This window comes from Actinomadura sp. CNU-125 (assembly GCF_001942465.1).
Classification (GTDB): Bacteria; Actinomycetota; Actinomycetes; order Streptosporangiales; family Streptosporangiaceae; genus Spirillospora.
Genome location: NZ_MKJY01000188.1, coordinates 1 through 56,466, shown reverse-complemented (window position 1 = coordinate 56,466; position 56,466 = coordinate 1). Strand labels below are relative to the sequence as shown.

Genomic DNA, 56,466 nt, shown 5'->3' with positions numbered 1-56,466 from the left:
CGCCGCCGCTCGTCGGCCGGGGTGTCGCCCGACCGCGTCCCGACCCGGACGTCCGGTTCCGGGAGGCCGAGGCGGCGGGCGGCGTGCCGGATGCCGGTCAGCGGGGCCCGCAGGTTGCGCTCGACGTCCACGGCCAGGGCCTTCAGCGGCGACACGTACAGCACGCGGCACCGGCGCAGCGGATCCGCGTCGGGCGGCGGGCCCGCGGCGAGCCGGTCGAGCGACCACAGGAACGCGGCGAGCGTCTTGCCGGACCCGGTCGGCGCCACGACGAGCGTGTTGTCGCCGCCGGAGATGGAGTCCCAGGCGCCGGACTGGGCGGCCGTGGGCGCGGCGAACGCCCCCGTGAACCACTCGCGGGTCGCCGGGGAAAAGCGTTCGAGCACGTCACCGCCCATGGCGCCATCTTGCCTCGCGGGTCCGACAGAAAGCGCGGAGGTGGTGCGCGTCACATTGTAAGCAAGCGCTTGTAAGGGCAGTGTGGGCGGCGACCGTCCACTGGGAGCAGCCATGACCTACGCCCTCCTCGCCCTCGGGATCCTGTTCGTCCTGCTCGCCGTCAACGCCCATCGGCCCAGCAAGCACCCCCTGCTGCTGGTGCCGAGTTTCTTCGCGGGCTGGTGGTCGATCGAACTGGCCCCGCATCTCCTCGTCACGGAGATCGCGGCGCTCGTCCTCCTCGCGTGGAACGGGGGCCTGGACGGCTGGGCCGGCCGGACGGGCCTCGCCCTCGGCATCGCGGGAGCGGCGGGCATCGCGGCGACGATCGTCGCGTCCCGCCGGACCGTCGTCACCCTGCGGGAGTGCGGCATCCCCCTCGACCTGGACCCGCGGAACGCGCCCCGCTACCCGCGCTCCCACCTCGTCGTCCCGCCGCTGTGCCTGATCCCGCGCAGAGGCGTGCGCGTGGACCGCGACGTCGTGTTCCATGAGGACGGACGGTTGCGCCTCAAACTCGACGTGTACCGGCCGTCCGCCGACCCCACCGGGGAAGGGCTGCGCCCAGGGCTGATGCAGATCCACGGCGGAGCATGGATCATCGGCGACAAGCGCGAACAAGGTCTGCCCCTGCTCAACCACATGGCGCTCCAAGGCTGGGTGGGCTTCAACGTCAACTACCGGCTCAGCCCCCGCGCCACCTGGCCCGACCACCTCGTCGACCTGAAACGCTTCCTCGCCTGGTACCACGAGCACGCAGAGGAGTACGGCGCCGACCCAAACTTCCTCTGCGTCACCGGTGGATCCGCTGGGGGACACCTCACCGCGATGGTCGCGCTCACCGCGAACGACCCCGACTTCCAACCCGGCTTCGAGGACGCCGACACGTCCGTGCAGGGCGCCGTCCCGTTCTACGGCGTGTACGACTTCTGCGAGCCCGGCCCCTGGCCCGTCCCCTTCGGCTCCACCCGCATCATGGAACGGATGGTCGTCAAACTGCCGTTCGCCGAGAACCGCGACGCGTACGCGAAGGCGTCACCGGTCACGCACGTGCACGAGGACGCGCCGCCGTTCCTCGTCGTCCACGGCGGCCACGACTCGCTCATCCCCGCCCCCGAGGCCCGCCGGTTCGTCGAACGGCTCCGCGCGACGTCGCGCGCGCCCGTCCTGTACGCCGAGATGAAGGGCGGCCAGCACGGCTTCGACGTGTTCCCCTCCTACCGCACCGCCCGCGTCGTCGAAGGGGTCGAGCGCTACCTCACGGGGCTGCACCGGCGGCACCGGCGGCACCGCGAGGGCGCCGCGCCGGCCGTCCCCGCCGAGATCACCGAGTCGCCGGACGGGTCCTCGAAGGACGACGCCGTCGGATAGCGTGGGTGGCGTGCGGCTCACGGTGTTCTGGGAACGGATGAACGAACAGTTCGGCAAGGGCTACGCCGAGAGCGTGGCCAAGGACCAGGTCCTCGCCGAGCTCGGCGGCCGCACCATCGAGCAGGCCCTCGCCGACGGCGAATCCGCCAAGAAGGTCTGGCGGGCCGTCGTGGCCAGCTTCGACGTCCCCTCACGACTTCAGTAGGGACGTCCGCTCCTTCACCAGGGACGTCTTCGGCGCCCGCCCGACGACCCGGTGCGGGACGAACGACGACGTGTCGTCGGTGACCAGCCCCGCCGTCTCCCGGATGCCGATCCCGGCCGCGCCGTCGTGCACGACCCAGGCGCCCAGCACCGGACGCTGGCCGTCGAAGTCCGGCAGGCCGCAGAACTCCTGGAAGACGAACCCCTCCGCGCCGTACTCGCCCTGGGTGCGCTGCTCGCCGCCGTCCGGGGTCACGATCCGCATGCTTGCGCCCTCCCGGCCCAGCAGCGGCTTCTGCACGTACGACGTCAGGCCCGACGGCGTGTTCAGGTAGGTGGGCAGCAGGTTCGGGTGATCCGGGAAGAGCTCCCACAACAGCACCAGCAGCGCCTTGTTCGACAGCACCATCTTCCAGATGGGCTCGATCCACGACGTGGACCCGAACCGGATGTTGCGGCCGAACGGCTCCGCGACGATCCACTCCCACGGGTACAGCTTGCAGAGCGTCCGGATCTCCTGTTCGTCCAGATCGACGAACCGGCGCCGCGCCGCGTCCCAGCCGACGTCCTCCATGGCGATCGCCGTGCCCGCAAGCCCCGCCTCCGCGGCGGTCTCCTGCATGTAGGCGATCGTCATGACCTCCTCGCCGCTCTCGTCGTCCGTCGTCCACGCGAAGTGCGCCGAGTCCCCGTCCAGCCGGGGGACGATCTCCTTCCAGCGCTCGACCAGCCGTTCGTGGATCGAGTTCCACTGGTCGTCGTCCGGATAGACGTCCTGCAACCAGAACCACTGGACGACCGAACTCTCGACCAGCGCGGTGGGGGTGTCGGCGTTGTACTCCAGCAGCTTCGCCGGGCCCTCGCCGTCGTACCGCAGGTCGAACCGCCCGTACAGGTGCGGGTCGCCGCGCCGCCACGACTCCTCGATCAGCGGCGCGACCCACTCGGGGATGCCCAGCGCGTGGTACCGGCCCGTGGACACCACGTGCTCCACCACCTGCAGGCACATGTCGTGCAGTTCCTCGACGACCCGCTCCAGTTCGAGGACCTCGTCCATATCGAACACGTAGTGCACCGACTCGTCCCAGTAGGGGCGGCTCAGGTGCTCGGGATGCGCGGTCCGGTGGAACGCCAGCCCGTGCGACTCGACCAGATCGGCCCACCCGTTGCGCGGCGTCGAACGCTCGCGGCGCATCAGCTCCCGCCCCCGCCGCGGCCGCCGAACCCGCCCCGGCTCAGCGTCGTCCCGCTCCGGGACTTGATCGTGCCCTTCGGACGGCTCGACGAGCCGCCCGACACGTAACCGTTGCGGACGCTGCCGCCGTAGTACCAGTAGTACTGGCCGTACGAGCCGCCGTCGTCGATGTCGTCCCGGTCGCACTTGTAGTCGGACACCACTTTGCGTCCGCCGGCGTCGTCCCGGTCGACGCAGCGGGCGACCGTCGACTTCGAACCGCAGGCGACCAGCGTCACCGACAGCGCGCTCACCATCCCGACCTTCACGGCCCGGGACCTGAGCCGGCGGGCGGGCTCCTGTGGGGGCATGAGAGCACATCCCTTCGGCGTGATGGAGGTTTCAAAGAGATGAGACGCGACGAAACGGAGCCGGGTTCCCCCTGGAACACGCCAAAGCCGCGGTTTTCCGACCGAACGGCCGCCGAGTGCCGCGCCCCTCGGTCAGTCGGGCACCGGCAGGTGCGCGAACAGGTCCATCGCGTCCACCGACGAGGGCAGGTCGCTGACCTGGCCGTCGCCGACCTCGACCACGCGCCACCGGCCGTCCGAGCGGCGCGCCAGATCGGTGGTGATGAACCGGCAGCCGAGCGACCGGACGGCGGGCGCCACGTCGGTCACGTCCGGGACGGGCTCGACGTCCGGGCTGTCGGGATGCGGACCCACCAGGACCGGCTCGCCGTCCACCCACCAGACGCGGGCCTCGCCCGCGCCGACGTACTCCTCGAACTCGCGCACGACCAGGCCGCCCGCGAGGAAGTCGCCGCGCAGGGCGATCATCTTCGCGGCGACGTCGCGCAGGCGGGCGGCGTTGTGCACGTCGGGGACGAAGCACGCCTCGTCCCACTCGTGCTTGCACGACTTCACGTAGTCCTTGACGACGCCCGGACCCGCGCTCAGCGGACGTGCCAGCTCCGCCAGCTCGCCCGCCCCGCCCGGATCGCCGCCCGGCGGCAGCGGGCGCCACACGCTGTGCGGCGTCAGCCCGGCGAACGTGTCGTGCCAGCCCGGCAGCTCGTGCGCGCGCCGGTAGTCGTCCGGGTGCGTCAGCAGCGTCGCCCCGCGCGGCTTCAGCGCGGACGCCAGCGCCGCGTACTCGTCCGCCGCCAGCATCCACCCCCGGTACCAGACCGCCCCCAGGCCGTCCGGCACCTTGCGCACCGCCCCGTCGACGTCGCCGCGCTGCAGGGCGTCGTGGTCGATCAGGGAGACTCTCGCCGTAGTGGTCCCCGCACGGCCGCGGCCTCGCGGGTGAAGTGGGGGTCAACGCGCCGGGGGTGCAGCGGATCGACGCAGAAGAGGACGGTCAGCGTCATGATGGGAACCCCTCCGTGGACGCAGCCAGCGTACGGGGGCGCGGCCCGGACGCGCACGGAGATTCCGACCGAAACGCCGCACCGGATGATGATCGAACGAGTGTTCGGTAAGCTGGTCCCGGCCCGCGCCGTTGTCCACAGTCGCGCCGGGCGCTCGAAAATGTCGGCGGCCCACCGTAACGTCGCCCACGACATCGCAAGCAGCGGCCCGAGAGCCGACAGTCACGACGAATAAGGACATCTCATGGCAGCGAACGACAGGGAGAAGGCTCTCGAGACCGCCCTCGCACAGATCGAGCGGCAGTTCGGCAAGGGCTCGGTCATGCGGATGGGCGAGGAGGCCCGCGCGCCGGTGGAGGTCATCCCGACCGGCGCGATCTCCCTCGACATCGCGCTCGGCATCGGCGGCCTGCCCCGCGGCCGCGTCGTCGAGGTCTACGGGCCGGAGGGCTCCGGCAAGACCTCGATCGCGCTGCACGCCGTGGCCGGCGTCCAGAAGAAGGGCGGCATCGCCGCGTTCGTGGACGCCGAGCACGCCCTCGACCCCGATTACGCGAAGAAGCTCGGCGTCGACATCGACGCCATGCTGGTCTCCCAGCCCGACACCGGCGAGCAGGCGCTGGAGATCACCGACATGCTGGTCCGGTCCGGCGCGGTCGACGCCGTCGTGATCGACTCCGTCGCCGCGCTCGTCCCGCGCGCCGAGATCGAGGGCGAGATGGGCGACAGCCACGTCGGCCTCCAGGCCCGCCTGATGTCGCAGGCGCTGCGCAAGCTCACCGGCGCGATCAACCAGACCAAGACCACCGTCATCTTCATCAACCAGCTCCGCGAGAAGGTCGGCGTCATGTTCGGCTCCCCGGAGACGACGACCGGCGGCAAGGCGCTGAAGTTCTACGCGTCCGTCCGGCTGGACGTGCGCCGCATCGAGACCCTCAAGGACGGCACCGAGGCCGTCGGCAACCGCGTCCGGGTCAAGGTCGTCAAGAACAAGATGGCCCCGCCCTTCCGCGTCGCCGACTTCGACCTGCTCTACGGCCAGGGCATCAGCCGCGAGGGCGGCCTGATCGACCTCGGCGTCGAGCACGGGTTCGTCCGCAAGTCCGGTGCCTGGTACACCTGCGACGGCGACCAGCTCGGCCAGGGCAAGGAGAACGCCCGCAACTTCCTCAAGGCCAACCCCGACATGGCCGACGGGATCGAGAAGCGGATCAAGGAGAAGCTGGGCATCGGCCCGAAGGTCGACAAGGAGGCCGGGTCCGGGCCGGCGGACGCCGCCGCGGCGCCCCCCGCCCCGCCCGTCACCGCCGCCGCCAAGCCGGCGTCCGGCAGGAAGACCGCCAAGGCCAAGGCCGGTGATTCCTGACGGTGAATCCCACGATATGGGTGACTCCTGACGAAGAGTAGGCGATGATCTCGTATGTAGAGCGGCGGCGCCTGCCCCGGCACCGGCCCGCCGGTGCGCGGACCTTCCCCGATGGCGCCGCCGCTCCCGCGGCCCCCGCATGAGCGCGGACCCGCCCGACGGCGGCGGCCGCGGCCCGTCCCGTCCGGCCGCCGAGCCGCGCGACCCGGAGGCCCGGCCCGCGCGATCTGCCTGCGGTCGCTGACCGGGTCCCCGCGCACCCGGGCGCAGCTAGCCGACACGCTCCGCCGCAAGGAAGTACCGGACGACGTCGCCGAGCGGGTCCTGTCCCGGTTCACCGACGTCGGGCTCATCGACGACGAGGCGTTCGCCCAGGCGTGGGTGCAGTCCCGCCACTCCGGCCGGGGCCTCGCCAAGCGCGCCCTCGCCGCGGAGCTCCGCCGCCGCGCGTCGCCGACGAGACCGTCCACGACGCCGTCGAGGGCCCTCGACCCCGCCCGGGAGGAGGAGACCGCCCGCGCCCTGGTCGCCCGCCGCCTCCCCGCCACCCGCGGCGTCGACCCCGCCAAGCGGATGCGCCGCCTGGTCGGCATGCTCGCCCGCAAGGGCTACCCGCCCGGCCTCGCCTACCGCGTCGTCAAGGACGCCCTCGCCGCCGAAGGCGCCGACCTCGACGACCACCCGGACGAGCTCCCGTTCGACTGACGCCAGGACCCGAAGCGGTCCTGTGATGACGAGCGCTCACCCGCCGACACGCACCCGGATGGGCCCGGTCGGCGACGTGGCGAACTCGGCGGCGTCCAGGGCCTGGAGGACGGCGTCGAGACAGGCGGGCACCTCGGCGACCGCCGGGGGCGATTTGATGTCGTTGGCCGGGGCGCCGCGGACGCGGGAGTGAGGTTCCATGGGCCCGGACGACAGTGTGCGGTGCGGGTTTCGGACGTGGGGACGGCGGGGAGATCGTGTCCGGAATCAGCGCCTCGGAGCGGGTCCGAGGGAGATTCGGTTTTCGTCGGCGCCCGTGCCGTCCGGGGTGCGCGGCGTCCGGCGGCGGGGCTGCCTGCGGCGATGCAGGCTACGAGCGGGTAAGGAAGGCGTCACGTTCTCGCGCGGTTAGTCCGGAATGCCCCCTGTTTGCTTGCTCATTACCTCCATGCCGCTTACCGTTGCGGCAGTGAGGAGTTACTCCGCATAGCGCGGATTGCCATAGGACCGAACACGTTCGAGCAGCTGAGAGGCATCAGGGAGACGTTCGCCGAGCTGGATTCGGCCGGATCTCCGGGACGCGCGCGGCGCGGCCCGGTGATGGCGTCGCCGTGTCCCCGGTCGTCCGCAGGGCGCGAGTAAATCCTCGCTAGGCAGGGTCCCGAACTCCAGACGGGACCCGACGGCGAGGAAGGATCTGCCTCATGGAGAGCGTCCTGCTGGTTGCAGCGCTGCTGGTGACCGTGGTCGCTCTCGTCATAGTGAAGCCGTGGCGGCCCGGCGTGTCCGGAAAGGCCGCCGCCGAGATGGCGCGCGCGCAGAGCGAGGCCGACGAGGTCAGGACGAGCGCCAAGCGGGAGGTCCGGGAACTCCTCGAACGGGCCGAGGGCGAGGCGCGGCGGTTCGAGAGCGAGGCCCGCGCGGCGGCCGAGCAGGACGCCAAGGCCGTCCGGGACGAGCTGCGCGGCCTCCGCGAGGACCTCGAACGCCGGGAGGCGCGGCTGGCCGACCGGGAGCAGCGGCTGGACGGCGAGGTGCGGCGGCTGGAGGAGTGGTCCGGCCGGCTCACCGAGAGCAAGCGGGCGCTGGAGGAGCGCGGCCGGGAACTGGACGGCGTCGACGAGGAGCGGCGGCTCGTCCTGGAACGGACGGCGGGGCTCACCGCCGTGCAGGCGAAGGCCGAACTGGTCGCCTCGATCGAGAACCAGGCCAAGCGGGAGGCCATCCCGATCACCCGGGAGATCGAGAACTCGGCGCGGCAGGAGGGCGACAAGCGCGCCCGGAAGATCGTCACGCTGGCGATCCAGCGGATCGCGAGCGAGCAGACCGCCGAGTCGGTCGTGTCGGTGCTGCACCTGCCCGGCGACGAGATGAAGGGCCGCATCATCGGCCGCGAGGGCCGCAACATCCGGGCGTTCGAGACGACCACCGGCGTGAACCTGATCATCGACGACACGCCCGAGGCCGTCCTGCTGAGCTGCTTCGACCCCGTGCGCCGCGAGGTCGGACGGCTGACGCTGGAGAAGCTCGTCCTGGACGGGCGGATCCACCCGCAGCGCATCGAGGAGATCTACGAGCGCAGCAAGCGGGACGTGGAGCAGCTGTGCGTGCGCGCCGGGGAGGACGCCCTGGTCGACGTCGGCATCGCCGACATGCACCCGGAGCTGATCGCGCTGCTCGGCCGGCTGCGGTACCGGACGTCCTACGGGCAGAACGTCCTCAAGCACCTGATCGAGTCGGCGCACATCGCCGGGATCATGGCGGGCGAGCTGCGGCTGCCGATGGACGTCGCCAAGCGCGGCACGCTGCTGCACGACATCGGCAAGGCGCTCACCCACGAGGTCGAGGGCAGCCACGCGCTGATCGGCGCGGAGATCGCCCGCCGGTACGGCGAGCCCGAGGACGTGGTGCACGCGATCGAGGCGCACCACAACGAGGTCGAGGTCCGGACGGTGGAGGCGGTGCTCACCCAGGCCGCGGACGCCGTCAGCGGCAGCCGTCCGGGCGCGCGCCGCGAGTCGCTGGAGGCCTACGTCAAGCGGCTGGAGCGGCTGGAGGAGATCGCCCGCGACAAGCACGAGGGCGTGGAGAAGGTGTTCGCGATGCAGGCCGGCCGGGAGGTCCGGGTCATGGTGAAGCCGGACTCGGTCGACGACATCCAGGCGCAGGTGATCGCCCGCGACATCGCCAAGCAGGTCGAGGACGAGCTGACCTACCCGGGGCAGATCCGCGTCACCGTCGTGCGGGAGTCGCGGGCGACCGAGTTCGCCCGCTGACTGTCGGTTTCGGCTCCTCAGTCGCCTGTTTGGCCAAAAATTCAGATGTAAGACGAATGTCCGACAGGTGCCGCCTTGATCATCACAGGGTCGGCTCACCGGAAGGACATTCGTGAACAGGGTTTCCATGCTCGCCGGCGGCACCGTGCTCGCCGCCGCCCTCGCCGTCACCGGCATCGCCCAGGCCGCCCCCGACCGCCCCGGCGGCCGGACGGACGCGCTGATCCTCGGCCATCGCGGCGCACCGGGCCAGGCGCCGGAGGAGACGCTCGCCTCCTACCGCGACGCGTTGCGGGAGGACGCGGACGTCCTGGAGGGCGACGTCCAGCTGACGGCGGACCGCGAGCTCGTGCTCGTGCACGACGACACGCTCGCCCGCACCACGGACGTGGAGGAGGTCTACCCCGACCGGGCGCCCTGGAAGGTGGGCCAGTTCACGCTCGCCGAGATCAAGAGGCTGGACGCCGGGTCATGGTTCGACTCGCGGTACAAGGGCCAGCGGGTGCCGACCGTGCGGGAACTGCTGGACGTCGCGGACCGGCGGACCGGCCTCACGCTCGAACTGAAGTCGCCCGCGAACAGCCCCGGGGTCGCGACGCTGCTCGCCCGGGAGCTGACCGCGGCCCGGCTCACCGACGGCGCGACGCTGCGGTCGGGCGCCTACCGGGTGCACGTCCACTCGCGCGACAAGGCGGCGCTCGCGGAGTTCCACGCCGCCGCGCCCAAGGTGCAGCTGTCGTACCTGACCGGCGGGAAGATGCTGCCCGACGCCGAGCTGGCCGAGCTGGCGGGGTGGACCGTCGGGGTGTACGCGCACCCGCGCGCGACCAGCGCGTCCGACGTCGAGCGAGCGCACGACGCGGGGCTGAAGGTGATCAGCGACCCGGTGGACGGCCCGGATCAGATCTCCATGGCCGAGAACCAGGGATACGACTGGATCACCTCGAACTTCCCCGGCACGGCGCGGCGCGTCCTGGAGGGGGCGAAGCGGCCGTTCCCCGCGGCGAACGGCGTCGTGGTGGACAGCGTCTTCCCGAACCCGAGCGGCGACGACGTCCAGCCGGAGAACAGCGAGCACGTCGTCCTGCGCAACACCACGTCGCGGCCCGTGGACGTCGGCGGCGGGTACCTGCGCGACCAGGCCGGCAACCTGCTCGGGATCGGCCGGGGGTACGTGATCCCGCCCGGCAGCCTGCTGCGCGTCCACGTCGGCCCGGGCACCGACCGCGCCGACGCCTACTACAACGGGCTGACCACCGGGTTCCTGAACAACACCTCCGGTGACACGGTGTCGTTCTTCGGGGCCGACCACGCGCTAATCGACATCGCGTCCTACATCGTCCCCTGATCCGGCCTCGTCCGGTTCCGCCTCGTCCGGGTCCGCCTGCTTCGCCGCCGGTGCGCCCATCGTCAGCTCGATGGCGTCACGTCGCGCGGCTCGAAGCCGAGGACCTGCCCGTAGAAGGCGAGCTCCGACTCCAGGCACGTGACGATCGTGGCGGTCCGGCGGAAGCCGTGCGCCTCGCCCTCGAACGTCAGGTACGCGTGCGGCGTCTCGGCCGCGCCCAGCGCCAGCGCGAACCGCTCGGACTGGTCCGGCGGGACGATCGGGTCGTCCAGCCCCTGCAGCAGCAGGACGGGGCACGAGGCGGAACCGGCGCGGTTCAGCGGCGAGCGCTCCTCGTAGGCCCGCTCGAAGCCGGGCAGCGGGCCGATCAGGCCGAACAGGTAGTGCGACTCGAAGTCGTGGGTGCCCTCGGCGAAGCTCTGCAGGTCGGTGACGCCGAAGTAGGACGTGGCGGCGCTGAACACCGCGGTCCGCGTGACGGCCGCGAGCGTCGTCCAGCCGCCCGCGGAGCCGCCGCGGATGGCGAGCCGCTCCGGGTCGGCGGTTCCGCCGTCCACGAGCGCCTGAGCGGCCGCCACGGCGTCCTCGACGTCGACGACCCCCCACTGGCGGCTGAGCCGTTCCCGGTAGGTGCGGCCGTATCCGGTGGAGCCGCCGTAGTTGACGTCGACGACGCCGATGCCGCGGCTGGTGAAGTAGGCCCGCTCCAGGTCGAGGGCGGTGGAGACGCGGCTGGTCGGGCCGCCGTGGACGAACACGACGTACGGGGGCAGCTCGTCGGCGGGGCCCCCGGCCACCGGGTTGGCGGGCGGGAAGACGTACGCGTGGACGGGACGCCCGAAGGGGCCTTCGAGGCGTTCGGCGCGCGGTGCGGGCAGGTACGCGGGGTCGGGCACGTCGTCCAGTTCGGCCCGCAGCACCTCGGCGCGGCCCGTCGCGGTGTCGATCCGCACGACGGTCCAGGGGGTGTCGGGGCCGCCGCCGATGCCGACGATCGTGGAGCCGTCGGTGGAGAGCTGCGGCCGCCAGTCCGCGTAGGGGAGGTCGAGATCCTCCAGGTCGAGCGTGTCGGGGTCGTAGATCCCGAGCCGCATGTCGCCCTCGCCGTGCAGGACGGCCAGGCGTCCGTCGCCCAGGAGCGCGTACGGCATGCCGCCCAGCGCCCATAGGGGACCGGCGAACTCCTCTTCCGCAGGGTAAAGCGCCTGGGCGGACTCGCCGTGCAGGCCCACCTGGTAGATGTTCCACCAGCCGGGCCAGTCCGAGACGACGTACAGGGTGTCGTCGTCCGCCCACAGGGGGGCCAGGACCGATTCCTTGAGCCCGCCCTTGACCGTGCGGGGTGCGACGGCCTCGCCGTCCTCGATGGCCGCCACGCGCAGTTCCGTCCCGTCCCAGGGCATGCGGGGGTGGTTCCACTGCACCCAGGCGAGGTGCCCGCCGCCGGGGGACGGGACGGGCGAGGCGTAGAAGTGCGCTCCGGACACCAGCTCGCGGATCGCTCCGGGGTCGTCGGCGGCGCTCCCGTCGAGCGGCACGGCGACGATGGCGCGCCGGACGCCCGTGTCCGGTTCGCCCCCGCCCGCGTCGCCGTCGCCGTCGGCCGGGGCGGCGATGTGGCCCTCGCAGACGCACCAGACCTCCGTCCCGTCCGGGGACGGCACGTAGTCGGCGTAGCGGAGCCCGCCGGGGACGGCCGGTTCCGGGGTCAGCGGGTACGGCTTGGCGTCGCCCCCGTCGCGGGCCTCGTCGAGCCGGTAGAGCCGCTGGTCCTCGTAGTTGGAGAACACGACCGAGGCGCCGTCGGCGGTGCGCACCGGCAGGTACGACCGCCCGCCGTACTCGTGGACGCGCGTGCGCGCGTCCCACGGCGCGTGCAGGAGTTCCGTGCGGTGCCCGTCCCGCAGGCGGACGACCGTGTTCCGCCCGCCCTCCTCGGGGCGGGTCTCCTGCCACCACACGTCGTCGCCCGCGACGGAGGGGAAGGCGAGACGCAGCCGAGCGCGGGCGACATCGGCCGCGGAGATGGGAGACGGCCAGGAGCCGTAGGGAAGGGTCGCACGAGCGGTCATAACGGAATCGTCCCGCATACGGGGATCCATTGGGGCCATGACGGCCGGTTTGACTTCGGAAAGATATCCGTCGCCGCCCCGGTGCACACCGCGCCCGACCCCCTCTCACGTGCGAAGGGGCGCCGCCGGACGGTTCCGGCGGCGCCCCTTCGGCCGCACGCGGACGCTCGCGGACGTCTTCGCGGGCGTGCCCGCGGACGCCTACTTCTTCTCGACGTCCTCCGGTTCCATCCCGGGCGCCGCCGGGACTCCCGCCGTGGGCGCGACCGAGTGGGCGGCGGTCCGGCGGTTGCGCCGCAGGCGCGCCTCCAGCCAGGTCGCCACCGCGCTCAGCGACATGTTGATCCCGATGTAGATGATCGTGACGACGATGGCGGCGGCGAGAAGGTTGTGGAAGTTCGGGCCGACCACCTTGAACCCGGCGTGCAGCACAGGTCCTCGAAGGCGATGATGAACCCGAGCGCCGTGTCCTTCAGCAGCACCACGAGCTGGCTGACGATCGCGGGCATCATGGCCGTGACCGCCTGGGGCAGCAGGATCAGCCGCATGACCCCGTTCTTGCGCAGGCCGATTGAGTAGGCCGCCTCCGACTGCCCCTTGGGGAGGGACAGGACGCCGGCCCGGACGATCTCGGCCAGCACCGCGCCGTTGTACATGGTCAGGCCGAACACCAGCGCGGCGAACGCGGGGACGGTCACCACGCCGTAGTTGCTCTCGACGCCGAAGACGAACAGGAAGTTGTCCACGACGACCCGCTGCGCCTGCCCGAAGGGCGACTCGGCGATGACCGGGCTGACCAGCGGCGGCGCGAAGAACGCCAGGAAGATCAGGATCAGCAGCGGGATGGCGCGGAAGAACTCCACCACCGCGCCGGCCGGTACCCGGATCCACCAGTGGTCCGACAGGCGGGCGAGCCCGAAGACCGCGCCGAACAGCATCGCCAGCAACGACGCGACGGCCGCGGCCTTCAGCGTGTTCCACAGGCCCGGCAGGATCAGGTTCGACCAGACGTCGCCGCGCAGGAACGGGTCCCACAGCTCGGACCGGAACTGGTCGCGTTCGTTGAGCTTCCAGACGACCGCCGCGGCGACGGCCAGCAGCGCGACGATCGTGACGCCCGTCAGGATCCGGTTGCGGGCTTCCGCCTTCGGCCCGGGGGCGTCGAAGAGGACGTTGGCCTCTCTGCTCATCGCGCCACCGCCATTCGCTTGGCCAGCCAGCCGAAGAAGAACCCGGTCGGCAGGGTCATGACCATGAAGCCCGCCGCGATCGTCAGGAACAGCGGGATCGCGGGCGGCTGGTTGTTCGGGTCGTCGAACAGTTCGTACATCACCGCTGCGGCCTCCAGGTACCCGGCCGCGATCACCACGGTGGTGTTCTTGATCATGGCGATCAGCGTGCTGCCCAGCGGTGCGATCACCGTCCGGAACGCCTGCGGGAGAATGATCAGGCGGAGCGACTGGACGAAGGACAGCCCGATCGAACGGGCGGCCTCCGCCTGCCCGAGCGGGACGGTGTTGATGCCCGAGCGCAGCACCTCGCAGATGAACGCCCCGGTGTAGGCGGAGAGCCCGATGACCGACCACCAGTACAGGTTCAGGGAGTCCGTCTCGGAGAACTTGATCCGCAGGGTGGTGGAAATGCCCAGGCTGCACAGCAGCAGGACAAGTGTCAGCGGCGTGTTGCGCACCACGTTGACGTAAACCGTGCCCACGACCCGCAGCAGCGGGATGGGCGCGACCCGGAACGACACGGCGATCGTCCCGATGACCATCGACAGCAGCGCCGTCATCAGCGCCAGCCGGATGGTCCCCCAGAAGCCTTCGAGGATGCGGTCGCCGTTCTCGAAGACCGGGCCGAAGTCGAGGAGGCCGAGCAGGTCTTCCATGACACTCCAGCGTGTTCAGGGCCGGGCCGGCGCCCCGAGCGGACGGGACGCCGGCGCGGCGCGGCCGATCGGAACGGTCAGGCGCAGCCCTCGAACTGCGGAACCGTCGTCGTCGGCTTCAGGCCGGTGCCCCCGAACCACTTGTCCAGCAGCTTCGCGGCGGTGCCGTCCTCGTACATCTTGGTGACGGCCGCGTTGACGGCCTCGCAGGTCTCGGTGTCGCCCTTGCGCATGCCGACGCCGTACTTCTCGTCGGTGAAGGGGTCGTTGATGACCGTGAACTCGCCCTCCTGCTGCTTGGCGAAGCCGCGAGGATCAGGTCGTCGGTCGTCACCGCGTCCAGGTCGCCGGCCTTCAGCTTCGCGACGCACTCGGAGTAGCTGGAGGCGGGCACCGGGGTCGCGTCGATGTCGAGCTTGCCGTCCGGCGGCGGGTCGATGACCCGCTTGTAGGAGTTCGACCCGGCGGCCTGGCAGAGCTTCTTGCCCTTGAGGTCGGCGGCCTTCTTGATCGAGTCGTCGTCGGCCCGGATCATGGTGTCCTGGTGGGCGACGTAGTACGGGCCGCCGAAGGAGACCTGCTTCTTGCGGGAGTCCGTGATCGAGTAGGTGGCGAAGATCAGGTCGACCTGCCCGCCGGTGATGAAGGTTTCCCGGTTGGCCGAGCGGGTCTCCTTGAAGGTGATGCCGTCCTCGGGGACGCCCAGCTCCTTGGCGACGTACTTGGCGACGTCGACGTCGAAGCCCTCGACGCCGCCGCTCGGCGTCTTCAGGCCCAGCGCCGGCTGGTCGTACTTGACGCCGATCGTGATCTTCTTGCTCTCCTTGACCCGGTCCACGATGCTCTCCGCATCGGTGGCCTCGGTGTCGCTGCCGCAGGCGCTCAGCACCAGCGCGAGCGCTGCGGCCGCGCCGATGGCGCCGCCGAAACGACGTACTCGCATGTCTCTTCCTCTGCTTCTGTCGGGGCCGGTGGCCACGGGCTTGCTGTTCGCGGGTGCTCGCTGTTCGCGGGTGCCGGGCTCAGTGGGTGAGGATCTTGGACAGGAAGTCCTTCGCGCGGTCGGTGCGCGCGTTGGTGAAGAACTCGTCCGGGGTGTTCTCCTCCACGATCTGGCCGTCCGCCATGAACACGACCTTGCGGGCCGCCTTGCGGGCGAACCCCATCTCGTGGGTGACGACGATCATCGTCATGCCCTCGCGGGCCAGGCCCGTCATGACGTCGAGCACCTCGTTGACCATCTCGGGGTCCAGCGCCGAGGTCGGCTCGTCGAAGAGCATCACCTTCGGCTTCATGGCGAGGGAGCGCGCGATCGCGGCGCGCTGCTGCTGCCCGCCGGAGAGCTGCGCCGGGTACTTGTGCGCCTGGTTGCCGATGCCGACCCGGTCCAGCAGCTCCATCGCGTGCTTCTCGGACTCCTGCTTGCCCTGCTTGCGGACCTTGACCGGCCCGAGCGTGACGTTCTCGAGGATCGTCTTGTGGGCGAACAGGTTGAACGACTGGAACACCATGCCGACGTCCGAGCGGAGCTTCGCCAGCTCCTTGCCTTCCTTCGGCAGCTCCTTGCCGTCCACCTTGATCGAGCCGCCGTCGATGGGCTCCAGCCGGTTGATGGACCGGCACAGGGTCGACTTGCCGCCCCCGGACGGGCCGATGACGACGACGACCTCGCCGCGGTCCACGGTGAGGTTGATGTCGCGGAGAACGTGCAGATCGCCGAAGTGCTTGTTGACGTTCTCCATCACGACGAGGGGTCCGCCGCCCGCGGTCTTCCCCTGCGGGGCGGAGTCGTCCGGCCCGTCGCCCTTGGTGAGCTCGGGCCCGCCTTCGCTGTCCGTCATGGGCTCGGACTTTACGACATGAGATTCGCAGAGCAAGTTTCCACGTGGTACCGATACGATCACGAAAACCCATATCGGCAAAGGCTTGCGACCTTCTTGGGGTAACCACTGGGACGCCCGTGACCACGGCGGCGTCCCGATCCGTGATGCGACGGTTACCGCGGCGAGACCCGTCGGCGGAGCGTGCCGCCGGAGCGTGTCGATCTTGCTCGGCGGGGCGCGTCCGGCGCGTACGCTTGGAACGTCATGAGTGCGCCTATGGAGACCGGCCCCCGCACGTACGAGATCCGTACCTACGGGTGCCAGATGAACGTCCACGACTCCGAGCGGCTGTCGGGGCTCCTGGAGAACGCCGGATACGTCCGCGCCGGCGATGCCGAGCCCGACGTGGTGGTGTTCAACACCTGCGCCGTCCGGGAGAACGCCGACAACCGCCTGTACGGGAACTTGGGTCACTTGCGTCCCGTGAAGGACGGCCACCCGGGCATGCAGATCGCCGTCGGCGGTTGCCTCGCGCAGAAGGACCGCGACACGATCGTCAAGCGCGCCCCCTGGGTGGACGTCGTGTTCGGTACCCACAACATCGGTTCGCTTCCCGCGCTGCTGGAACGGTCGCGCGTGCAGAGCGAGGCGCAGGTCGAGATCGAAGAGTCCCTGGTGACCTTCCCCTCGACGCTGCCGACGCGCCGGGAATCCCCTTACGCGGCCTGGGTGTCGATCTCCGTGGGCTGCAACAACACGTGCACGTTCTGCATCGTGCCGTCCCTGCGCGGCAAGGAGCAGGACCGCCGCCCCGGCGAGATCCTCGCCGAGGTCGAGGCGCTGGTCGGCGACGGTGTCCTGGAGGTCACCCTCCTCGGGCAGAACGTCAACGCCTACGGCTCGGGCTTCGGCGCGATGGCGGCGGCCCCGGACGAGGTGCGCGCGATGACGGCCGACGGCGGTTCGGCGTTCGCGGGGCTGCTGCGCGCCGCGGGCCAGGTCGACGGGCTGGAGCGCGTCCGGTTCACCTCGCCGCACCCCAAGGACTTCACCGACGACGTCATCGCCGCCATGGCCGAGACCCCGAACGTGATGCCGTCGCTGCACATGCCCCTGCAGTCCGGTTCGGACGCGGTGCTGCGCGCCATGCGCCGCTCCTACCGGCAGGAGCGTTTCCTCGGCATCATCGAGAAGGTCCGGGCGGCGATCCCGGACGCGGCGATCACCACCGACATCATCGTGGGGTTCCCCGGCGAGACCGACGCCGACTTCGAGGAGACGCTCCACGTCGTCCGGGAGGCGCGGTTCGCCTCGGCGTTCACCTTCCAGTACTCCAAGCGGCCCGGCACCCCGGCGGCCACCATGGACGGCCAGTTGCCGAAGGAAGTCGTGCAGGAGCGGTACGAGCGGCTCGTCGCGCTCCAGGAGGAGATCTCCTGGGCGGAGAACAAGAAGCAACTCGGCCGCACCCTGGAGGTCCTGGTCGCCGAGGGGGAGGGCCGCAAGGACGGCGAGACGCGGCGGCTGTCGGGCCGCGCCCGCGACAACCGCCTCGTGCACTTCCGGGCGCCCGACGAAGGCGTCCGGCCCGGCGACACGGTCACCGTGGAGGTCACCTACGCGGCGCCGCACCACCTCGTCGCCGACGGCGCCGTCCGGTCCGTCCGGCGGACGCGCGCGGGCGACGCGTGGGCGGCGCGGCAGGACGGCGGCGACGCCCCGAAGGGCGTCGCGCTCGGGATGCCATCGATCGGACGCCCCGCCGCCGCGGCCGCCGCGCCCGCCGGGTCGTCCGGTCCGGGCTGCTCGACCTGCCCCTAGGAGGCTCGGTCACGTGCTCATCTCGGCGGCGGTGTGCCCGCATCCGCCCATCCTGGTGCCCGCCATGGCGGGGGAGGCGGCGCGGGAGCGCGACGGTCTGCGCGCGGCGTGCGACGAGGCCGTCGGGCGGCTGGCGGCCGCCCTGCCGGACGCGCTGGTCGTCGTGGGCGGCGCACCCGGCACCGCCGTCCACCGGAGCGACGCCCACGCGACGCTCCGTCCGTACGGGCTGCCGTGGACCAGTCCCGACGTACCGGGCGAGGGCAGCGAGCCGCTGCCGCTGTCGCTGACGATCGGGCGGTGGTTGATCGAGCGCTACGGCGACCCGGCCGTCCAGGAGACGGGCTACCGTTCGGTGGCGTTCGACGCCTCGCCCGAGGAATGCCTGGCCATCGGCCGTGACGTCGCCGCATCCGCCGACCGCGTCGGCCTCTTGGTGATGGGCGACGGGTCGGCGTGCCGCTCCGAGAAGGCCCCCGGCTACCTCGACGAGCGCGCGGAAGCCTACGACGAGGCCGTGGCGCGCGCGCTCGGGGACGCGGACGCCGCAGCCCTGGCCGCGCTGGACCCCGGCACGTCCAGGGAACTGCGGGCCGCCGGGCGGGCGGCGTGGCAGGTGCTCGCCGGGGCGGCCGGCACCGGACGGTTCGGCGGCGAACTCCTCGCCGACGAGGCGCCCTACGGGGTCGCCTACTTCGTGGCGTCCTGGTCGGCCGCCCGGCCGGGACACGAGCAGGCGGGCCCCGGCCTGTAGCAGCCGGGACCCGGTCGGTTCGCCTTGGATCGGGCGGGGGTCAGGCGCGGCCTCCGGGGTCGTTCGGGCCCGGCTCGTCCATGCCGTGCTGCCCCGTGTCGCGCTGCCCCATGTCGCCCTGGCGCGCGTCGCCCTGGCCCATGTCGCCCCGGGCGCCGGTCTCGCCGCCGCCCCGGCCCTGCTGGTCGATGTAGTCGCCCGCCTTGCTCTGCGCCTTGTCGACCTTGTCGGCGTACTTGCCGCCCGTACGCTCGTCGATCATGTCCCCGGCCTTCTCCATGCCTTGCTTGGCCTTGTCGGGGTTCTGCCCGAGCATGTTCTTGACCTTGTCGACGATGGACATTGGAAAATCCCCCCGGATCCCTCGTCTCGGACGGCGCCGCGCGAGGTTCCCGCACGGCACCCCGTACAACCCGCCTATACCCGTTCTGTTGCCACAATTAAGCCCGTGACCTCTCCTGATGTGATCGCGGTCGTCGGCGCGACCGCCGCCGGCAAGTCCGACCTCGCCGTGGCACTGGCCCTGCGGCTCGGCGGCGAGGCGGTCAACGCCGACTCGATGCAGCTGTACCGGGGCATGGACATCGGCACCGCCAAGCTCGCGCGCGCCGAGATGCGCGGCGTCCCGCACCATCTGCTGGACGTCTGGGACGTGACGGCGACCGCGAGCGTCGCCGAGTACCAGCGGCTCGCCGCCGAGACGATCGCGGCGATCCGCGCGCGCGGCGACGTCCCGATCCTGGTCGGCGGCTCCGGGCTGTACGTGCGGGCCGCGGTCGACGAGATGGAGTTCCCCGGGACGGACCCGGCAGTCCGGGCGCGCCTGGAGGACGAGCTGGCGCGCGAAGGTTCGGCCGTGCTGCACGAACGTCTGCGTGGGGCCGACCCGGCGGCGGCGGAGGCGATCCTGCCGAGCAATGGACGCCGCATCGTGCGTGCTTGGAAGTCATCGAGATTTCGGGGCGCCCGTTCACCGCGACCCTGCCCGAGTACCGGTACCGCTACGGCACGGTCGTCCAGATAGGCGTGAGCGTGCCCAGGGACGAGCTGGACGAGCGCATCGCCGTGCGGGTGCAGCGCATGTGGGACGCGGGCCTTGTCGACGAGGTCAGGGCACTGGAGAAGCGGGGCCTGCGGGACGGGCTGACCGCCGGGCGCGCGCTCGGGTACGCCCAGGTGCTGCGTTACCTGGCGGGGGAGTGGACCGAGGAACAGGCAAAGGAGGACACGATCCGTACCACGCGGCGTTTCGCGCGCAGGCAGGAGTCGTGGTTCCGCCGCGACCCGCGCGTGCGGTGGCTTCCGTACGACGCACCTGACCTCGTCGAGCGCGCGCTTGCGCTCGTCCAAGACTGAGGTGGTCGGAGGGCCGCTTCGGAGCCCGGAAGGCGTCCCGGATCAATCGGGACACTTGCCCCTCTGCACCGGGACCCGCCCCCGCGTAATTTTCTTCTTGCACACCCTCTGGTGAATGGCCCGTACGGATCGAGATGGGAGCCTCGGTCCAGTGCGGTGCCAGAGGGCCGGTGGCGACCTTCTTGGCGGGGGGCGGTCACCGGCCCTCCCACCGGGTGGCGCGGCGCTTCGGCCGCGGGCCCGCGCGGAGACGACCTCAGGCGGCGTCGAGCGGCTGGACCCCGTTGACGGGGAGCCGGGCGCGGACGAGCGTGCCGCCCTCTGGGCCGGGCCCCACCGTGCAGGAACCGCCGAGTTCGGTCGCGCGCTCGCGCATCGACGCCATGCCGATCCCCGCGCGATCCTCTCGGGCAGCCCGACCCCGTCGTCGTTCACCGTGACGTGCAGGTCCCCGTTCAGGCACAGCCGCACCTCCGCGGACCGCGCGTTGGCGTGCCGGTGCACGTTCGTCAGCGCCTCCTGGACGATCCGGTAGGCGGCGACCTCGGCGGCGGCGGGCAGGCACCCGACCTCCCCCTCGACGTGCACGTCCACCTTGGGGCCGTCCCCGGAGGCGACGACGCCGCCGAGCGCCCGGATCGCCCCGGTCAGGCCGAGGTCGTCCAGTGCGGGCGGACGCAGTCCCTGCACCAGCTCGCGGATGTCGCCGATCGTGCGTCCCATGGTCGTGCGCAGGTTCTCCAGCAGCGCGTCCGCGGCTTCCGGGTCGGTCTTGAGGGTGATGCGGGCGGCGTCGACGGTCATCGCGAGGCTGGCCAGCGTCGGCCCGAGCCCGTCGTGCAGGTCGCGGCGGAGGCGGCGCCGCTCGTCCTCCCGGGCCCGCAGGATGCGCTCCTTGGACCGCTGCACGTCGGCGGCCAGCCGCGCCGCGTTCGCCAGCTCCGCGAGGTTGCGGGCGAGGATGCCCGACAGCCGCGGGTCCGGCGGCCGGGTGACGCCGAACCGCAGCCGTCCCACCGGCTCCCCGTGCCACACCAGCGGGATCAGGTGCGGGCGCTCGCCGGGCGCACCGTCCTCCGCCGAGATCATCCGGCCGTCGCGGTCGAGCACCTCGATGACCGCGCCCGACGCGTGCAGCGCCGACCGCGCGACCTCGGCGCCCACCGCCAGCGCGGCCCCCGGGTCGGCGGCGCTCTGCAGCCGCCGGTTGAGCCGGTCGGCGATCCGGTACGGGTCGCGCTCGCCGTGCACCACCCGGTTCACCGTCCGCTGGATGCGCCGCCGGGCCGGCTCGAACAGCGCGCCCGCCGCGATCGCCCCGGCCAGGCCGGCCAGCGTGCCCTGGCCCGCGACGAGCATGCTCGTCATGCCGAGCAGCGCGAAGTACACCCCGGTGATCACTACGGCGAGCCCCGCGTACACCAGCGTCCGGCTGACCACGAGGTCGATGTCGTACAGCCGGTACCGGGTGATGGCGAGCGCGATGCAGACCGGGACGGCCACGATCGTCAGGCTGCGCAGCGGATCGCCGATCGCGGTGTTCTCCCCGGCGTAGATGACCGCCTCGGCCAGCACGCCCGGGTAGACGACCCAGCCGATCTGCCGCCGCACGTCCGGCGACGACCGGACGAACCGGACCACGACCGACAGCACCGTCCCGGCCAGCGTGGCGAGGATCAGCGCGGCCACGGGCGCCGGAATCTGCGTGAACGGGTAGATCGACACCCCGTTGTGGAACCGGCGCGCGTCCGGGTCGATCGTCAGGTGGACGCAGACCACGACCGGCACCAGGCAGGCCATGGCCAGGATCGGCCGGAACCGCGCCGACACCAGCCGCCCGTCCGGGAAGAGCAGCGGCAGCACCAGCGTGAGGACGAACGTGTCGACCGCCCACAGCCAGGTGCCCAGCCACAGGAAGAACCCGGCGAGCGCCCATCCCCGCAGTTCCAGCCAGGGCCCCAGGTTCAGCGCCAGGACGTACACGGCCGCGCTGCGCCCGAGCCCATCATCAGCCAGCCGACCCGCAGGCGGGGCCGGTGCCGCAGCAGCAGGGCGGCCACGCCCGTCCAGCACAGCGCGACGAGGATCTCCGGATGCCACCACACCATCCGCAGGTCGGCGGGCAGGCGCGCGCCCACGGCGAGCGACGCGACGACCAGCGCAAGCGCGCCGAACGCGAGCAGGCGCGCCGCACGCCCCGCTCCGCGGCCCGCCCCGTGACTCTGGGCCACCGTCACCATCCTGGGCTCCCGGGTCAGAAAAGTAATGGAATGTTAAAGCGTCCAGGTCTCGGTCCTGCACTCATCAGGGCGTCCGTGTGCGGACAGCGTGGCCGCTTCCGGCCGCGACGGGCCGTGACCGGCCGCGCGGCACGGGTGTGCCGAGATATTAACCGGGCAAAACGGAAACTAGCCAAGAAAAGCCATGTCAGGGACACATACGGAACCTGGCGAAGACGCGCCGGAGACCGGACGCGCCGAACCGCCCGTCACGTCCGGACGTGACGGGCGGTTGGCGACGGCGTCGGCGTCGGCGTCGGCGGGCGAGCGGTACCGGTGCGGCGGGAGAAGGCTCGTCAGCTCCCGGCCTGCCGGGCCGGGGCGGGGAGGGCGGCCGCCAGGAGGGCGCGTACGCCGCGGCGGAGTTCGGCCGGGTCGACGTCGTCCAGGACGAGCCGCTGCAAGAGGAAACCGGGGACGACGCCGAACAGGGCCTTGCCCGCGGCCCGGGCGTCGGTGCCGGCGGGCAGGTGGCCGGCGTCGACCAGCCGCCCCACGTAGCGGATCCACGTGTCGCGCAGCGTGGTGATGGTGGCGGCGACGTAGCCGCTGATGTCGGGGTCGTACATCGCGAGCGCCCAGCCCTGCGGGGCCAGCCGCAGGATGCCGTCCCCGCCGGACATGTCCATGATGCGCGTGGCGAGCCGCTCGATGACCTCGTCGGCCGGCAGCAGGGGATCGCTGTCGACGAGGTCGTTCAGGTAGGAGTGGAGGTCGCCGACGACGGTCGACAGGATCGCTTCGATGATCTCGGTCTTGCTCTTGAAGTACCGGTAGACGGCCCCGGCCGAGAGTCCCGCCTCCGCGAAGATGTCCTGCATCGACGTCGCGTGGACGCCCTGGCGGATGAAGCACGCGCGGGCCGCGTCCAGGATCTGGCGCCGCCGCCGCTCCAGGTGCTCTTCGCTGACTCTCGGCATGGATCCCAATCTAAAACGAACGTCCGTTTCTTGACAAGCGCGGCGGGCGGTGTGACGCTCCTAAAGAGAACGGACATCCGCTTTTTTAGGAGCAGGTCGTGCAGTCCTCACTCGTCAAGCGCACCGCCGGGGTCGCCGTCGGCGCCGCGCTCGTTCAGCTCTTGATGATCGCCCTCTTCGCCTGGCCCGCCGCCCGGACGGCCCCGCGCGACGTCCCGATCGTCGTGGCCGGCCCCGGCGCCGCCGCGACGGCGCAACGGCTCGAACAGGCGAGCCCCGGCGCGTTCGACATCGAGATCCGGACGGGCGCGGACGACGCCCGCGCGGCGATCACCGACCGGGAGGCGTACGGCGCGATCGTCACGACCCCGGCGGGCCCGCAGGTGCTCACCGCGTCCGCCGCGTCCCCGATGGTGGCGCAGCAGCTCACCGCGCTCGCCGGGAACCTCGCCGGACCGCAGCGGGCCGCGCCCGTCCAGGACGTCGTCGCGGCCGACCCGGACGATCCGCGCGGCTCCGGGCTCGCGACGCTCATCCTCCCGCTGGTCATGTCGTCGCTCGCCGCCGCCGTGCTGCTGACGTTCGCGGTGCCGAGCGTCGCGTGGCGGGCACGCTCGCGCTGCTGTTCGCGTGCTCGGCGCCCTCGGCGTCGCGGGCGTCGCCTACGGGTGGCTGTCGCTCGTCCCCGGCCCCTTCCCGCTGGTCGCCGGTGTCGTCGCGCTCACGATCCTGGCGGTGACCGGCGGCGTCGCGGGCCTGCGCCGCCGCGTTCGGACGGCCCGGCCTCGGCCTCGGCGCGGTCGCGTTCATGTTCGTCGGCAACCCGATCTCCGGGGTGACCTCGGCACCGGAGATGCTGCCGGAGCCCTGGGGCGCGATCGGGCAGCTGCTGCCGCCCGGCGCGGCGGGCACGTTCATCCGGTCGGCGGTCTTCTTCGACGGCGCGGGCGCGGCCGTCCCGCTCGCGGTGCTGCTGGGCTGGGCGGCCGCCGGGTTCCTGCTGCTGGGCGTGGCCGGGCTCCGGGCGGCCAAGCGGGAGCCCGCCCGCGACCGCGAACCGGTGCCCGCCTGACCGCGATGCCGCGGGAGTCGCGGTTCGCCCGTCCCAGTGCGTGATCGATCGGTAGCCTTATGTGACCCGATCGCGTCGGAAGGGCGGACATGGCGGCGTTCCTGCTGCGCCGGACGGTACGCGCCGTCCTGCAGGCCGTGCTGGGGGCGAGCCTCGTCTACCTGCTGGCCGCCGCCGCGCTCGACCCGCGCGCCCACCTGGCGGGCCGCGCGCCGCGCCCGCCGGACGCCGTGATCGACGCCCGGCTCGCCCGCCTGAACCTCGACGCCCGCGTCCCGCCGTCCGTCCGCTACCGGACGTGGGCGGCGGGCGTCCTGCGCGGCGACTTCGGCCGGACGCTGGACGGGCGCCCCGTCGGCGCCGAACTCCGCCGGCGGCTCGGCGTCAGCGTCCGGCTCGTCCTGCCCGGCGCGGTCCTCGGTTCCGCCCTCGGCGTCGTCCTCGGCACGTGGGCCGCGGCGAGACGGGGCGGGGCCGCCGACCGGATCGTCTCGCTGCTCGCCTACGTGCTCGCGGCCGTCCCGGTGTTCGTCCTCGCCGTGCTCCTGCAGATCGCCGCGGTCGCCGTCAACGACGTCACCGGCGTCCAGGCGGTCACCTGGACCGGGGAGACGGCGCCGGGCACCGGCCCGCTCGACCGTGCCCGGCACATGCTCCTCCCGACGCTGGTGCTCGCGCTCGCCCACGCGGCCCCGCTCGCCCGCTACCAGCGCGCCCGGATGCTCGACGTGCTGACCGCCGGGTTCGTCCGCGCCGCCCGCGCGAAGGGCCTGCGCCGCCGCGGCGCGCTGCGCCGGCACGCCCTGCGGCCCGCGCTGATCCCGCTGACCGCGTGTGTCCCGCAGACCGCCGGGCTGCTGCTGCTCGGCGGCATGTTCGCCGAGCAGGTCTTCGCGCGGCACGGCCTCGGCGAATGGCTGGCCGACGCGGTCGCCCGCGGCGACGTCAACGCGGTCGCCGCCGTCGGCTGCCTGGTCGCCTGCGCGATCCCGGCCGCCGTGCTGGCCGGGGACGTCCTGCACGGGCTGCTCGACCCCCGCGTACGGGCCGCGTGACGCGCCGGACCGTCGCGGGCCTGCTGCTGCTCGCCGCGCCGCTCGCCCTCGCCGCCGCCGGACCGGCGCTCTCGCCGTGGGCATGGGACGACATCGACTTCGCCGCGTTCGGCGCGGGCCCGTCGCGGCGGCACTGGCTCGGCACCACGCAGAACGGGCGGGACGTGTTCGCCGTGACCGTGCACGCCCTGCGCCGGTCCCTGCTCATCGGCGCCGCCGTCGCCGCGCTCGCGACGTTCCTGGCGGCCCTCGTCGGCACCGCCGCGGGATTCGCGGGCGGCCGGGCCGACCGCGCGCTGATGTGGGGCGTGGATCTCCTGGTCGTCCTGCCGCCGTTCCTCGTCGTGGCCGTCCTGGCGCCCCGGACGGGCGGCGCCCTCGCGCTCGTCGCCGTCCTCGCCGCCCTCCTCTGGACGACCACCGCACGGATGGTGCGGGCCCTGACCCGCACGCTGCGCGAACGCGAGTACGTCCGGGCCGCCCGCCTCGGCGGCGTGAGCGCCCCGCGGACGATCGTCCGGCACGTCCTGCCGCAACTCGCGTCGCTGCTGGTGGTGGACGCGAGCCTGAACGTCGGGGCGGCGATCATCGCCGAGAGCGGGCTCGCCCACCTCGGGTTCGGAGTGCGGCCGCCCGGCGTCTCGCTCGGCACCCTGATCGCCGACGGCGGCACGGCCGTCCTCGCCCACCCCTGGCGGTTCGGGTTCCCGGCCGGGCTGCTGGTCGTGCTCGTCGTCGCCGTGCACCTGCTCGCCGACGGCCTGCGCGACGCCCTCGACCCCGCCGCCCGGTGACGGTACTGGAAGTCGCGGACCTACGGGTCCGCTACCCGCCGGACGTCCGCGCGGTGCGCGGCGCGGGCTTCGCGGTCGCCGCGGGGGAGACGCTGGGCGTCGTCGGCGCGTCGGGCTCCGGCAAGACCGCGCTCGCCCTCGCCGTGCTCGGCCTCCTCCCGGACGGCGGCGCGCCGACGGGTCGGTGCGGCTGCACGGCACCGAACTCCTCGGACGATCCGACGCCGACCTGTCCCGGACACGCGGCAAGGACCTGGCGATGGTGTTCCAGGACCTCTCCTCCCTCGATCCCTTCCAAAGGATCGGCGACCAGATCGCGGAAGCCGTCCGCATCCATCGGCGCACCCGTCGCACGGCGGCGCGCGCGCACGCCGTCGAACTGCTCGAACGCGTGGGCATCCCGGGTGCCGCCAAGCGCGCGCGGGCGTATCCCCACGAACTCTCGGGTGGGATGCAGAGACGCGTGCTGATCGCAATGGCGATGGCGAACGACCCGTCCGTCCTCATCGCCGACGAGCCCACCGCGGGCCTCGACGTCACCGTGCAGGCGCAGATCCTGGACGCGCTGCGCACCCTGCGGGCGTCCGGAACCGCGATCGTCCTCATCGCCCACGACCTCGGCGTCGTCGCCGGGATCGCCGACCGCGTCATGGTGATGCACGCCGGCCGCACCGTCGAGGAGGGCCCGGTCGAGGAGATCTACCGCGGCCCGAGGCACCCCCGCACGATCGACCTCCTGCGCGCGGCGCCCCGCATCGCCCGGACCCCCTCGGCGCCGCGCGCCCGCCCGTCCGGCCCCGCGGTGCTCGCGGTGAACGGGCTCGCCCGCGGCCACGGGCCGGTGCGGGCGGTGGACGGCATCACCTTCGACGTCCGGCGGGGCGAGACGCTCGCGCTGGTGGGGGAGTCCGGCTGCGGGAAAACGACCGCCCTGCTGGAGATTCTCCGGCTGTCGGCTCCGCGCCGCGGCCGTGTGACCGTCCTCGGCGAGGACACCGCCACGCTGCGCCGCGCCCGCCGCAAGGAACTGCGACGCGACGTCCAGCTCGTCTTCCAGGACCCGCTCGCGTCGCTCAACCCCCGAATGCGCGTCCGCGCCAGCATCGCCGAACCGCTGACCGCGTTCGGTTTGCCCGCACGACAGCGCGTCCGGGAACTCCTGGACCTCGTGGGGCTGGAGCCCGCCCACGCGGACCGCTACCCCCACGAACTGTCGGGCGGGCAAAGGCAACGCGTGGGCATCGCCAGGGCTCTCGCCCTGGAACCACGTCTCCTGCTCCTGGACGAACCCGTGGCGTCCCTGGACGCGCACGTGCAGGCGGGCGTGCTGAACCTCCTGCAAGAGATCCAATCCCGCTTGGGCCTCGCCTACGTGTTCGTCGCACACGACCTCGCGGTCGTGCACCAGATCGCCGACCGGGTGGCGGTCATGCACATGGGCCGCATCGTCGAACTCGGCCCGACCCCCGCGATCTACGAGACGCCTGCACATCCGTACACGCGCGCGCTTTTGGCCGCGATCCCGATACCCGACCCGATCCTTGAGCGCGCGCGCCCCCGCGTCGTCCTGCACGGCGACGTCCCCGACCCCGCGAACCCTCCCGACGGGTGCCGCTTCCGTCCGCGCTGCCCGCTCTATCCCGCGCTCGCCCCGGTGCAGCGCACCCCGTGCGACGCATCGGACCCGCAGCCGCGCGCCACGGCCCGTCCCGACCACCAGGCCGCCTGCCACCACCCTCTCCCCCCGCAAGGAGCCCACCCGTGACCCTCCGACAACGACCCGCCCGCCGCGATGCCCCCCACCCTGCCGTCCGGCTGCTTGGAACCGTCCTGCAGAGGCATATGGCCACCCGGGTTCGGTGGGGGATCGGTGTCGTGCTCCTTGCGGTGCCCGTTATGTGCGGGGGCGCCGGGTGCACCGGCGGCGGGGCCGAACAGGCGGCGACCGCCGTGTTGCCTCGTTCGGACGTCAATCCGATGCCGCGCGATCGTCTACGGGACGGGGGCAGGTTGCGTTGGGCGCTGCCGGAATTCCCCGTGCAGTGGAACTTCCACCACGTGAACGGCAAAACCGGATCGGCCGCACGCGTCCTGCAAGGGGTTCTGCCCTACCTCATGCGAGCGGACGAGAAAGGCGTGGTGCATTCTGTGCCGGAGTACCTTCGCTCGGCCGAGGTAAAGCGCACCGGGCGTGGGCAGACGGTCGTTTATCGGCTCAATCCGAAGGCGCGGTGGTCGGACGGGCGGGCCATCGGATACCGGGACTTCGCTGCGCAGGCGCGCGCGCTGTCCGGACGGGGTTCGCGGTACGAGATCGCCGACGACACCGGGTACCGGCGCATCGAGCGCGTCGAGCGCGGCGCGGACGAGCACGTCGTGAAGGTCGTCTTCGCGCGGCCGTACGCGGACTGGCGGAGACTGTTCAGCCCGCTGTACCCGGCCGCCGCCTACGCCGATCCCCGGGCTTTCAACCGCGGGTGGCGCGACCGGCTGCCCGTCACCGCGGGTCCCTTCACGGTCGCCGGCGTCGACCGGACGGGCGAGACGGTCACGCTCGTGCGCGATCCCGGCTGGTGGGGGCGGCCCGCGAAGCTCGACCGGATCGTCTACCGGGCCATGGACCCGGCGGCGATGCCGGGCGCGTTCGCCAACGGGGAGATCGACCTGATGGACGTCGGGCTGGACACCGGCGCGCTGCGGCGCGTCCGGCGGGCGTCCGGCGCCGAGGTGCGCCAGGCGGCCGGGCCGGACCGGCGGCTTCTCACGTTCAACGCCGGCGGGCCGATCCTCTCGGACGAGCGGGTCCGGCGCGCCGTGATGCTCGGCATCGCGCGGGAGACGATCGCCCGCTCCGACCTCGCGGGCCTCGGAGTGCCTGTGCGGACGCTCGGCAACCACTTCTACGTCAACACCCAGCAGGGCTACCGCGACAACTCGGGCACTTTCGGGCGCCATGACCCGGCGCGGGCGGCCCGGCTCCTGGACGAGGCGGGCTGGACGATGCGGGGCCGGTACCGCGTCAAGGACGGGCGGACGCTCGCGCTCCGGTTCGTCGTCGCGGCCGGGCAGCCGATCGGTACACGCGAGGGGGAACTGGCGCGCGCGCTGCTCGAACGTATCGGCGTCCGGGTGGATATCGAGCCCGTTCCGGCCGAGGACCTGTTCGGGCGGCATGTCACCAAGGGAGACTTCGACATCGTCCCGTTCTCGTGGCTCGGGACCCCGTTCCCCGTGTCGTCGATGAGGGCGGTTTACGCCCGTCCACGTGAAGGGAGGGTGCAGCAGAACTATTCAGGGGGCGGGACCGCGGCCATTGACTCGGCCCTGGAACGGGCCCTAACGACGATGGGATCGGAGGTTCACGTCCTTGTGAACCGTGCCGATCGTCTGGTCTGGCAGGAGGCGCTCGTCCTGCCGCTGTACCAGCGTCCCCAGCTCGTCGCCGCGCGCGCCGACCTCGCCAACATCGGCGCCTGCGGTTTCCACCAGCCCGCCTACGAGGACATCGGGTTCACTCAGGACGCCCCGGACGACGACGGGTAGGGCAGTTCGATGCCCGTGAGGTCGCTGGTGTAGCGGGCGTTCCACACGAACAGCTTCAGGTCGCCCGCCGACACGCCCGTCCGGACCGGAAGGTCGGAGGCGATCCGCACCAGATAGGACGCGCCCGCGGGCATCATCCGCGTGCCGGCCTCCTCGAACGGGGGCTCGGCTCGGTCGACGCGGGCGATGATCTCGCTGTGGTTGGGCAGCGTGCACATGTCCTCGGGGATGCCGCTCTGCGGCATGCACCGCTCCTGCGCGTCCTTCGGCACCTGCGCCTCGGGCATGAACAGGTCGGCCGGGAAGTCGAGGAGGACGGGACGGCGCTGCGTGTTCGTCAGCACGTAGTCGGCGTAGGCGTACGTCGTCCCCGAGGGCGGCGCCTCGGTCGCGCCGAGCGGCTTCGCGTCCGTCCCGGACCCGACGGCCGCGAGGCTGTAGCCGTACCCCTCCGGGGTGGTGAAGCTCACGGACGCGCCGGTCTCGGGCGCGGGCCGCGAGCCGACCGTCGGGGAGGCGCCGCTCGCGCCGCTGGCCCGCGCCGGTTCCGACCCGCCGCCCGCATCGCCGGATCCGGGCCGCAGGACGACGATCCCGGCGGCGATCGCGGCGATCCCGACGGCGCCGGTGAGCGCTCCGGCGAGGCCGAGCCGGCCGGCGCCGGTCCGCTCCGGTTTCCGCCGCCTGCGTCCCGCGGACCGCGGCTGGTTGCCGTACGACATGGTCTCCGTGCTCCCCTCGGCCCGCCTGCGTTCGGATCGGTTACTGGGTGCTGCCTGTGGGCGGCCAGTTACGATACCGGACACCCGATTTCATGTCGGACGGGCCGCCCTTGACGCGAGAAATACCGAACCACTAGGGCGAATGCCTACGAACCGCGTTCGATGAGCGCGTTCCGGCCGAGCCCCCGCAGGGACGCGTCGAGCACCTCCACGGTGTGCGCGATCGCGATGCCGGTGCCCTGGCGGCGCAACGCGCCCGCTATCTGCATCGTGCATCCGGGGTTCGCGGCGACCAGCAGCTCGGCTCCGGTCGCGGCCACGTTCGCCGCCTTCCGGTCGCCGAGTTCGCCCGCCGCGTCCGGCCGCAGCAGGTTGTAGGTTCCGGCCGAGCCGCAGCAGACGTCGGGATCGGCGATCTCCCGGACGTCCAGTTCCGGGATCCCCGCGAGCAGCTCCCGAGGCTGGCTCCGCACGCGCTGCGCGTGCGACAGGTGGCACGCGTCGTGGTAGGCGACGGTGACCGGAAGCGGCCGCCGCTCCGCGCGGGGGCCCAGCTCGGCGAGGAACTCCGCGACGTCGCGGGTGCGTTCCGACAGGCCCTCCGCCCGCCGTGCCCAGGCCGGATCCCCGGCCAGCAGCGCCCGGTACTCCTTCATCGACGACCCGCAGCCCGCCGAGTTCACCACGACGACGTCCACGCCCTCGAACGCCTCGATCGTCCGCCGGGCGAACGCGCGCGCCTCGTCCTCGCGTCCGGCGTGCATCGACAGGGCGCCGCAGCACCCCTGCCCGCGCGGGACGACGACGTCGCACCCCTCCAGCGCCAGCACGCGCGCCGTCGCCGCGTTGACGTCCGGGAAGAACTCGCCCTGCACGCAGCCCACCAGCATCCCGACCGTGGCGCGCCGGTCCCCGCGCGCGGCGACGCGCTCCGGCAGCCGGGGCGCCGGGCCCAGCGGCGGCGCGAGCCGTTCCATCGCCGCCAGCGACGGCGACACGCGCTCCAGCACCCCCGAACGGCGGACGAACCGGTCCAGACCCGACCGCTGGTACGCGCGCAGCGGCCCGCGCAGCGCCCGCAGCCGCCGCCGGTACGGGAACAGCCGGAAGATCAGCTCGCGGACGGCCCGGTCCCGCAGCGGTCGCGGATGCTCGCGCTCCACCTCGGCCCGCGTCAGCTCGATCAGCCGGTCGTACCGGACGCCCGACGGGCAGGCCGTCACGCACGCCATGCAGCCGAGGCACCGGTCAAGTGCTCGACCATCGGCCCGCCGAGCGGCTCGCCCTTCGCGTGCTGGTCCATCAGGTGGATGCGGCCGCGCGGCGAGTCCATCTCCTCGCCCCACAGCACGTACGTGGGGCAGGTCGGCAGGCAGAAACCGCAGTGCACGCAGTCGCCGAGCAGGTTCGTCAGCTCGTTCGGCGATCCGGGCGCGGACGGTTCGGGCGAGGGGGATGCGGGCGAGGGGGCGCTCATCAGATTCCTCCCGTGAAACGGCCGGGGGACAGCCTGTGATCGGGGTCGAACTGGTCCTTGACGCGCCGCATCAGCGACAGGGCGGGCACCGGGCCCCACACGTCGACGGCGTCGCGCACGTCCCGCGGGGCGTAGCGGACGACCGCGCCGCCCTTGTGGCGGGCCAGCGCGGCCCGCACCCCGGCGAGGACCGCCGGTGCGCCGTCTGACGGCAGCCCCACGTACCCGTGCCCGTCCCCGCTCCACGTCACGGCGGGGCCGTGGCCGTCCTCCCGCAGGGCCGTGAGCAGGTCGCGGAGCGCGGGCGGGGGTGCGGCGACGTCGAGCAGGACCGTGCCGTCCGGGTAGCGGCCCCATCCGTCGGGTGCGTCCTCCGAGACTCGCGCTGCGTCGCCCAGCAGTTCGACCGTTTGCGCGGCGCGCGCGCGGACGCCGTCCGGGACGCCTTCCAGCAGGACGGCCACCGTTCCAGGGGAGAGGTACTCGACCGCACTCGGTACCACGGGTGAATGCAAGAGAGCCTGCACCGCTTCGTGTGCTTCCTCTGGGCCGTCCACGGGACGCGTGACGAATGCGCGAGCCGTTGGGATCGGATGCAGACGGAACGTGGCTTCGACGATGAGGCCCAGCGTCCCGTACGAGCCGCAGAACAGCCGTCCGAGGTCGTATCCGGCGACGTTCTTGACGACCTTGCCACCCGACTTCGCCAATTGACCGTCCGCCCGGACGATCGTGAGCCCGATGACCAGATTCCGTGGGGTTCCGTAAAGGGTCCGGAGCGGACCCGCCGCGCCTGCCGCGATCGTCCCGCCGACTGTGGAACCGGGGATCGGCAAGTCCAGGGCGAGCCGCTGTTCTTTACCTGCGAGCTCCTCGCTCAGCCGTTCCAGCGGCATGCCCGCCTGCGCGGTGGCCACAAGGTCTCCGGCCGCGTGCTCCACCAGGCGGTCCAGCCGCCGCGTGTCCACGATCAGATCGCACCGGTGCGGAGGCGTCCCCCAGTCCAGCCGGGTCTCGCCGCCGCGCGGGACGACCGCCAGCCCGTGCTCGGCGGCGACGCGCATCACCTCGGCGGCCTCGCCGACCGTCCCGGGCGCCGCGACGACGGCGGGCTCGACGCCCAGCACGCCCTCCTCCGGCTCGCCCGGACGGACGTCGCCGCAGACCTTCGCCAGGGCGTCGAGCGCATCGCCGGGCGTACCGCCGGGGGCGTCGCCGCCGGTCGTGGCGCCGCCGGTCTCATCGCGGGGCCGCATCAGAACAGGTCCGCCTTTCCCTCGAACGGGTGGGGTCCCTTGCGCACTCCCGGAACCTCTCCGCAGAGGCGCGGCGTCGGGAAAACCTTCCCGGGGTTGCAGAGCCCCGCAGGGTCGAACCCGCACCGAACCATCTGCATGGTGTCCAGGTCGGCCTCGGTGAACATGCGCGGCATGTACCGGGACTTGTCCACCCCCACGCCGTGCTCGCCCGTGATGGACCCGCCATGCTCGATGCAGAGATCCAGGATCGCGCCCGACACTTCCTCTGCGCGCGCGCCCGCACCCTCCTCGGCGTCGTCGAACAACACCAGCGGATGCAGATTGCCGTCCCCCGCGTGGAAGACGTTCGCGACCCGCACCCCGGACTCGGCCGACAGTTCGTCGATGCGCGCGAGCACCCGCGGCAGAGCCGTCCTTGGGATGACGCCGTCCTGGACGATGTAGGCGGGGCTGATCCGGCCCACCGCCGCGAACGCGGACTTGCGGCCCGTCCAGATCAGCGCCCGCTCCGCGTCGTCCGCCGCCACCCGGATCTCGAACGCGCCCGCGTCCCGGCACAACCGCTCGACCTGCGCGAACTGCGCCGCGACCTCCGCCTCCGGACCGTCCAGCTCCACGATCAGCACGCGCCCGCGCCCGGCGGGTACTCGCACCGCACCGCCGCCTCGGCCGCCTCGATCGACAGCGCGTCCATCATCTCGATCGCCGCCGGGACGACGCCCGCGCCGATGATCGCCGACACCGCCGTCCCGCCCGCCTCGATCGACCCGAACGCCGCGAGCAGCGTCTGCACCGTCTCGGGCACCCGCGTCAGCCGTACGGTGATCTTCGTGGTGATGCCGAGCGTCCCTTCCGCGCCGACGAACACGCCGAGCAGGTCGTAGCCCGGGCCGTCCGCCGACAGCTCCACCAGCTCCCCGTCCGGCGTGACGACCTCGCAGGCCAGCACGTGGTGCGCGGTGAACCCGTACTTGAGGCAGTGCGCGCCGCCGGAGTTCTCCGCGACGTTCCCGCCGACCGAGCAGATCTGCTGGCTGGACGGGTCGGGTGCGAAGTAGTACCCGTACGGCCGCGCGGCCCGCGTCACGTCCAGGTTGATCACCCCGGGCTCCACCACCGCCCGCTGCCCGGGAACATCGATCTCCAGGATCCGCCGCATCCGCGACGTCACGATCAGGACGCCGTCCGCGCGGGGGAGCGCCCCGCCCGACAGGCCCGTCCCCGATCCGCGCGCCACGTACGGGACGCCCGCCGCCGCGCACTCCCGGACGACCGCCGCGACCTGCTCGGCCGTGTCCGGCAGGACGACGAGGGCGGGCGTGCACCGATGGTTCGTCAGCCCGTCGCACTCGTACGTCCGCAGCCGCACGGCGTCGGTGATGATCCGTTCCGGTCCCAGCGACGCGTTCAGGCGCCGCGCGAGCGCCTCCAGCTCCGGCTCCATCCCTGCACGATCCTCCCTGCCCCCGCCCACCCGCAATGCACGGGCGACCGCGGTGGCCCGTGGACCACCGCGGCCTGCCCGGCCGGTCGAACCACCCGGTCAAACCATCCGGGTCAGCTCATCCGCTCGTAGGCGGGGGTGGTGAGGAACTCGGAGTAGTCGTCGGCCAGGGTGACCTCCTTGAACAGGGCCACGGCCTGGTCGTAGCGGGGCTCGTTGAACGCGTCGCCCAGCTCGGCGCGGATCTTGCCGAGCTCCTCGTCCAGCAGCTCCTCCACCCACTCCTTGGTGATCTTCCGGCCCTCGGCGGTGGAGACGCCGTTGTAGATCCACTGCCACACCTGCGAGCGGGAGATCTCGGCGGTGGCCGCGTCCTCCATCAGGTTGTGGATCGCGACGCGCCCGCACCGTCCAGCCAGGTCGCCAGGTAGCGCAGCGCCACGTCGACGTTGCCGCGCAGTCCCGCCTCGGTGATGTCGCCGGGCGTCGCCTTGATGTCGAGCAGGTCGGCGGCGGTGACGTTCACGTCCTCGCGGAGCCGCTCGCGCTGGTTGGGCTTGTCGCCCAGGACGCCGTCGAAGACCTCGCGGCAGACCGGGACCAGGTCGGGGTGCGCGACCCAGGAACCGTCGAACCCGTCGCCGGACTCGCGCGTCTTGTCGCCCCGCACCTTCTCCAGCGCGACCTTGTTGACCTCTTCGTCCCGGCGGGACGGGATGAACGCCGCCATGCCGCCGATCGCGTGCGCGCCGCGCTTGTGGCAGCTGCGCACCAGCAGCTCGGTGTAGGCCCGCATGAACGGCGCCGTCATCGTGATCGCGTTGCGCTCGGGCAGGACGAAGTCGGTGCCGCGGTCGCGGAACTTCTTGATGACCGAGAACAGGTAGTCCCAGCGGCCGGCGTTCAGGCCCGCCGAGTGGTCGCGCAGCTCGTAGAGGATCTCCTCCATCTCGAACGCGGCCGGGATCGTCTCGATCAGGACGGTCGCGCGGATGGTGCCGCGCGGGATGTTCAGGTGGTCCTGGGCCAGGTTGAAGGCGTCGTTCCAGAGCCGCGCCTCCTGGTGGGCCTCCATCTTCGGCAGGTAGAAGTAGGGGCCTTGCCCTTGTCGATCTGCCGCTGCGCGCTGTGGAAGAGGTAAAGACCGAAGTCGAACAGCGACCCGGACATGGGCTCGCCGTCGATCAGCAGGTGCTTCTCCTCCATGTGCCAGCCGCGCGGCCGGACCACGATGGTCGCCAGCTCGCCGTCGTCCTTGAGCGCGTAGGACTTGCCGCTCTTGGCGTCGGTGAAGTCGATGGTGCGGTCGAGGGCGTCCCGGAGGTTGAGCTGCCCCTCGATCATGTTGTTCCACAGCGGGGTGTTGGCGTCCTCGAAGTCGGCCAGCCACACCTTCGCGCCAGAGTTCAGCGCGTTGATCGTCATCTTCCGGTCGGTCGGCCCGGTGATCTCGACGCGGCGGTCCTCGAGCCCCGGCGCGGGGTCGGCGACGCGCCACGAGTCGTCCGCCCGGACGCTCGCGGTCTCGGGGAGGAAGTCGAGCGTCCCACCCGCCGACAGCCGGCGCTGCCGCTCGGCGCGGGCCGCGAGGAGCTCCTTGCGGCGGCCGCCCAGCTCGCGCTGCAGGGCGGCGAGCAGGCCGAGCGCCTCCGGCGTCAGGATCTCCTCGTACCGGTCGCCGAGCGGCCCGGCGATCTCGATGCCGTCCTCGTTGCCCATCTGCGCGCCCTTTCGTATAGCGAAATTTCGTTTCTGTTACGCGAAGAACGTTACTTGGCGGTACGTGCGCCGGTCAACGCGGGCCCCGGCCTGCGGCCGCTTTCGCGTCCCGAGCGCGTCCTGCTCCTGCCCTCCCCTCCGGCGCCCGCCGCAACCCACCGCGGGCCCACGGCGGCCCCCGCCGCGGAACCGGTGCTTAAGCAGGTGACGCGGGGGACGCCGCGTGAGACGATCGCCGGGAAGACACAGCCGCGCCGCGGCGTTCTACCGAGGACATATGACTCAACTTTTCAGTGCAGACCAGACCACGGACGAGTTCGAGCCGATGACCGGCGAACTCGACCTAGAGGACCGGCGGGCACTGCGTCGCGTCGCCGGGCTGTCCACCGAACTGACCGACGTCACCGAGGTCGAATACCGTTCCCTGCGGCTGGAGCGGGTCGTCCTGGTGGGCGTCTGGACCGAGGGCACCGCCGAGGCCGCCGAGAACTCCCTGCGCGAACTCGCGCTGCTCGCCGAGACCGCCGGGTCCGAAGTGCTCGAAGGACTCGTGCAGCGCCGCTCCCGGCCCGACCCGGCCACCTACATCGGTTCCGGCAAGGCCGCCGAACTGCGCGACGTCGTCATCGCCACCGGCGCCGACACCGTCATCTGCGACGGCGAACTCGCCCCCAGCCAGCTGCGGCACCTTGAGGAGACCGTCCAGGTCAAGGTCATCGACCGGACGGCCCTGATCCTCGACATCTTCGCCCAGCACGCCAAGAGCCGCGAGGGCAAGGCGCAGGTCGAGCTCGCCCAGCTCGACTACCTGCTGCCCCGCCTGCGCGGCTGGGGCGGCAACCTGTCCCGGCAGGTCGGCGGCCGCGCCGCCGGCGGCGTCGGGATCGGCGGCCGCGGACCCGGCGAGACCAAGATCGAGCTGGACCGGCGGCGGATCCGCACCCGGATGGCCAAGCTGCGCCGCCAGATCGCCGAAATGTCCAAGTCGCGCGACACCAAGCGCGGCGGACGGCGCCGCCACGAGGTGCCGGCCGTCGCCATCGCCGGCTACACCAACGCGGGCAAGTCGTCCCTGCTCAACCGGCTCACCGGCGCCGGGGTCCTGGTGGAGAACGCCCTGTTCGCCACCCTCGACCCGACCGTCCGGCGCGCCGAGACCCCCGGCGGCCGCGCCTACACGCTGGCCGACACCGTCGGGTTCGTCCGGCACCTGCCGCACCAGCTCGTCGAGGCGTTCCGCTCGACGCTGGAAGAGGTGTCCGACGCGGGACTCGTCCTGCACGTCGTGGACGGCTCCGACCCCGACCCGGAGGCGCAGATCGACGCCGTCCGGGAGGTCCTGCGCGAGATCGACGCCCAGAACATCCCCGAGATCATCGTGATCAACAAGGCGGACGCCGCGGACGAACTGGCGATCGCCCGGCTGCGGCGCCGCGAGCCGAACAGCGTCGTCGTCTCCGCCCGCACCGGCTTCGGCATCGAGGAACTGCGCGAGGCGATCGAAGCCGGGCTGCCCGGCCTCGAGGCCGAACTGCACGTGCTCGTCCCGTACGAGCGGGGCGACCTGGTCGCGCAGGTCCACGAGCGCGGCGAGGTCCTCAAGCAGGAGCACATCGCCGAGGGCACGATGCTGCACGCGCGTGTGCCCGAAGACCTCGCCGCCGAACTCGCCCGGTTCGAGGCCGCCTCGGCCTGACCCGTTCCGAGTGATCGCGAACCCCGCCGGACGTCCGTTCGGCGGGGTTTTCGGTCGAGAATCGACCGAATTCCGGCCATTCCTAAATGTGCGCACGGTCGCCGTACGGTGACAGCTTCGCCAATCGACTTGACGGTTCGGTCGAATTCCGTACGGTCATAGGGCTAGGACGAGGTGATGTCCGTCGATGCACCGCGTTCAAAGGTTGTCGGACGGGCCGTCAGTGCACTACCGTGACGGAACCGATATCTCCGGTCGCGTTGCCTGTGGTGGTCGCACGATCACCCAACCCTCCAACGGTGAATCGCCGGCACCCAGTCGGCGTTTCGGATCGAGAGCAGGTGGACCACTTCATGGCGTCCGGTACGTCGTCTCATCAGGGCCGGTGAACCAATGACGGTACGGCTGTTGACGAACATCGGCAGGCTCTGGACGGGCACCGACGTCTGCAGCAACGCCGCCGTGCTCATCCACGACGACCGGATCGTCTGGGCCGGCCCCGCGTCCGACCTCCCGCAGAGCGTCCCCGGCGTCATCGACGACATCGTCGACGTCGACCACGTGGAGAACCTCGGCGGCGGTCTCGTCACCCCCGGGCTCATCGACGCCCACGCCCACCCCGTCTACGCGGGGAACCGCTGGGCCGAACTCGCCATGCGCACCAGCGGCTCGTCCCACTCGGCCATCGCGGCGGCGGGCGGCGGCGTCAACTCGACCGTCACCGTCACCCGCGGCACCGACCCCTGGACCCTGTGCAACGGCGTCCGCGAACGCCTCCGCCAGTGGATCATCGCCGGGACCACCACCGTCGAGGCCAAGACCGGCTACCACCTCACCCGCGACGGCGAGCTCGCCGACATCCGGATGCTGCGCTCCCTCGAATCCGAGCCGTCGATGCCGCGCATCCACGCGACGTTCCTCGCCGCGCACATCCTCCCGCCGGAGTTCTTCGGCCGCCGCCGCGACTACATCGAGGCCGTCCGCCTCTGGGCCGGCGACGCCGCCGTCGCCGGTGCCGACAGCATCGACGTCTACTGCGACGAGGGCCACTTCACCGCCGAGGAGGCCCGCGCCCTCCTGCTCACCGGCAAGCGCGCGGGCCTGAAGGCCCGCATGCACGCCTGCGCCAACGAGCGCGTCGGCGCCGCCCAGGTCGCCGCCGAGGTCGGCTGCGCCTCCGCCGACCTGCTCACCCAGGCCAACGACGACGACATCAAGGCGCTCGCCCACGCCGGCGTCACCGCCACCGTCTGCCCCGGCAGCGCCCTCAACAGCAGCCGCGCCCCCGCGCCCGTCCGGCAGATGCTCGACCGCGGCGTCACCGTCGCCCTCGGCACCGACCACAACCCGGGCCAGTGCGGCATCACCTCCATGCCCCTGGTCATCGGCCTCGCCGTCGCCATGTTCGGCCTCAGCGTCACCGAGGCGCTCCGCGCCGCCACCCTCGGCGGCGCCGCGGCCCTCCGCTACGGCGACCGCGGCTCCCTCGCCCCCGGCATGCTCGCCGACATCGTGCTGTGGGACGCCGACCACGAGGGCGCCTTCGCCTGGGCCTTCGGCCTCCGCGCCCACCGCGTATGGCGAGGCGGAGTCCCCGTCCAGCCCTGACCCTCGGACCTCCCGACCCGCCGAGCGCACGTCACCCAAGAGCCGGGCGCACCACGCCCGGCCCCGACCCACGGACGGCACCAGGGCGCGGACGCGGACGGTGCCAACCCACGGACGATGCCAGGGCACGACGCGGACGGTGCCAACCCACGGACGGCGTCAGGGCGCGGGCGGCATCAGGGGTGCGGAACGCCAAGAGACGACGGACCGCCTCGCAGCCTGGCCGGCATCGAAACGTGGACGGTACCGCCTTCCGGACGCCGGCGGGGCACGGTCCCCGGGCGCGGCGACCGAAGTTATCCACAGCCGCGAAATCTTGGACGACGCCGCACCACGGCCTTTTAACGTCGGCGACATGAGAGCGTCCGACCGTCTGCAGGCACTCGCCGATCGGGTGCGGGCCCCGGCCGCGCCCCCGCGGGAACCGCCCGCGGCCCGCTTACGCGCGGCACCCGACCGTCCGGGCGTCCGCGCACTCGTCATCGTCGCGGTGATCGCCGCCGTGGTGGCCGCCGGGTACCTGTGGGCGTCCCGGCCGCGCCCGCAGGCCGCACCGGAGCCGGACGCGAGCGCCGCGACGCTCGCTGCAGGCCCGAGCGGGACGGACGCGCCGAGCGGGGCGAGCGGCCCCGGACCGCCCACGCAACCCTCCGGCACGGTCGTCGTCCACGTTCTCGGAAAAGTGCAGAAACCAGGCGTGATCACGCTCCCGGCGGGCTCCCGCGTAGCCGAGGCGATCAAGGCGGCCGGAGGCGTTCGGCGGGGTGCGAAGACGGGCCCCCTCAACCTCGCCCGCAAGGTGGTGGACGGGGAGCAGATCCCGGTGGGCGTCCCCGCCCCGACGCCGCCGCCCGGCGTATCGCCGACGGCGCCGAGCGGCGGCGGGACGCCGGTGAACCTCAACACCGCCACCGTCGACCAGCTCGACGAGCTGCCCGGCGTGGGGCCGGTCCTCGCCGCTCGCATCATCGAGTACCGCACCCAGAACGGCGGCTTCCGCTCCGTCGAACAACTCCAGGACGTCAACGGCATCGGTGCCAGCCGCTTTGCCGACCTCAAGTCACGAGTGCGCATTTGACCGTCTCCCACCCAGAGGCGGGGGACGCACAAAGGAAGCCCAATGAACGCTGAACCGATCTTCCGTGCGCTGTGCGGGCGGGGTGCGGAATGAACCACGATCTCCGGCTCGTCCTGCCCGCCCTGGCGGCGTGGCTGACGGCCGCCGTCGCCATCGGGGTCGCCCCGGCCGTGTCGTACGTCCTGGCGGCCGCCGCGGCGTCGCCGCCATCGTCGTCCTGGTGCCCCGCCGGGCCGAGGCGGCACCGCGCCCGATCATCGCCGGGGCGGTGCTCGCCTGCGCCGCCGCCTCCGCGATCGGCGTCGCGCTGCGCGCCACCGCGGTCGGCACCGGCCCGGTGCCCGACCTGGCCCACGCCGGACGCACCGCGACCGCCGAGGCCGTCGTCACCGGAGACCCGCAAACGAGCGCCTCGGCACGGCGGACGATCACCGTCCGGGCGCGCGTGGAAACCGTGCGGCACACCGATGTCCGCGTCCCGGTCCTGCTCATCGCGCACGACCGCCGCTGGCTTGGCCTCGTCCCCAGCCAGCGGGTGCGGTTCACCGGCAGGTTCCGCGAACCCCGCGGCGACAACCTGCTGGCGGCCGTGGTGCTCGTCCGCGGCGCACCGTCCGACCTGTCCCCGCCGTCCGGCGTGCAGCGCGCCGCCGAGACCGTCCGCGCCAGGCTGCGCGCCGCCACCGAAGACCTTCCGCCCGGGCAGCGTGGGGTGCTGCCCGCCATGGTGGTGGGCGACACGTCCCGGATCCCGCCCGATCTCGCGGACGACTTCCGGACGGCGGGGCTCACCCACCTCCTCGTCGTGTCCGGCGCGAACCTGGCGATCGTGATCGGCGCGGTGATCGGGCTGTGCCGCCTCGCCGGGCTCGGCCGCCGCCGAGCGCCGCCCCTGGCGGCCCTCGCGGTATGCGCGTTCGTCGTCGTGGTCCGGCCGGAGCCGAGCGTGCTGCGCGCGACCGTCATGGGCGTCGTCGGCCTGCTCGCTCTGTTCACCGGACGCCGTCGGCAAGGACTCCCCGCACTCGGTGCGGCGGTCCTCCTCCTCGTGCTGGTCGACCCCGCCCTGGCACGGTCCTACGGGTTCGCGCTCTCGGTGGCGGCGACCGCGGGGCTGCTCGTCCTCGCCCCCGCCTGGCGCGACCGGCTCGCCCGCCACCTGCCGGGCCCGCTGGCGGACGCCTCGCGGTCGCGGCGGCGGCCCAGACGGCGGTCGCCCCGATCCTGGTCATGCTGTCCGGAGAGGTCGGTGTCGTCTCGGTCTTCGCGAACATCCTGGTCGCGCCCGCCGTCGCCCCGGCCACGCTGCTCGGCGCGGCCGCCGCGGTCATCGCACCGTTCTCGCTCACGCCCGCACGGCTCCTGGCCCGTCCCGCGGGCCTCGCCGTCGGCTGGATCATCGGGATCGCACGCATCACGGCCGAACTCCCGTACGCGACGGTGCCGTGGCTCGCGGGCGGGGTCGGCGCGCTCACCCTGCTGGTCACGGCGGGTGCGATCTTCCTCGTCCTGCGCAGCGCCCGCATGCGCCTGCTCCTGGCCGCGCTGCTCACCGGGATCCTGATCGCGGTGGTCGCCCTGCGGGTGACGGCCCCGGGCTGGCCGCCGCCCGGCTGGCGGATGGTCGCCTGCGACGTCGGGCAGGCGACACGGTCGTGCTGTCCGCCGGGCCCGGCCGCGCCGTCGTTGTCGACGCGGGCCGGCCCCCGGGCCGGTCGACGCCTGCCTCGACCGCCTCGGGATCTCCGACGTCCCGCTCCTCGTCATCACCCATCCGCATGCCGACCACGTCGACGGGACACCCGGCGTCCGCGACGGCCGCACCGTCCGGCGTGTCCTCACCACCCCGCGCACGTCCGGCCGCGCCGCCCGCCTGGCCCGCGGCGTCCCGGCCCGTCCCGCACTCACCGGCCAGCGGTGGCGCATCGGCGATCTCACCCTGGAGGTCATCGCCCCCCTCGCCACCGGTCCGCCCCTCGCCCGCGGCGACGACGGCAGCACGATCAACAACGCCAGTGTCGTCCTGGTGGCGCGCAGCCCGGGTTTCAGCGCGCTCCTCGCGGGCGACATCGAGGCCGATGCCCAGCGCGTCCTCGCGGACGGCGTGCCGCCCGTCCAGGTCCTGAAGGTTCCGCACCACGGTTCGCGAAGCCAGGACGCCCGATTCCTGGCGGCGGCGAGAGCCTCCATCGCGCTCATCTCGGTCGGTCGCGACAACGACTACGGCCACCCGTCGCCCGCCACCCTCGACCTGCTGCGCCGCCTGCACGTCCGCATCCACCGCACCGACCGCGAAGGAGACATCGCCGTGATCCGCACGTCCACCGGCATCGCCACCGTCCCCCGCAGATGACGCCCCCCGCAGATGCCGCCGTCCCTGCAGCTGACGCTGCCCGCGGATGACGCCGCCTCGCGGATGGTGCCGTCCTGCGGATGGTGCCGCCTCGTGGAACCGCGGGTCGCTGCGAGACGCCACGGGATCGCTTCCCGGGGGACGTCGCTGTTCAGGAACGGTTGTGATGGATATCCCGGGTGGGATCGCCTTCGCCGGGGGCCATTGCGGCTCAAGGCGCGGCCGGGCGTGGCATGCTGCTTGGTGTGTCGGTAGAGCCCATCATCCTGATCGTCGGTGACGAAGAACTGCTGGCCGAGCGCGCGGTCGGCGAAGTCGTCGCGTCCGTGCGGGCGGGGGACCCGGACGCCGAGGTGATCGACCTCGCGCCCGGGGGACTGGAGCCCGGCCGGATCGCGGAGCTGACCTCGCCGTCGCTGTTCGGCGGCGGGAAGGTCCTCGTCATCCGCTCGGCGCAGGACCTCGGCAAGGATCTGACCGCCGAGGTGCTGAAGTACGCCAAGACCCCGGCCGACGACGTGGTGCTCGTGGCCCTGCATCCGGGCGGTGCCAAGGGCAAGGCGCTGGTGGACGGGCTGACGAAGCTCAAGGCGCGAAAGATCGCGGCCCCGAAAGTCACCAAGGTGGGCGAACGGGTCGATTTCGTTCGGGCGGAGATCCGCAACGCGGGCGGCAAGATCTCGGCGGACGGCGCGCGCGGACTGATCGACGCAGTGGGGAACGACCTCCGGGAGCTGGCGGCCGCGTGCAGTCAGCTCGTCTCCGACACCGGCGGGAAGATCGACGACGCCGCGGTGGCCCGGTACTACCGGGGACGGGCCGAGGTCAGCGGGTTCACGGTCGCGGACAAGGCCATCGAGGGGCAGCTGGCCGACGCCCTGGAGCAGTTGCGGTGGGCGCTCGCGACGGGCGTGCCGCCGGTACTGATCGTCAGCGCGCTCGCACAGGGCGTCCGGGGGCTCGCCAAGGTCGGCGGCGCGCCGCGGGGCGCGCGGGGCCCGGCCCTCGCCAAGGACCTGGGCATGCCGCCCTGGAAGATCGAACGTGTGCAGAAGCAGTTGCGGGCGTGGTCGGCGGACGGTGTGGCGCGCGCGATGACGGTCGTGGCCGAGGCGGACGCGGCCGTCAAGGGCGCCGCCGCCGACCCCGCGTACGCGCTGGAGAAGACGGTCGCGCAGATCGTCGCCGCGCGCGGCTGACCCGGGCCGAGCCCGCGGGCCGCTACGCCGATTCCGCGGCCTTCTTCACCCCGTTCGCCTCCATCGTGACGTAGGCGCGGGCGCGGCGGCCGAGGAGCAGGCCGAGCAGCGGGGCGAGCGGGCCCACCTGGACGAGCGTCAGCCGCAGCGTCGCGCCGCCCGGGGCGGGACGGACGAGGTGCCCGCCCGTCGTCGTCACGCCCGCCGTCCGCGACTCCCAGGTGAACGACTCGTGTTCGGTGAACTCGGTGACCGTCCAGACGGCGGGGGCCAGGCGCGGTTGCCGGACGCGGGCGCGGGCGGATCGCCGCAGGGGCCCGTCGAGCAGTTCGACGTGTTCCATCGAAGGGGTGAGGTCGGGGAGGCGTTCGACGTCGGTCAGGATGCTCCAGACCCGTTCGGGCGGCGCGGCGACGTCGACGGTGATCTCGAAGCGCATCGGTGACTCCGTAGTTCGGCGCGGACGGCCGACAGCAGGTCGGTGACCAGCGGGTCGTCGGCGCGGGACGGCAGGTGCAGGGCGTGGTAGGGGACGGCGGGGAGGTCGATGATCTCGCGGGCGACCAGGCCGGGGGAAGGGGCGACGCAGCCGTTGACGACGGCGAGGCCGACGCCGAGGGCGACGAAGTGCAGCATCAGCGGCCATCCTTCGGCCTCGACGGCGACCGACCAGGGGACGCCCGCGGCGCGCAGCGCGCGTTCGAGCGCTACGCGGTGCGGGCCCGCGGGAGGCGGGACGATCAGCGCGGCGCCGGTGAGGTCCGCGAGCGTGAGGGCGGGGGCGTCGGCGAGCGGGTGGCCCTCCGGCATGACCAGGACCTGCGGGTACGTGGCGAGGACGGTGGTCGTGAGGTCGGCGGGCAGGACGTCGAGGACGGCGACGCCCACGTCGGCGCGTCCGGTGCGGACGGCGGCGAGGGTGCGGGGTCGGTCCCCGTTGATCAGCTTGATGCCGGGACGGACGACGCCGCCCAGCAGGTACAGGTAGGCGCCCTCCCCGGCGGCCAGCGTGGGGACGCGGGACGAGACGCCGTGCAGGTCCGCGAGGAAGGACGCGACGCGGGCGTCGAGGTCGCGGGCGAAGCGGGCGGCGGCCTCGCCGGCGGGGGTGAGCGCCAGGCGGCGCCCGTGCCGGGTGTAGAGGGGACGGCCGAGCGTGTCGGCGAGTTTCTGCACTTTGACGTGCAGGGCGGGCTGGGAGATGTGCAGTTCTTCGGCGGCCCGGGTGAAATTGAGGTGGTCCGCGAAGACGGCGAAGGAGGCGAGCGCGTCGGTGGACAGCCGACTCAGGTCCATAGCCGTGAACTATAGCTGCCCGTCCGATCAATAGTTCTGCTGAAGCCTTGAGTGCCGGATCGTCGAAGCATGAACATCGAAACTCGGCTCGGCATCGACTTCGGCAGGGTGATCCAGGGCGGCGCGCTGGCGCCGGGGAGCGCGGACACGGCGTTCCTCGGCGGCTCGCTGGAGCAGGCGCTGGCCTCCCCGGCGACGGACGGCGCGTTCGACGTCCTCCCGGACCTGATCGGCCTCGTCGACGGGCGGGCCTGGATCATCTCCAAGGCGGGCGATCGGGTGCGGGCGCGGACGCTCGCCTGGCTCGACCACCACGACTTCTACCGCCGGACGGGGCTCCCGCGAGGCAACGTGCGTTTCTGCAGGAAACGGCAGGAGAAAGCCGGGCACTGCGCGGAACTCGGGATCACGCACATGATCGACGACCGGCTCGACGTGCACCGGGCGCTCCGCGGGACCGTCCCGCACCTGTACCTGTTCGGCCCGCAGCGGGACGCGGTGCCCGGGTGGGTGCGCCACGTGCCCGCCTGGACGGACGCGGGCGTGATCAGCGCAGATATCCGGGCGGGACGGACGCCGTCAGCCACACGCCGTTCGAGGTGACGCGGAACTCGTGCCCGTCGGCGGCCATCCGTCCGGCCCGTACGACCAGCACGACGGGGACGCCGCGGCGCGCGCCCACCCGCAGGGCGGTCTCGCGGTCGGGGGACAGGTGGACGGCGTGGCGGCCCATCGGCCGCAGACCCTCGCGCCTGATCGCGGCGACGGACCGTCCGGTCGTCCCGTGGTACAGCAGTTCCGGCGGGGGAACGACCGGCAGGTTCAGTTCGACGGGGACCGAGTGGCCCTGGACGGCGCGGATCCGGTTCCCGTGGAGGGCGTAGCGGCCCTTGCCGTCGGACGCGACGACGTGTTCGAGTTCGGCGCGGGTGACGGGGAAGCCGTGCCGTTCGGCGGCCGCGAGGAGTTCGTCGACGTCGGCCCAGCCCTCCCGGTCGAGGACGAGGCCGATCCGGTCGGGACGGTGCCGCAGGTGACGGGCGAGGTACTTCGAGATCCGCACGGCGCGGCGTTCGTCCATCGTCCCGCTCCTCGTGCGCGGCGCCGCGCGCCTCCGCAGGCCGTTCCGGCTCCGGCCGTCCCGGCTCCGGCCGTTCCGGCCCCGCGCGCTTCCGCAGGCCGTTCCGGCTCCGGACATGCTTCGGGGCGGCCCGTGCGGGCCGGCCCCGGACGCGTGCGGGCCTTACTTGACCTGCAGGGCGGCGGCGCGCTTGGCGATGGCCGACTTGCGGTTCGCGGCCTGGTTCTTGTGGATGACGCCCTTGCTGACGGCCTTGTCCAGCTTCTGGGCGGCGCTGCGCTGCGCGGCCACGGCGTCCGCGACGTTGCCGGCTTCGGCGGCCTCGCGGAACTTGCGGATCGCCGTCTTCAGCTCCGACTTGACGGCCTTGTTGCGCAGGCGAGCCTTCTCGTTCTGCTTGTTGCGCTTGATCTGGGACTTGATGTTAGCCACGTCGTAGTGCCTCGGTTCGCTTCGCGTTAGTTCCTCGCCTGCGCGCTCTGCAGGCTCTGACGAATGTCCAACGGGGGCGGTCGGTGTCGGTGCCCCCGGGGCACGACGGTACGCCACACGCAGTCGCACATCTTAGCAATCACCGGACCCCGTCCCAAACCGGGCCGTGCACCGAGCATTGCGCCCGGCATGGGACCATGGGAAGCACAGAACCCATGTCCACACCCCAGTGAGTTTGCGAACGGACCCCGGTGGCAGCGCCTGAGCCCAACAAGACCGATCCCGCGATCATCCGCAACTTCTGCATCATCGCGCACATCGACCATGGAAAGTCGACGCTCGCGGACCGGATGCTGCAGTTGACCGGCGTCGTCGAGGAGCGCCAGATGCGCGCCCAGTACCTCGACCGGATGGACATCGAGCGCGAGCGCGGCATCACGATCAAGAGCCAGGCGGTCCGGCTGCCGTGGACGCGCGACGGCGTCGACTACGTCCTGAACCTGATCGACACCCCGGGGCACGTCGACTTCTCCTACGAGGTGTCGCGGTCGCTCGCGGCGTGCGAGGGCGCGCTCCTGCTGGTGGACGCGGCGCAGGGCATCGAGGCGCAGACGCTCGCGAACCTGTACCTGGCGATCGAGGCCGATCTGCACATCATCCCGGTGCTCAACAAGATCGACCTGCCCGCGGCGCAGCCCGACAAGTACGCCGAGGAGATCGCGGGCATCATCGGCTGCGACCCGTCGGACGTCCTGCGCGTGTCGGGCAAGACGGGCGAGGGCGTCGCCGAGCTGCTGGACCGGATCGTCGAGACGGTCCCGGCCCCGGTCGGCGACCCCGACGGCCCGGCCCGCGCGCTGATCTTCGACTCGGTGTACGACACCTACCGCGGCGTCGTCACCTACGTCCGGATCATGGACGGGCACCTGTCCCGCCGCGAGAAGAGCCTGATGATGTCGACGGGCGCCGCGCACGAGACCCTCGAGGTCGGCGTGATCGCGCCCGAGCCGAAGCCGGTCGGCGGGCTCGGCGTCGGCGAGGTCGGCTACCTGATCACCGGGGTGAAGGACGTCCGGCAGGCGCGCGTCGGCGACACGGTGACGACCGCGACGCGGTCGGCGCCCGAGGCGCTCGGCGGCTACCAGGACCCCAAGCCCATGGTGTTCTCCGGGCTGTATCCGGTGGACGGCGACCAGTACCCCGACCTGCGGGACGCCCTCGACAAGCTGCGGCTGAACGACGCCGCGCTGGTGTACGAGCCGGAGACGTCGGCGGCCCTCGGGTTCGGGTTCCGCTGCGGCTTCCTCGGGCTCCTGCACATGGAGATCGTCCGGGAACGCCTGGAGCGCGAGTTCGGCCTGTCGCTGATCTCGACCGCGCCGAACGTCGTGTACCGGGCGGTGATGGAGGACGGCACCGAGTTCACCGTCACCAACCCGAGCGAGTTCCCCGAGGGCAAGGTCGGGGCGGTGTACGAGCCGATCGTGAAGGCGACGCTGCTGTCGCCGTCCGAGCACATCGGCGCGATCATGGAGCTGTGCCAGGGGCGGCGCGGCGAGCTGCTCGGCATGGACTACCTGTCGCCCGAGCGGGTCGAGATCCGCTACACGCTGCCGCTCGCCGAGATCATCTTCGACTTCTACGACCAGCTGAAGACGCGGACCCGCGGGTACGCGTCGCTGGACTACGAGCCCACCGACGAGCGCGAATCCGACCTGGTGAAGGTCGACATCCTGCTGCAGGGCGAGTCGGTGGACGCCTTCAGCCAGATCGTCCACCGCGACAAGTCCCGCGAGTACGGGCTGATGATGACCGCGAAGCTCAAGGAACTCATCCCGCGGCAGCAGTACGAGGTGCCGATCCAGGCCGCGGTCGGCGCCCGCATCATCGCCCGGGAGAACATCCGCGCCATCCGCAAGGACGTCCTCGCCAAGTGCTACGGCGGCGACATCTCCCGCAAGCGCAAGCTGCTGGAGAAGCAGAAGGAAGGCAAGAAGCGGATGAAGACCATCGGGCGGGTGGACGTTCCGCAGGAGGCGTTCGTCGCCGCGCTGTCCACCGGCGGCGGGGGCGAATCCACCGACAAGAGCAAGAAGTAGCGCAAGTCCCGAAACGGGTTCGGCCCCGCCTGGAGCACATGGCTCCGCGCGGGGCCGAGAACCGCTCCGGACCTACTTCCTGATCAGCGGCCAGGCGACCACGGACGGCACGCGCCGGAACTCCCCGCGGTTGGCGGCCCGTCCCGCGTACACCAGGAAGAACATCACGACCGCGGTGAAGGCCAGCGGCACCCAGATGAGCACCCCGACGGCCATCGACAGCAGCCCGCCGACGATCCAGACGGCGAGCGCGGCCAGGCCCATGTTGAGGCCCTGCGCGGCGTGCCGCCGGGCGAACGCCGAGCGCGGCTTGCCCAGGTAGACGATCGCGGGCGCGATCGCGCCGAGGAGGAACTGCCCGACGTAGGCCATCAGCGACCAGGTCCGCTCGTCGTCGCCGACCGGTCCGTAGTGGCCCGGCAGCGGCCGCGTCCGCGGCGGCTGCCCGGGATACGGTCGCGGGCCGGGCGGCGGTGCGCCCGGCGGCTGTTGCGTGCCCTGCTGCCAGTTGTTGCCGGGCTGCTGCCAGGGTGCCTGCCCGGGCTGTCCCTGGCCCTGCGAGGGGGGAGGCCCGTAGGCCATGGCGGGCTCCTCTCCGACGTCGCGCCTTCGCCGTCCGTGGTTGTGTTGGTGAACTCTACGACTCTTCGGACGCCTGCGAAGTTCGCCCCGGTTCCGGAATTACGCCCGGAGACGCGGACACCGCGCGCGGACGGCGCCGGCGTCCGTCAGCGGACGGCGTCGGGCGCGGACGGGAACTGCAGCGCGACCGTCGTGAAACGGCCGGTCCGCGGCCCGGGCCGGTCCGGTTCGTGAAGGTTGAGGCCCATCGCGGGGATCCGGGCCGTCCGGCCCCGCTCGACGACGTCGTGGCCGAGATCACGGAAGAGCGTGACGACATCGGCGGCGGGGTCGTCGAGCAGGTCGACGCCGTCCAGCCGCAGCCGCAGCTCCGGGTTGCCGCCCCAGCCGGCCCCGCGGGTCCCGACGATCTCGGCGAGCCGCTCGACGCCGTCCGCGCCCTCCTCGGTCGACAGCGCCAGCGAACCGCGCCCCACCCGCACGCTGCGGTGCCCGGCGAAGCCGCACACGAACGCGTCCCGCGGCGCCGGCGCCCCGTACAGCTCCGCGACGGCGTCGAGAGTGGCCCAGGCGTCCGCGGCCCGGGTGGAGAACAGCAGGTGGGCGTCCGGCAGCACCGCGCCGCGGCCCGGCTCCAGCGTGACGACGAACGGCGGCACCCGGCCGGGGAACCGCGCCGGGTCCGGCTCCCCGAGGGTGACGAGCCCCTCCCAGTCGACCGGGTCGTCGACGGCGAACCAGCTGATCGCGGCCTCGGCGCCGAACTCGCCGAACGTCGCGTCCGTCAGCGCCTCGGCGATCAGCCCGCGCAGCCCGCCCGCGGTCTCCGCGAGCCGCTGCCGCCACCACACGGGTTCCGGATCGTTCCGCGCGCCCGAGTTCCAGCGCGTCCCGGACGCGGACAGCTCCGTGCGGCGCTCGCCGCCCGCGTCGTCCACGACGACGCAGTGCCAGCCGTCCGCCGCCGCGCAGCAGCACCCGCGCGGGCGGCCGTCCGGTCCCACCCTCGATGCGCATCCGACGACCCTATCCGGGGCGCGGCGGTCCCCGCCCCGCGATCGTGCCCGGCTCGTCCGAGATCGTCCACGTGCCGTTCCGGTGTTCGCGCGCGACACGCGGACGGGCGTTCTTCCCGGGCGCGGATGTCGGTACGGTCGGAGGGCAGTGGCCGCGACCGGTAGCGGAGGTTCGAGGGTGGCCCACTCCGAGCAGGTTCTGCGTTCCCCGAGGGAGCGGGACACGGTGAACGGCGCCGTCCGCGCGCTGCGGTCGGCGGCCCCCGCCGGCTGGGAACGGCTCGGACTGGACTTCCGCGCCATCGTCGGCATCGACTGCGCGTCCTTCGAGATCGTCGACGCCGACGGCGATCGCCGCACCGCCATGCCGCCCGGCCACGCCGTCGGCAAGATGGACGAACTGCGCCGCGTCATGTACCGGCGGGAGAAGGGCGCGTGGTTCACGGCCCGGCTGCGGGTCGAACGGTCCGGACGGTTCAGCGCCGAGTTCGACTACGACGGCGAACCCGACTTCGTCCCGCCGCTGCCGCCGTCCGCCTACGCCCAGGACCTCGACCGCTTCCCGCGCGCCGAGGCGTACATCCCCGGCTGGCTGCGCGAGAAGCTCCGCCTGGCCTGACCACGCGCCCGCGCGCGGCAGACTGGGAGCATGCCCGCGACCCTGCCCGACGGCGACCCCGTACCGGCCGACGGCGCCCTGCCGTCCGGCGCCCTCGACGGCCTGGGCACGCGACCCTTCGCGTTCTACGTGCACGTCCCGTTCTGCGTGACCCGGTGCGGCTACTGCGACTTCAACACCTACACGGCCACCGAACTCGGACCCGGCGCGAGCCGCGACTCCTACGCCGACACGGCCGTCGCCGAGGTACGGGCGGCGCGGCGCGTCCTCGGCGACGCCGAACTGCCGGTCGAGACGGTCTTCGTCGGCGGCGGCACCCCGACCCTGCTGGCACCGGACGACCTGGGCCGCGTCCTCGCCGCCATCGACGCCGAGTTCGGCCTCGCGCCCGGCGCCGAGATCACCACCGAGGCGAACCCGGAATCGGTGGACGACGCTTACCTCGGCAAGCTCCGCGAGGCCGGGTTCACCCGCGTCTCGTACGGCATGCAGAGCGCGCGCGAGCACGTCCTGGCCGTCCTGGAGCGCACCCACACGCCCGGACGCGTCCCCCAGGTCGTCGACTGGACGCGCAAGGCGGGCTTCGAACACATCAACCTGGACCTCATCTACGGCACCCCAGGCGAAACGGACGACGACTGGAGGGCCTCCCTGGAGGCGGCCCTCGAATCGGAACCCGACCACGTCTCCGCCTACGCGCTGATCGTCGAGGAGGGCACCCGCCTGGCCGCGCAGGTCCGCCGCGGCGAGCTGGCGGCCCCCGACGACGACGCCATGGCCGACCGGTACCTGCTGGCCGACGACCTGCTCTCCGCGCACGGCCTGCACTGGTACGAGATCTCGAACTGGGCCACCGGTCCCGACGCCGCGTGCCGCCACAACCTCCTCTACTGGACGGGCGCCGACTGGTGGGGCGTCGGTCCCGGCGCCCACAGCCACGTCGGCGGGACCCGCTGGTGGAACGTCAAGCACCCCGCCGCCTACGCCGCCCGGCTCGCCGAGGGCGTCACTCCCGCGCACGCCCGGGAGGTCCTCGACGCCGACGACCGCCGCATCGAGCGGATCATGCTCGAACTGCGCCTCGCCGACGGCTGCCCCACCGATCTCCTCGACGACGACGACGCCGTCCGCCGCCTCGTCGCCGACGGCCTCCTCGAACGCGCCCCGCAGGCCGCGGGCCGAGCCGTCCTGACCCGCCGCGGCCGCCTCCTCGCCGACGCGGTCGTCCGGGAGTTGTGCTGACCACGGTCGCTCCGGGCGCAGAGCGCCCTACGGCCGCCCGGGTGGCCGCCCGCCCCCGCGCGGGGTGGGGTCTGCGGCGCACGCGGTGGGCGTCCGCTTCCGCGCGGGGTGGGGGAGCCTTCGGTTGGGTCAGGGGGTGGTTACGAAGTCGATCAGTTCTTCCACCCGGCCCAGGAGGGCGGGTTCCAGGTCGGTGTAGGTGTTCACGGAGCCGAGGATGCGTTTCCACGCGGCGCCCGTGGTGCCGTCCCAGCCGAGGGCTTCCAGGACGCCCTCCTTCCACGGGACGCCGCGCGGCACGCGGGGCCAGGCGGGGATGCCGACGGCCGCGGGCTTGACGGCCTCCCACACGTCGATGAACGGGTGGCCGGTCACCAGGACGTGCGGGGACGACACCCGCGCGGCGATCCGGCTCTCCTTGGAGCCCTCGACGAGGTGGTCGACGAGGACGCCGAGGCGGCGGTCCTCGCCGGGGGCGAACTCCTCGACGATCGCGGGCAGGTCGTCCACGCCCTCCAGGTACTCGACGACCACGCCCTCGACGCGCAGGTCGTGGCCCCAGATCTTTTCGACCAGTTCCGCGTCGTGCACGCCCTCCACGTAGATGCGGCTCTCCTTCGCGACCCGGGCGCGCAGCCCCTGGACGGCGATGGAGCCGGACGCCGACCGGCGCGACGCGGGCGCGGCCGCCGCCTCCGGGCGGACGAGCGTGACCGGTTTCCCGTCGATCAGGAAGCCGGACTTCGTGAGGGGGAACACACGGCGCTTGCCGAAGCGGTCTTCGAGGGTGACGCCGAACTTGTCGCAGGCCACGACGGCGCCGCAGAATCCGCTGTCGGGATCCTCGGCGACCAGTCCCGGTTCGGCCGGTATTTCGGCGATCTGTCCCTTGCGGGGCCTGCGCCAGTCGCCCGAGAGCACGTCGTTGCCGTAGTCCTTACTCCGCACGGGTCCGCACATTAACCGGACGGAGGCGTCCGGCGGCGTCGTCCCCGGTCGTTCGGCGTGGCGCCCGATCCGGATAGGATCGCGCCGCCGTCCGTGGCCGGGGCCCTCCAGAAGGGCCCCGACGGGTCGTACACTTGGCACTCAGGAGTAAGGAGTGCCAGCGGCACGGGCCGGGCGGCACCGGGTGATCGGGGGATCGGTGGCGGCGGACGAGGGAGGTGACAACGTGCTGGACGACCGGAAGCTCGCGGTCCTGCGCGCCATCGTCGAGGACTTCGTGTCCACCAACGAGCCGGTGGGCTCCAAGACCCTGACGGACCGGCACAACCTCGGCGTGTCCCCGGCCACGATCCGCAACGACATGGCGGTGCTGGAGGAGCAGGGGTACATCGCGCAGCCGCACACGAGCGCGGGCCGCGTCCCCACCGACAAGGGGTACCGGCTGTTCGTCGACCGGCTGTCGACGATCAAGCCGCTGTCGCCGGCGGAGCGCCGCGCGATCGAGACGTTCCTGTCCGGCGCCTACGACCTCGACGACGTCGTCGGCCGGACCGTGAAGCTGCTCGCGCAGCTGACCCGGCAGGTCGCCGTGGTGCAGTACCCGTCGCTGACGCGGTCGGCGGTGCGGCACGTGGAGCTGGTGCCGGTGGCCGAGGGGCGGCTGCTGCTCGTCCTGATCACCGACACCGGACGGGTGGAGCAGCGGGTCATCGAGGCGCCCGGCGACATCTCCCCGGAATCGGTCGGGCACCTTCGGGCGTTGCTCAACACGTGCCTGGACGGGCTCGGGCTCGGCGAGGTGCCGACGGCCGTCGCGGACCTGCCGGACAAGGTCGGCCCGGACGAGCGGCCGGTGGCGGCCGCGGTGCTGTCGGTGCTGCTGGAGACGCTCGTCGAACGGCACGAAGAGAAGATCGTTTTCGCCGGGGCCGCGAACCTGGCGGCGGTCGACTTCTCGCAGAGCCTGCGGGAGGTGCTGGGCGCGCTGGAGGAACAGGTCGTGCTGATGCGGCTGCTCGGCGAGTCCGGCGATTCCTCTACTGTTACGGTGCGGATCGGCACCGAGAACCCCGAAATGGGGTTCCGATCGACCTCCGTCGTCGCCGCCGACTACGGCGTCGGCGACCTCACGCTGGCCCGGCTTGGAGTGCTCGGGCCTACACGCATGGATTACCCCGGCACGATGGGAGCGGTACGGGCAGTGGCACGCTACGTGGGACAGATCCTGGCGGGGTCGTAAGGTGGCCAACGACTACTACGGGACCCTGGGGGTCCGCCGGGACGCCAGCGCCGACGAGGTCAAGAAGGCCTACCGCCGGCTCGCGCGGGAGCTCCACCCGGACGTCAACCCGGACCCGGAGACCCAGGAGAAGTTCAAGGAGATCACCCAGGCGTACGAGGTGCTCTCCGACCCGAAGAAGCGGGAGATGTACGACCTGGGCGCGGACCCGTTCGCGCCCGGCGGGGGCGGTGGCGGCGCCGGCGGGTTCGGCGGCGCGGGCTTCCCGTTCAGCGACATCATGGACGCGTTCTTCGGGACGTCGGCGTCGCGCGGCCCCCGGTCGCGGGCCCGGCGCGGGCGCAACGCGACGCTGCGGGTCGAGCTCGACCTGTCGGAGACCGCGTTCGGCACCACCCGGGAGCTGACCGTGGACACCGCGGTCGCCTGCTCGGCCTGCGAGGCGACGGGCTGCGCGCCCGGCACCCACCCCGACACCTGCGACACCTGTCACGGGCGCGGCGAGGTGCAGCAGGTGCAGCGCTCGTTCCTCGGCCAGGTCATGACGGCCCGGCCCTGCCCGGCGTGCGGCGGGTTCGGCTCGGTGATCCGCAACCCGTGCACCGAATGCTCCGGGGACGGACGGGTCCGCACCCGGCGCACCGTCAAGGTCAAGATCCCCGCGGGCGTGGAGAACGGCATCCACATCCAGCTCGCCGGTGAGGGCGAGGTCGGCCCGGGCGGCGGCCCGCCCGGCGACCTGTTCCTGGAGATCGTGGAGCGGGCCCACCCGATCTACGAGCGGGAGGGCGACGACCTGCACTGCACGGTCGAGATCCCGATGACGGCGGCGGCGCTCGGCACCAGCGTCACGATCGAGACGCTCGACGCGGCCGAGGAGGTCGACATCAAGCCGGGCACGCAGTCCGGCCAGGTGATCACCCTCTACAACCGGGGCGTGCGGCACCTCAACGAGAGCGGACGCGGCGACCTGATGATCCACGTGAACGTGGAGACGCCCGGCAAGCTCGACGAGGAGCAGGAGGAACTCCTGCGCCGCCTCGCGAGCTGCGCGGCGAGGAGCGTCCCCCCGGCAAGTTCGCGCCCGGCCAGCGCGGCATGTTCTCCCGCCTGCGGGACGTGTTCAACCAGCACTGAAGAGAATCGGTGACGGCCTATCGAGAGGGCCGTGACGGCGAGGACCCCGGGGACGCGGACGCGTCCCCGGGGTCCGGTGACGTTGGGGGAGAGCGATGAGCGCACCGGTGTTCCTCGCCGGGACGGCCGCGCTGGAGCGCGACCGCGTCGTCCTGGACGGTCCGGAGGGGCGGCACGCGGCGACCGTCCGGCGGCTGCGGCCCGGTGAGCGCGTCGACCTGACCGACGGGGAGGGGCTGCTCGCCGAGTGCGTCGTGGCCGCGGCCGACAAGGCGTCCCTCACGCTGGACGTCACGGCCCGGCACCGCGAGCCGCCGCCGCGGCCCCGCCTGGTCGTCGTGCAGGCGCTGCCCAAGGGCGACCGGGGCGAGTTGGCCGTGGAGACGATGACCGAGGCGGGCGTGGACGAGATCGTCCCGTGGGCCGCCGCGCGGTGCGTCACCCAGTGGCGTCCCGACCGCCGCGAGAAGGCGCTGAACCGCTGGCGGAACGCGGCCCGGGAGGCGGGCAAGCAGGCGCGGCGCAGCCGCCAGCCCGGCGGTGCCCGAGCTCGCGTCGACCGCCGAGGTCGCGCGGCGGCTCGCG

48 protein-coding genes and 9 pseudogenes (1 of these 57 only partly in view) are annotated in these 56,466 nt (G+C 72.6%); 30 read left to right on the top strand and 27 right to left on the bottom strand.

The genetic code is table 11. The annotated features are described in order from the left end of the window. A pseudogene (locus BJF79_RS21975) lies at nucleotides 1-398 on the bottom strand (ATP-dependent helicase); it reaches 4,189 nt to the left of the window's first position. Nucleotides 399-510: 112 nt separating this feature from the next. Between BJF79_RS21975 and BJF79_RS21970 the strand changes: the two are divergent. Then, nucleotides 511-1,809 carry an alpha/beta hydrolase gene (locus tag BJF79_RS21970; RefSeq protein WP_083733652.1) on the top strand — a complete coding sequence of 433 codons (1,299 nt, stop codon included), beginning with the start codon at nucleotides 511-513 and terminating at the stop codon, nucleotides 1,807-1,809. 10 nt (nucleotides 1,810-1,819) lie between these two features. Then, entirely contained in the window at nucleotides 1,820-2,014 is a 195-nt protein-coding gene (locus BJF79_RS21965; RefSeq protein ID WP_075900084.1) for a DUF3046 domain-containing protein, read from the top strand. On the opposite strand, the gene BJF79_RS21960 is transcribed toward BJF79_RS21965, so the two are convergent. From BJF79_RS21960 to BJF79_RS21950, 3 genes are all read right to left on the bottom strand, one after another. Further along, a complete protein-coding gene (locus BJF79_RS21960) occupies nucleotides 2,000-3,208 on the bottom strand; it encodes a glutathionylspermidine synthase family protein (protein WP_075900070.1) in 1,209 nt (402 codons plus the stop codon). The two genes, BJF79_RS21965 and BJF79_RS21960, sit on opposite strands and share 15 nt — an antisense overlap. Next, nucleotides 3,208-3,558 carry a hypothetical protein gene (locus tag BJF79_RS21955; RefSeq protein ID WP_262402391.1) on the bottom strand — a complete coding sequence of 117 codons (351 nt, stop codon included), beginning with the start codon at nucleotides 3,556-3,558 and terminating at the stop codon, nucleotides 3,208-3,210. The genes BJF79_RS21960 and BJF79_RS21955 overlap by 1 nt, the downstream gene beginning before the upstream one ends. 132 nt (nucleotides 3,559-3,690) lie before the next feature. Then, nucleotides 3,691-4,407, bottom strand: a complete 717-nt coding sequence (locus BJF79_RS21950; protein WP_262402390.1) for an ATP-grasp domain-containing protein — start codon at nucleotides 4,405-4,407, stop codon at nucleotides 3,691-3,693. A 399-nt stretch (nucleotides 4,408-4,806) separates the two neighbouring features. Here BJF79_RS21950 and recA point away from each other — a divergent pair, with 399 nt between their 5' ends. After that, on the top strand, nucleotides 4,807-5,928 hold the full coding sequence (gene recA / locus BJF79_RS21940; RefSeq protein WP_075900064.1) for a recombinase RecA: 1,122 nt from the start codon (nucleotides 4,807-4,809) through the stop codon (nucleotides 5,926-5,928). 111 nt (nucleotides 5,929-6,039) lie between these two features. Continuing rightward, nucleotides 6,040-6,633 (top strand): regulatory protein RecX, encoded by a 594-nt coding sequence (locus BJF79_RS21935; RefSeq protein ID WP_083733651.1) that lies wholly within the window; start codon nucleotides 6,040-6,042, stop codon nucleotides 6,631-6,633. 36 nt (nucleotides 6,634-6,669) lie between these two features. On the opposite strand, the gene BJF79_RS55665 is transcribed toward BJF79_RS21935, so the two are convergent. Next, a complete protein-coding gene (locus BJF79_RS55665; RefSeq protein ID WP_158079254.1) occupies nucleotides 6,670-6,834 on the bottom strand; it encodes a hypothetical protein in 165 nt (54 codons plus the stop codon). A gap of 503 nt (nucleotides 6,835-7,337) precedes the next feature. Between BJF79_RS55665 and rny the strand changes: the two genes are divergently transcribed. Next, nucleotides 7,338-8,909, top strand: coding sequence for a ribonuclease Y (gene rny, locus BJF79_RS21930; RefSeq protein WP_075900062.1), 1,572 nt, complete (start codon nucleotides 7,338-7,340; stop codon nucleotides 8,907-8,909). A gap of 112 nt (nucleotides 8,910-9,021) precedes the next feature. After that, nucleotides 9,022-10,257 (top strand): glycerophosphodiester phosphodiesterase family protein, encoded by a 1,236-nt coding sequence (locus BJF79_RS21925; protein WP_143220082.1) that lies wholly within the window; start codon nucleotides 9,022-9,024, stop codon nucleotides 10,255-10,257. Nucleotides 10,258-10,319: 62 nt separating this feature from the next. Here BJF79_RS21925 and BJF79_RS21920 read toward each other — a convergent pair whose 3' ends face one another. Continuing rightward, entirely contained in the window at nucleotides 10,320-12,329 is a 2,010-nt protein-coding gene (locus BJF79_RS21920; protein WP_075900058.1) for a prolyl oligopeptidase family serine peptidase, read from the bottom strand. Nucleotides 12,330-12,438: 109 nt separating this feature from the next. Here BJF79_RS21920 and BJF79_RS65740 point away from each other — a divergent pair, with 109 nt between their 5' ends. Further along, entirely contained in the window at nucleotides 12,439-12,684 is a 246-nt protein-coding gene (locus tag BJF79_RS65740) for a hypothetical protein (protein ID WP_316043409.1), read from the top strand. Here BJF79_RS65740 and BJF79_RS21915 read toward each other — a convergent pair. From BJF79_RS21915 to BJF79_RS21900, 5 genes and pseudogenes are all read right to left on the bottom strand, one after another. Then, a complete protein-coding gene (locus BJF79_RS21915) occupies nucleotides 12,659-13,519 on the bottom strand; it encodes an amino acid ABC transporter permease (protein ID WP_316043408.1) in 861 nt (286 codons plus the stop codon). The genes BJF79_RS65740 and BJF79_RS21915 overlap by 26 nt on opposite strands. Continuing rightward, nucleotides 13,516-14,217: an amino acid ABC transporter permease gene (locus BJF79_RS21910; protein ID WP_075900056.1), complete on the bottom strand. Its 702-nt coding sequence runs from the start codon at nucleotides 14,215-14,217 to the stop codon at nucleotides 13,516-13,518. Before BJF79_RS21910 ends, BJF79_RS21915 begins: the two co-directional genes overlap by 4 nt. Nucleotides 14,218-14,294: 77 nt before the next feature. Further along, the gene (locus BJF79_RS67130; protein WP_410050117.1) at nucleotides 14,295-14,588 is read right to left on the bottom strand and encodes a transporter substrate-binding domain-containing protein; all 294 of its coding nucleotides are present in this window, start codon (nucleotides 14,586-14,588) and stop codon (nucleotides 14,295-14,297) included. Between the two features lie 200 nt (nucleotides 14,589-14,788). Further along, nucleotides 14,789-15,160: pseudogene (locus BJF79_RS67125) on the bottom strand (transporter substrate-binding domain-containing protein); the annotation flags it as partial. 79 nt (nucleotides 15,161-15,239) lie between these two features. Further along, a complete protein-coding gene (locus BJF79_RS21900; RefSeq protein ID WP_262402392.1) occupies nucleotides 15,240-15,959 on the bottom strand; it encodes an amino acid ABC transporter ATP-binding protein in 720 nt (239 codons plus the stop codon). Nucleotides 15,960-16,304: 345 nt separating this feature from the next. Here BJF79_RS21900 and miaB point away from each other — a divergent pair, with 345 nt between their 5' ends. Further along, nucleotides 16,305-17,861, top strand: coding sequence for a tRNA (N6-isopentenyl adenosine(37)-C2)-methylthiotransferase MiaB (miaB, locus tag BJF79_RS21895; RefSeq protein WP_075900054.1), 1,557 nt, complete (start codon nucleotides 16,305-16,307; stop codon nucleotides 17,859-17,861). Nucleotides 17,862-17,874: 13 nt separating this feature from the next. Further along, entirely contained in the window at nucleotides 17,875-18,615 is a 741-nt protein-coding gene (locus BJF79_RS21890; RefSeq protein ID WP_075900052.1) for a class III extradiol dioxygenase subunit B-like domain-containing protein, read from the top strand. A gap of 40 nt (nucleotides 18,616-18,655) precedes the next feature. Here BJF79_RS21890 and BJF79_RS21885 read toward each other — a convergent pair whose 3' ends face one another. Then, nucleotides 18,656-18,958, bottom strand: coding sequence for an antitoxin (locus BJF79_RS21885; protein ID WP_075900078.1), 303 nt, complete (start codon nucleotides 18,956-18,958; stop codon nucleotides 18,656-18,658). A 120-nt stretch (nucleotides 18,959-19,078) separates the two neighbouring features. Here BJF79_RS21885 and miaA point away from each other — a divergent pair. Further along, nucleotides 19,079-19,971, top strand: a pseudogene (miaA, locus tag BJF79_RS21880) (tRNA (adenosine(37)-N6)-dimethylallyltransferase MiaA). Nucleotides 19,972-20,013: 42 nt separating this feature from the next. On the opposite strand, the gene BJF79_RS21875 reads toward miaA, so the two are convergent. The 3 genes from BJF79_RS21875 to BJF79_RS21870 form a co-directional block, all read right to left on the bottom strand. Beyond that, nucleotides 20,014-21,954, bottom strand: a complete 1,941-nt coding sequence (locus BJF79_RS21875) for a sensor histidine kinase (RefSeq protein ID WP_262402389.1) — start codon at nucleotides 21,952-21,954, stop codon at nucleotides 20,014-20,016. Then, nucleotides 21,936-22,202 carry a hypothetical protein gene (locus BJF79_RS61050; RefSeq protein WP_262402388.1) on the bottom strand — a complete coding sequence of 89 codons (267 nt, stop codon included), beginning with the start codon at nucleotides 22,200-22,202 and terminating at the stop codon, nucleotides 21,936-21,938. The genes BJF79_RS21875 and BJF79_RS61050 overlap by 19 nt, the downstream gene beginning before the upstream one ends. Nucleotides 22,203-22,546: 344 nt before the next feature. Further along, entirely contained in the window at nucleotides 22,547-23,170 is a 624-nt protein-coding gene (locus tag BJF79_RS21870; protein ID WP_075900050.1) for a TetR/AcrR family transcriptional regulator, read from the bottom strand. A gap of 98 nt (nucleotides 23,171-23,268) precedes the next feature. Here BJF79_RS21870 and BJF79_RS21865 point away from each other — a divergent pair, with 98 nt between their 5' ends. The 6 genes from BJF79_RS21865 to BJF79_RS21845 all read left to right on the top strand — a co-directional run bounded on the left by BJF79_RS21865 (nucleotide 23,269) and on the right by BJF79_RS21845 (nucleotide 29,634). Next, complete coding sequence (locus BJF79_RS21865; RefSeq protein ID WP_083733650.1) at nucleotides 23,269-24,009, top strand: hypothetical protein; 741 nt, start codon at nucleotides 23,269-23,271, stop codon at nucleotides 24,007-24,009. Continuing rightward, nucleotides 23,979-24,242 carry a hypothetical protein gene (locus BJF79_RS61045; RefSeq protein ID WP_083733649.1) on the top strand — a complete coding sequence of 88 codons (264 nt, stop codon included), beginning with the start codon at nucleotides 23,979-23,981 and terminating at the stop codon, nucleotides 24,240-24,242. The genes BJF79_RS21865 and BJF79_RS61045 overlap by 31 nt, the downstream gene beginning before the upstream one ends. An 89-nt stretch (nucleotides 24,243-24,331) precedes the next feature. Further along, on the top strand, nucleotides 24,332-25,297 hold the full coding sequence (locus tag BJF79_RS21860; protein ID WP_075900048.1) for an ABC transporter permease: 966 nt from the start codon (nucleotides 24,332-24,334) through the stop codon (nucleotides 25,295-25,297). Continuing rightward, the gene (locus BJF79_RS61040) at nucleotides 25,294-26,091 is read left to right on the top strand and encodes an ABC transporter permease (protein ID WP_262402387.1); all 798 of its coding nucleotides are present in this window, start codon (nucleotides 25,294-25,296) and stop codon (nucleotides 26,089-26,091) included. Before BJF79_RS21860 ends, BJF79_RS61040 begins: the two co-directional genes overlap by 4 nt. A gap of 184 nt (nucleotides 26,092-26,275) precedes the next feature. Next, nucleotides 26,276-27,856, top strand: a complete 1,581-nt coding sequence (locus BJF79_RS51255) for an ABC transporter ATP-binding protein (RefSeq protein ID WP_075900046.1) — start codon at nucleotides 26,276-26,278, stop codon at nucleotides 27,854-27,856. A 371-nt stretch (nucleotides 27,857-28,227) separates the two neighbouring features. Further along, a complete protein-coding gene (locus tag BJF79_RS21845; protein ID WP_262402386.1) occupies nucleotides 28,228-29,634 on the top strand; it encodes an ABC transporter family substrate-binding protein in 1,407 nt (468 codons plus the stop codon). On the opposite strand, the gene BJF79_RS21840 is transcribed toward BJF79_RS21845, so the two are convergent. The 5 genes and pseudogenes from BJF79_RS21840 to aceB all read right to left on the bottom strand — a co-directional run bounded on the left by BJF79_RS21840 (nucleotide 29,607) and on the right by aceB (nucleotide 36,255). Beyond that, complete coding sequence (locus tag BJF79_RS21840) at nucleotides 29,607-30,356, bottom strand: hypothetical protein (RefSeq protein WP_075900042.1); 750 nt, start codon at nucleotides 30,354-30,356, stop codon at nucleotides 29,607-29,609. The genes BJF79_RS21845 and BJF79_RS21840 overlap by 28 nt on opposite strands. 146 nt (nucleotides 30,357-30,502) lie before the next feature. Next, a pseudogene (locus BJF79_RS21835) lies at nucleotides 30,503-31,833 on the bottom strand ((Fe-S)-binding protein). Then, a complete protein-coding gene (locus BJF79_RS21830) occupies nucleotides 31,833-33,089 on the bottom strand; it encodes an FAD-binding oxidoreductase (protein WP_083733648.1) in 1,257 nt (418 codons plus the stop codon). Before BJF79_RS21830 ends, BJF79_RS21835 begins: the two are co-directional and overlap by 1 nt. Then, nucleotides 33,089-34,536: pseudogene (locus BJF79_RS21825) on the bottom strand (FAD-linked oxidase C-terminal domain-containing protein). Before BJF79_RS21825 ends, BJF79_RS21830 begins: the two are co-directional and overlap by 1 nt. Before the next feature lie 113 nt (nucleotides 34,537-34,649). Then, nucleotides 34,650-36,255: pseudogene (gene aceB / locus BJF79_RS21820) on the bottom strand (malate synthase A). 277 nt (nucleotides 36,256-36,532) lie between these two features. On the opposite strand from aceB, the gene hflX reads away from it, so the two are divergent. From hflX to holA, 7 genes and pseudogenes are all read left to right on the top strand, one after another. Continuing rightward, the gene (gene hflX, locus BJF79_RS21815; RefSeq protein ID WP_075900040.1) at nucleotides 36,533-37,951 is read left to right on the top strand and encodes a GTPase HflX; all 1,419 of its coding nucleotides are present in this window, start codon (nucleotides 36,533-36,535) and stop codon (nucleotides 37,949-37,951) included. Between the two features lie 393 nt (nucleotides 37,952-38,344). Then, nucleotides 38,345-39,559, top strand: coding sequence for an imidazolonepropionase (gene hutI, locus BJF79_RS21810; protein ID WP_075900038.1), 1,215 nt, complete (start codon nucleotides 38,345-38,347; stop codon nucleotides 39,557-39,559). Nucleotides 39,560-39,914: 355 nt separating this feature from the next. Then, entirely contained in the window at nucleotides 39,915-40,637 is a 723-nt protein-coding gene (locus tag BJF79_RS21805) for a ComEA family DNA-binding protein (protein WP_075900036.1), read from the top strand. Between the two features lie 64 nt (nucleotides 40,638-40,701). Beyond that, nucleotides 40,702-41,736 (top strand): annotated as a pseudogene (locus tag BJF79_RS61035) (ComEC/Rec2 family competence protein); the annotation flags it as partial. 131 nt (nucleotides 41,737-41,867) lie between these two features. Further along, nucleotides 41,868-42,092: pseudogene (locus BJF79_RS61030) on the top strand (ComEC/Rec2 family competence protein); the annotation flags it as partial. A 286-nt stretch (nucleotides 42,093-42,378) separates the two neighbouring features. Then, the gene (locus BJF79_RS67120; protein WP_410050118.1) at nucleotides 42,379-42,990 is read left to right on the top strand and encodes a ComEC/Rec2 family competence protein; all 612 of its coding nucleotides are present in this window, start codon (nucleotides 42,379-42,381) and stop codon (nucleotides 42,988-42,990) included. 233 nt (nucleotides 42,991-43,223) lie between these two features. Further along, a complete protein-coding gene (gene holA, locus BJF79_RS21795; RefSeq protein ID WP_075900034.1) occupies nucleotides 43,224-44,189 on the top strand; it encodes a DNA polymerase III subunit delta in 966 nt (321 codons plus the stop codon). A 22-nt stretch (nucleotides 44,190-44,211) separates the two neighbouring features. Here holA and BJF79_RS21790 read toward each other — a convergent pair whose 3' ends face one another. Further along, nucleotides 44,212-44,628, bottom strand: a complete 417-nt coding sequence (locus tag BJF79_RS21790) for an SRPBCC family protein (RefSeq protein WP_075900032.1) — start codon at nucleotides 44,626-44,628, stop codon at nucleotides 44,212-44,214. Continuing rightward, a complete protein-coding gene (locus BJF79_RS21785) occupies nucleotides 44,568-45,485 on the bottom strand; it encodes a LysR family transcriptional regulator (protein ID WP_075900030.1) in 918 nt (305 codons plus the stop codon). Before BJF79_RS21785 ends, BJF79_RS21790 begins: the two co-directional genes overlap by 61 nt. Nucleotides 45,486-45,554: 69 nt before the next feature. On the opposite strand from BJF79_RS21785, the gene BJF79_RS21780 reads away from it, so the two are divergent. Further along, a complete protein-coding gene (locus tag BJF79_RS21780; protein ID WP_075900028.1) occupies nucleotides 45,555-46,088 on the top strand; it encodes a hypothetical protein in 534 nt (177 codons plus the stop codon). Here the strand turns inward: BJF79_RS21780 and BJF79_RS21775 are convergent. Both BJF79_RS21775 and rpsT read right to left on the bottom strand, forming a co-directional pair. Then, the gene (locus BJF79_RS21775) at nucleotides 46,033-46,566 is read right to left on the bottom strand and encodes an RNA 2'-phosphotransferase (RefSeq protein ID WP_075900026.1); all 534 of its coding nucleotides are present in this window, start codon (nucleotides 46,564-46,566) and stop codon (nucleotides 46,033-46,035) included. The genes BJF79_RS21780 and BJF79_RS21775 overlap by 56 nt on opposite strands. Nucleotides 46,567-46,728: 162 nt before the next feature. Then, a complete protein-coding gene (rpsT, locus tag BJF79_RS21770) occupies nucleotides 46,729-46,998 on the bottom strand; it encodes a 30S ribosomal protein S20 (RefSeq protein ID WP_075900024.1) in 270 nt (89 codons plus the stop codon). A gap of 251 nt (nucleotides 46,999-47,249) precedes the next feature. Here rpsT and lepA point away from each other — a divergent pair, with 251 nt between their 5' ends. Beyond that, on the top strand, nucleotides 47,250-49,097 hold the full coding sequence (gene lepA, locus BJF79_RS21765; protein WP_075900022.1) for a translation elongation factor 4: 1,848 nt from the start codon (nucleotides 47,250-47,252) through the stop codon (nucleotides 49,095-49,097). Between the two features lie 72 nt (nucleotides 49,098-49,169). Here the strand turns inward: lepA and BJF79_RS21760 are convergent, their stop codons facing one another. Beyond that, entirely contained in the window at nucleotides 49,170-49,679 is a 510-nt protein-coding gene (locus BJF79_RS21760; protein ID WP_075900020.1) for a DUF4870 domain-containing protein, read from the bottom strand. A gap of 146 nt (nucleotides 49,680-49,825) precedes the next feature. Then, entirely contained in the window at nucleotides 49,826-50,683 is an 858-nt protein-coding gene (locus tag BJF79_RS21755) for a hypothetical protein (protein ID WP_143220081.1), read from the bottom strand. Nucleotides 50,684-50,873: 190 nt separating this feature from the next. Between BJF79_RS21755 and BJF79_RS21750 the strand changes: the two genes are divergently transcribed. Both BJF79_RS21750 and hemW read left to right on the top strand, forming a co-directional pair. Beyond that, complete coding sequence (locus BJF79_RS21750) at nucleotides 50,874-51,314, top strand: hypothetical protein (protein ID WP_075900018.1); 441 nt, start codon at nucleotides 50,874-50,876, stop codon at nucleotides 51,312-51,314. 30 nt (nucleotides 51,315-51,344) lie between these two features. Next, entirely contained in the window at nucleotides 51,345-52,556 is a 1,212-nt protein-coding gene (gene hemW, locus BJF79_RS21745; protein ID WP_075900016.1) for a radical SAM family heme chaperone HemW, read from the top strand. Nucleotides 52,557-52,685: 129 nt separating this feature from the next. Here hemW and BJF79_RS21740 read toward each other — a convergent pair whose 3' ends face one another. Then, nucleotides 52,686-53,516, bottom strand: coding sequence for a DUF3097 domain-containing protein (locus tag BJF79_RS21740; RefSeq protein ID WP_075900014.1), 831 nt, complete (start codon nucleotides 53,514-53,516; stop codon nucleotides 52,686-52,688). 214 nt (nucleotides 53,517-53,730) lie between these two features. Here BJF79_RS21740 and hrcA point away from each other — a divergent pair, with 214 nt between their 5' ends. From hrcA to BJF79_RS21725, 3 genes and pseudogenes are all read left to right on the top strand, one after another. Next, nucleotides 53,731-54,744: a heat-inducible transcriptional repressor HrcA gene (hrcA, locus tag BJF79_RS21735; protein ID WP_075900072.1), complete on the top strand. Its 1,014-nt coding sequence runs from the start codon at nucleotides 53,731-53,733 to the stop codon at nucleotides 54,742-54,744. A 1-nt stretch (nucleotide 54,745) separates the two neighbouring features. Continuing rightward, nucleotides 54,746-55,881, top strand: a pseudogene (gene dnaJ / locus BJF79_RS21730) (molecular chaperone DnaJ). Between the two features lie 95 nt (nucleotides 55,882-55,976). After that, nucleotides 55,977-56,466, top strand: a 490-nt coding sequence (locus BJF79_RS21725; RefSeq protein ID WP_143220080.1) for an RsmE family RNA methyltransferase, incomplete at its 3' end; no start/stop codon positions are given.

What these genes read in the sequence shown, in the direction of transcription:
- BJF79_RS21970 (WP_083733652.1), top strand. Translation starts at nt 511, where the DNA reads ATGACCTACGCCCTCCTCGCCCTCGGGATCCTGTTCGTCCTGCTCGCC.
- BJF79_RS21960 (WP_075900070.1), bottom strand. Translation starts at nt 3,208, where the DNA reads ATGCGCCGCGAGCGTTCGACGCCGCGCAACGGGTGGGCCGATCTGGTC.
- BJF79_RS21955 (WP_262402391.1), bottom strand. Translation starts at nt 3,558, where the DNA reads ATGCCCCCACAGGAGCCCGCCCGCCGGCTCAGGTCCCGGGCCGTGAAG.
- recA (WP_075900064.1), top strand. Translation starts at nt 4,807, where the DNA reads ATGGCAGCGAACGACAGGGAGAAGGCTCTCGAGACCGCCCTCGCACAG.
- BJF79_RS21935 (WP_083733651.1), top strand. Translation starts at nt 6,040, where the DNA reads ATGGCGCCGCCGCTCCCGCGGCCCCCGCATGAGCGCGGACCCGCCCGA.
- BJF79_RS55665 (WP_158079254.1), bottom strand. Translation starts at nt 6,834, where the DNA reads ATGGAACCTCACTCCCGCGTCCGCGGCGCCCCGGCCAACGACATCAAA.
- rny (WP_075900062.1), top strand. Translation starts at nt 7,338, where the DNA reads ATGGAGAGCGTCCTGCTGGTTGCAGCGCTGCTGGTGACCGTGGTCGCT.
- BJF79_RS21920 (WP_075900058.1), bottom strand. Translation starts at nt 12,329, where the DNA reads ATGACCGCTCGTGCGACCCTTCCCTACGGCTCCTGGCCGTCTCCCATC.
- BJF79_RS21915 (WP_316043408.1), bottom strand. Translation starts at nt 13,519, where the DNA reads ATGAGCAGAGAGGCCAACGTCCTCTTCGACGCCCCCGGGCCGAAGGCG.
- BJF79_RS21910 (WP_075900056.1), bottom strand. Translation starts at nt 14,217, where the DNA reads ATGGAAGACCTGCTCGGCCTCCTCGACTTCGGCCCGGTCTTCGAGAAC.
- BJF79_RS21900 (WP_262402392.1), bottom strand. Translation starts at nt 15,959, where the DNA reads ATGGAGAACGTCAACAAGCACTTCGGCGATCTGCACGTTCTCCGCGAC.
- miaB (WP_075900054.1), top strand. Translation starts at nt 16,305, where the DNA reads ATGAGTGCGCCTATGGAGACCGGCCCCCGCACGTACGAGATCCGTACC.
- BJF79_RS21885 (WP_075900078.1), bottom strand. Translation starts at nt 18,958, where the DNA reads ATGTCCATCGTCGACAAGGTCAAGAACATGCTCGGGCAGAACCCCGAC.
- BJF79_RS21870 (WP_075900050.1), bottom strand. Translation starts at nt 23,170, where the DNA reads ATGCCGAGAGTCAGCGAAGAGCACCTGGAGCGGCGGCGGCGCCAGATC.
- BJF79_RS61045 (WP_083733649.1), top strand. Translation starts at nt 23,979, where the DNA reads ATGTTCGTCGGCAACCCGATCTCCGGGGTGACCTCGGCACCGGAGATG.
- BJF79_RS21860 (WP_075900048.1), top strand. Translation starts at nt 24,332, where the DNA reads ATGGCGGCGTTCCTGCTGCGCCGGACGGTACGCGCCGTCCTGCAGGCC.
- BJF79_RS21840 (WP_075900042.1), bottom strand. Translation starts at nt 30,356, where the DNA reads ATGTCGTACGGCAACCAGCCGCGGTCCGCGGGACGCAGGCGGCGGAAA.
- BJF79_RS21830 (WP_083733648.1), bottom strand. Translation starts at nt 33,089, where the DNA reads ATGCGGCCCCGCGATGAGACCGGCGGCGCCACGACCGGCGGCGACGCC.
- hflX (WP_075900040.1), top strand. Translation starts at nt 36,533, where the DNA reads ATGACTCAACTTTTCAGTGCAGACCAGACCACGGACGAGTTCGAGCCG.
- hutI (WP_075900038.1), top strand. Translation starts at nt 38,345, where the DNA reads ATGACGGTACGGCTGTTGACGAACATCGGCAGGCTCTGGACGGGCACC.
- BJF79_RS21805 (WP_075900036.1), top strand. Translation starts at nt 39,915, where the DNA reads ATGAGAGCGTCCGACCGTCTGCAGGCACTCGCCGATCGGGTGCGGGCC.
- holA (WP_075900034.1), top strand. Translation starts at nt 43,224, where the DNA reads ATGCTGCTTGGTGTGTCGGTAGAGCCCATCATCCTGATCGTCGGTGAC.
- BJF79_RS21790 (WP_075900032.1), bottom strand. Translation starts at nt 44,628, where the DNA reads ATGCGCTTCGAGATCACCGTCGACGTCGCCGCGCCGCCCGAACGGGTC.
- BJF79_RS21785 (WP_075900030.1), bottom strand. Translation starts at nt 45,485, where the DNA reads ATGGACCTGAGTCGGCTGTCCACCGACGCGCTCGCCTCCTTCGCCGTC.
- BJF79_RS21780 (WP_075900028.1), top strand. Translation starts at nt 45,555, where the DNA reads ATGAACATCGAAACTCGGCTCGGCATCGACTTCGGCAGGGTGATCCAG.
- BJF79_RS21775 (WP_075900026.1), bottom strand. Translation starts at nt 46,566, where the DNA reads ATGGACGAACGCCGCGCCGTGCGGATCTCGAAGTACCTCGCCCGTCAC.
- BJF79_RS21760 (WP_075900020.1), bottom strand. Translation starts at nt 49,679, where the DNA reads ATGGCCTACGGGCCTCCCCCCTCGCAGGGCCAGGGACAGCCCGGGCAG.
- hemW (WP_075900016.1), top strand. Translation starts at nt 51,345, where the DNA reads ATGCCCGCGACCCTGCCCGACGGCGACCCCGTACCGGCCGACGGCGCC.
- BJF79_RS21740 (WP_075900014.1), bottom strand. Translation starts at nt 53,516, where the DNA reads ATGTGCGGACCCGTGCGGAGTAAGGACTACGGCAACGACGTGCTCTCG.